Origin of the sequence: Pseudomonas sp. FSL R10-0399, assembly GCF_009600165.1 — a bacterium.
GTDB classification, from domain to species: Bacteria; Pseudomonadota; Gammaproteobacteria; order Pseudomonadales; family Pseudomonadaceae; genus Aquipseudomonas; species Aquipseudomonas helleri.
In genome coordinates this window covers 1-46,859 of sequence record NZ_WIWK01000038.1, presented here as the reverse complement: position 1 = coordinate 46,859, position 46,859 = coordinate 1, and the positions used below count along the sequence as shown (strand labels likewise).

Here is a 46,859-nt window from a genome sequence, read left to right as displayed (position 1 = left end):
TACTGAGTTCGTGATAGGACATAGTGGCAGCACCGTACCGGAAAGGTCAGGTGTTGCACTCAGTTTTTGCGGCCGCCAAGCTTAAAGCCACTTCCAGCCCTGATAATAGACGCAGCTTTCTTTATCACCTCAAGAAATTCACCCGACAAGCTGGAAGAAATAATAATTAGAGAAGCCGACGTAATCATGAGAACAGAGGATTCAAAAAGAATCCTAGAAACAAATACAGAAATCAACAAAGATAGCAAAAAATCCGAACAGCACTATTGGGAGTCCAACAAGCTTTTCGAATTAAATAGAACCGCTGAAAAATTCATTCCCGAGATAAATATCACCTCAGAAGATGAGCGAAAAGAGCTTATCGAAATGATAAAAAAACATCTAAAGGAAAAGTGCAACTACAAGGGGAAAGACTTACTCGAACAAGCCGCTTTCGCAATACTACCAAACGAGCATTACCGTAAAATAAAATCAACAAAGATGCCAGCTGACAAAGCTTTAAGCCAATACCCAGAACACGCATCAACCGCACTAATTCTCATCAACGAAGCAGCAAAACACTTCTGGAACGCGAGTCAAGAAACAACTCAAAAAGTTCAAACTAAAAGAACAGTCATGAAAACAGAACTAGAAAGTTCAGACTGGGGATTCACGGCAAGGTTAGCTGGCGCTGCAGCTACCATCATCAACCTAAAAACCTAAGACCAATAAGCCATAGGCGTGTCTAGCCGGCGATGCGAGGAACTGCCTGAGCAGGCCCGTGGGCCCTGGGGCGCCCTCTCTTCACAGATTTCAGCTTTGGCATATTTCCTCTGAAAAATGATCTACCACTTTCAGGGGATAGCCGTATCCAATAGTCCACCTTGGTCAGGTAGGACGCCACCCTATTCTTCAAAGCACTTACCCTGTCCAATTGATTAAAACTGATCATGCCTATTCCAAGATATCTATATTTATCCTTGACTGCATTACAATTGAAATAGCGTCCTGCTCCTGCCGTAATTGAGTCTCGCCAATACTCCCCAACCATTCTAGCCAGAACCCCATCCTGACGATGATTCGATCCATTATAGAAAAGTAACAAATGAAAGTGAAACCCCTTTAGCTGACCATACTCCAGCTTACAAGCAAAGCCTAACAACCCATCAACTGGAATGCCCTTGTGTAGATCTTTCTGCATTTTTGCCCAATGTACCTTTACCTTTTTAACATCGCCATAAAAATCCTCACGACCACTTACAAAGCCTGACTGATAAGACAAATCAACACGCACAACAAGCATCCTAGAGTGCTTGGCAAAAAGAGCGTCTATATAACCTTCCAAGCTGCTAACTCGCTTAAAGGACGCTTTACGGAATCGTTTCAAAACGGCTTTAAAAGCATCACTAGCCAGCTCCAGCCGCACAAACTCTACGAGATCATTCATTCTAACTAAAAAATCCTCAGCGGCTCCATTGCGTAAATCCCGCCAGGCTCTGAGCAAATGAAGTTCTTCGACTCGATCAACACATTTGAAAAAAACCTCCACATATGGGTTAACTTCATGAGAAGGAAAGTACGATTCAAACACCCCCTTCCTCCTCTTCAGTTTGTCAACAAAATAGCGACCAAGCCTCTCAGCCTTAACCTTCACCCCGTGACGTTGATGAGTATAAGAAGAGAACAAAAAGCCCTTACTATCAGCAAGCTCACACATTAATTTCTCAATAGAACGCAACTCCAACACCAAGCTTTCCTCTACCCTTAAAATAGGAAGCCCTCCGACTTCCTCAACCATTAGATCTAACGCCCCTCCATTATCAATCCAATCAACTTCATCTATCACTCACTGATTCCTCAAGAAGCCAGCAGCATGGCTTTGGGGAGCCATGCTGCTGACAAATGATCAGTTGACATCACCACCGCCAACTATTGCATCATCAACTTAATTGATTAATCAATCAAATATCAAACAACTGATTTAATTAAACTTAACAACAACACTACAAACCTAACAACCTAACAACCTAATTAAATAGTAATACATAATCAAGCAATAACCACCTTGAACATGCGTCCTATCAAACCTAGACAAACAAACCAACACAACTCGTAAACACCTAATGCTAAATATCAAAAACAACTCAAAAAGTTAGTACCCCGAAAATAGACTGGCATCATCTACACACCACCCTGCCAAGGACAGAGATCAACATAAATAGTTTTTTCCCCAGGATAATTCAAAATCCGGATAGCACTGTTATTTACCAGTCGCAAAAGAACATGCTCAAGAGCAGCTTTCTTTCTAAACTTCCCAGGCCCGCATTGCAAAATATAATTTTTTTTAACAAAACGCTTACCCACCTTACGAAAACTATCCAGCCAGCAATTTAATTCCTGCTCTTCATCGTTCTCTTTAGAGCTCTCCCCAAACAACTTTATAAAATCATTGGAGTACCATTTAGCAAGATCCGTTGCCGCCTGCAAGGTTGACATCGAAATATCACCCTCAAACCCTTCAAAACAATGAAGCAATGCAGCCAACCTAGAAATAACCTCAACTAACTTTGAACCATGATCACCTAGCCCATACAGTATTCCACCTGCACACATCCTTGACTCAATATCATTCGCAATCTCCACCCAAAGCCGAGCCGCTTCGGAGTCGAATCCGATCACTTCTTTTTCTTTTTTATTTCCTCTGAAACAAATAAGACCCATCTCAAGAAAGTGCTCCAACCGCGAAGCAAATTGTGTTTGATGATACCAGGACGGTACCTGAGTGCTTACATATCTAGTCCCCTGTGTTGAAGCCGGGCGACAGATTAGAAAGCGCGCCCACAAACCAGATCCCCTAGACACCCCGCCTTTATGAGCCATGTACTTCGAAAATACGCTCTCCTGGACCATAAGAGAGACTGTCAGCCGTGCGCCAACAAGTTTAAAGCTTTCCGCCGTCTTACGATCAATTGTGATTGAGTCACCACTCCAAATCGCATTTTGCTTTGAAAGGTCATTAAAGGCGCGCCCTTCTAAAACACCTCCACCTTCACTTGAAATCAAACCAGCCGCAGGTAAATTTTCGTACATCCCATGAAACAAAGCCTCAGAGGTTGAGTCCTCATACAAGATCTTAAATTCTTTTGGCTTAGCTGGAGCTTCTTTCTCTAAAGCCAATAGAACCTTCTCCTCTTCGCCAGCAGAAAGCCCTTTTGATGCTTTTTTCGTAATCGCTTTTAATACTCCGTTACGTCGAACCATCCAGGTATCGTACTTAACTTTCCACACCGACTGACTCTCCTTCACCTCCTCGCCCTGTTTAGCCTGAAAGGCCCTAATCGGCTTCAAAAAAACATTTTCAACCGTTGACTTCCTTTCACCCGAGTCAGCAATAGCCAGAAGCATCAGCGAGGTCGGAGCGACCTGGCCATTGGGTTTACGAACATCTACAAGGCCCTGCAAGACAACAGAGATTGCAGTTAGGGCCGCATTTTGAATCAATCCCCGCGGAGCCTGAATATTAGCTTGAGCCTCATTTATTGCTGCATCCAACAAGGGAAATTGCGACAAGCACGGATATGAACCATCTCCGAAATTAGACTTTTTTGCGTTTTGCTGTCTAAAAAAATCAAAATACATATACCACCTCAAATTTACAAAAAATCAATATTAAACAGCCATTGCAGATATAATGGCTGCCATTGAGCCATGGCTCTGCCTAGACAGCTTCACACACTCTTCCACCCACGAATTTATTTCGCTCTCAATCCAACGCACAGATGTTTTCCCAACACGTATCTGCTTTGGGAATTTCGCATCATAATGACAAGAGGCCACGTTTAGTTTGTTATAAATAGTTGACCTAGAAAGACCCGTACGTTTTAAAACATCTCTCAAGCGAAGCATAACCAACGCTTCTGATTTTTCATTAAACATCATTGCACCCTTTAGGACTTGACGAGGCAATCCTATAAGCAGCAACTCAAATCTCAAAGAACGTGAGCGTAACGCGTGCTAACGTTACGCCTTAGAACATGCCACTTTGACAGCAATTCTGTCCCGCCCCTCAAAATAGAATGTCTCCCCCCTTAGCCAGTACTATTCCAGCTATTAATAGCAAAAATAGCTGCCCCTAACGCCAAACCTCACATTCAGATTCCGCCCACAACGCCCCTCCCGGGGACGTTGTTTTGGCAAGCCTCATTCAAAAAAATCTCAGACCTATATCACCCAGATGAACGCTCAACGATGAGCGCGTCATTCAGCATTTCTGCGTGATACATGGACTCAGCAAACAGAGAGGAATCCCTTATGTACACCCCATGCCCTAGCTGCAATTCAGGACGAGTGGTTACTAAAAATGTGGGTAAGCAAGCAGGTGGTTTAATTGGTGCAGCGGGCGGTGCGGCCAGTGGGGCCGCTGGAGCACTAACGGGAGCAGAGGCCGGTGCCGTACTGGGCGTGATCGGTGGGCCGGTCGGGATCGCCATTGGCAGCATTGCCGGGGCGCTACTGGGCGGTCTGTTTGGCGGAGTGGCTGGCGGGATCGCGGGGGCCACGCTGGGCGAGCAGATCGATGAGAAAGTCCTTCACAACTATCAATGCCTGGCGTGCGGTTACAGCTTCAGCGTCAACCGTTAAGTCGTTGTGAACAGGCGTCGCTTGTCACTGACAACGACGCTCTTCTGCATTCATTCGCAAGGAATCATTCCCATGGCTCATCTCGTTGAACAAATGGCTTACGTTGGCGCCACTCCCTGGCATGGTCTGGGCAGTCGCCTTTCCCCGAAACAACCGCTCGAAGTCTGGCAGCGTGAAGCGGGTATGGACTGGAAGATCCAAGACAGCCCCGTTCATTTCAAATCCGAGAGCATCGGTGCACTGGGTTCAATTCACACCTTCCCAGAACAGAAGGTGCTGTACCGCTCCGACACCAAGGCCCCGTTGTCGGTGGTCTCCAACCGCTACCAGGTTGTGCAACCCCGTGAAGTACTGGAGTTCTACAGGGATCTCACTGAAGTTTCCGGCTACGAGCTGGAAACCGCTGGAGTGCTCAAAGGCGGTCGCAAGTTCTGGGCTCTGGCCCGTACAGGACTAGGCATGGCGCTGAAGGGCAGCGACCAGGTGAATGGCTACCTGCTGCTTGCCACCTCCTGCGATGGCACCTTGGCCACCACCGCCACTCCGACCACCGTGCGGGTAGTCTGCAACAACACGTTGACCATTGCCCTGGACGGTACGACCAAGGCGATCAAGGTGCCACATAACACCCGCTTCGATCCGCAGGCAGTGAAAAAACAGTTGGGCATCGCCGTCTCGCAATGGGACGAGTTCATGTACCGCATGCGAGCACTGGCTGAACGCAAGGTGCAGTGGCATGAAGCGATGGGCTTCTTCATGAACGTTTTGTGTGACGTAACCCCCAATAGCAAACTGCCGGAAGTCCTGCCGAACGAGCGCGCACTGCGCAAGGTTCAAAGCCTGTACGAAGGCGGAGGTCGCGGCGCCACGCTGGAATCGGCCCAAGGAACTGCGTGGGGCTTGCTCAATGCTGTGACCGAGTATGTCGATCACGAACGCAGGGCTCGTAGTAACGAATACCGCATGGACTCTGCCTGGTTCGGTCAAGGTGCACAGATCAAGCAACGGGCGCTGGAGGCTGCGCTACAACTTGCAGCTTAGCCCCTGTTTTCGCTGTCTTCATCAACCTCACCCCCTTCTCATTCTTCTCACTCCTTAAAACGCCTGGTCAGCCTCGTGCTAGCCGGGCGTTTTTTATGCCTCAGGAAATGATCATGAGCACTCAATCGCTGCAAAAATTCAGTACTAAACCCCGTCCGGCGTTGCGCCTGGTGGGTACCAAACAACTGCCGCGTGAGGACTGGCTGGCCGTGCGCAAGCTAGGTATCGGCAGCTCGGATGCGGCCGCTGCCGTCGGGCTTAACCCGTACAAGTCCCAGTTGGAGCTGTGGATGGAGAAAACCGGGCGTGATGAATCACTGCCCAAGCTCGATCCACAAGACGAGGAAAGCCCGGCTTACTGGGGCAACATTTTGGAGCCTATCGTGGCTGCGCATTACACCAAGCGTAGCGGTCACCGGGTGCGACGGATCAATGCCGTGCTGCAACACCCGGCTCCGCAGTTGAACTGGATGCTGGCCAATATCGACCGTGAGGTGATCGGCGCATCAGAAGTGCAGATTCTCGAATGCAAAACCGCCGGCATAAACGGCGCACGCCTCTGGAAGGAGGGTGTGCCCGAGTATGTGCAGTTGCAAGTCATGCACCAGCTCGCCGTCACCGGCAAGCAGGCCGCTGATGTGGCGGTACTGCTCGGTGGTCAGCACCTGGAAATCCATCGCATTGAACGCGATGAACCACTGATTGCTCGGCTGATCGACCTGGAGCGGTTGTTCTGGGATTACGTCGTCAGTGATACCCCGCCGCCGGCAGACGGATCTGCCTCGGCGGAGCAGGCGTTGCGCTGCCTTTACCCGCAGGACAGTGGGCAAAGCCTGGACTTCAGCCAGGACGCGCTGCTCTGTACGACCTTTACCGAACTGCAGAGAGTGCGCGAATCGATTGCTCTGCAGGAGAAGCAGGAAGCTCAGCTCAAGCAAATGTTGCAACAGGCCATGGGCGATGCCAGTCGGGCGACCTTCGTGACCGGCTGTATTACGTGGAAGAAAGCCAAAGACAGCGTGGCCCTGGATATCCCTCGTCTGCTCAAAGAAAAGCCCCATCTGCAAGTACGCTACTCGACCACCAAAACCGGCAGTCGGCGTTTTCTGCTGGCCTGAACGTTCGTTCGCTCCTCCCTTATTCCCATGCCCTTTCTCTCCAACGCCACCCTGGCCGTTTGCGCGGTCTCGGTGGCGTTTTTATTTCAGATACAGGAGAACCCTCATGCTCAAAGGTTTAGCCATCACCCCTCCGGTACTCGGGCGTATTTCCATCGGCAAGGTCGTCGAAAAGAACGGCAAGCGTCTGCCGGAGAAAGACGACCAGTTCACCCTAACCTCTCAGGTACAGAACCGCGACGGCTGGTTATTGCATCCCCTTAACGAAGAACTGCGCAATGGCCAGGACGGCAAGCTGCGCAGCATTCCCATTCGGTTGCTGTTCAACGAGCCAGACCTCAACTTTCGGGCTGACTACAGCCTGTTCGACCGTACTACAGGACGACCACTGTGCGTCGGCAATGGAGAGATCTGCAAGCGTTTGACCAAGGACGGCATCCAGTCGTTGCCCTGCCCGTCACCGGATGGCTGTTCACTGGCTCAAGGCAATGCCTGCAAGCCTTACGGCCGGCTGAACGTGGTGATTGGCGATGACGATCCTCTGGGCAGTTTTGTCTTTCGCACCACGGGCTACAACAGCATCCGCACCCTGGCAGCGCGCCTGCATTATCTGCAAGCCATCTCCGGCAATCGCCTGGCCTGCCTGCCACTGGAGTTGCGTCTACGCGGTAAATCCACCCGTCAGAGCCATGGCACACCGATCTTCTATGTGGACATCACGGTGCGCAGCGGGCTGAGCCTAGAAGACGCCTTGCTGGAAGCCAAGCAACTGGAGGAAACCCGGCAAGCCGCAGGTTTTGATCAGACCGCCTTGGATCACGCGGCACAACAGGGCTTTAGCAACGGAGCCTTTGAAGACAGTGATGAGGACACCGGAGCCATCGTCGAGGAGTTCTTCCCCGCAGCTGAAGATCAGACCAGCAAGGCAGAAGCCGCCCCCAAACCAGCGGCCTCTGCCAAAACCTCACTGGTACAAAAGCTGGAATCCAAATCCCTCCAAAGCGGCAGTGATCACTCTGCTCGCGCCCACTGATCACACGTCCAACCTGACCCAATGTCTTCCAATTCAAGAGAATCCCCATGAAATATCACAAACTCAAAGCTGGTGAAACGACCGGTACCTATGTCATGGACTCCCCGGTTACCGAAGCCGATATCTTGCAGATGGCGCAACAACTGGCAATGAGCCGTCTGTCTAAAGGCAGAGCATTGACTGAGCCGAAGCAGGTCTTCAGCCACCTGCAAACACTGTTGCAATACCATGAGCACGAAGTCTTTGCTTTGCTGCTACTCGATACCAAGCACCGGGTTATAGGCTTTAGAGAACTGTTCAGAGGCACGCTGGATGGGGCCAGCGTATATCCACGGGAAGTAGTCAAGATCGCTCTGGAGCACAACGCGGCAGCCGTGATCTTGGTTCACAACCACCCCTCTGGCGATCCAGAACCCAGCCAAGCCGATCGCACACTGACTAAAACCCTCAAGAATGCCCTCAACATGGTAGGCACTCAGATATTGGATCATGTCGTCGTGGGATGTGAAGGCTGCGTGTCGTTGGCTGAACGAGGCTACCTGTAATCTCTATAGGCACGCCGTCCGATAGACTGCCCTTGGCTGATGCCTGGGCGGTCATCGGCACGGCCCCCAATTACTTATTTTTTGTCGTGATCCAGCGTTTGTACTCAGCTTCGGCTGCAGCCAAAGCCATGGCTGCCATCCACAAAGACCTTGGTAGCCGACTTGCAGAGATAACTGGTTCGGTGGAAGAACACAGCCTGCCCAACCAAGTCGTCACGACGTAAGTGGTAGTAGGGATTCGGCGGGATCTCGACCAAGCCGCTGACAGCCCCTACTGATAGGCCCAAGGCGCTGGCCCATGCCTCCACCAGACGGTTGAACATATTGTCCCTGCCGGGCTCAAACTTACCCAGCGCGTTGAAGGCATCGTAGTTCAACAGGATAGCCAGATGGTGGTGCGGCTTGCAGTGCTGGCCATGCTCTCGCGCCCAGACGTATCGGACCTTGCTGTCGTGAGTATAGGGATTGGATTGGCGAGCTATGTTGCGGTTATGTCGGATTTAGGCTTTAAAAAACTCGATGAAACGCTCAATGACCTGGTTCGTGTACGTGTAGTCAGGTAGCTGAACTCCCACAGGCATCCGGTATACCGCGCACAGGATTGCATCGGCGCAGCGGTCAATGGTGAGTGTCATGGCAGCACCGGCGCAGCGCAACCCCAAGCGGCCTGCTATGGCCGGATGCTCAACGGCCAATGCACTGGGCCACAGTTCTGATTTGACTCCCCCATGCTCGCTTAGAGCGCGATTCTGCCGGCAGCTCTCTTTTCAACAGAATCGGCCAAAAACGGTCATTTACAGTCTATGAGCTCAGGGCAGTTGGACGCGACGAGGCTCCCCATGAACACTGTGAATGCAAGCGGACAGCCCAAATCTTTTGATTTGCACTTGGCATCTGAAAAAGCGATCCTACCGATGCGAAAATGCCGGGATTGGTAGTCATCTCTTTGTTTGGCGAGAGAGAAATAAGGAAATTCAGTGCGAATAACAGACATTCTTGTAATTCGAAGCTTGAAAGGTGTCGGCAACCGCACCTTGGTGAAACTCATTGAGTTTTACCACGCTAACAACCTGAAGACGATTCGCGAGCTAGATTTCGCTAAGGTACCAAAACTCAGCAGCTCGATAACGCAGACAGTCGAAGATTTATTCGCCAGCGGTAAATATGACGCGTTGAGCTTGGACTATGAGAAGTCCATCTCCAAATGGAATGAAGCGGGAATCCATGTCTTGGTTTACGGCTCTGCCGAATATCCCAGCCAGCTCAATTCACTTTCCGACCCGCCACCGCTACTGTTCTGTAAAGGCAATTGCGACCTTATAAAATATCCCAAGTCCATTGCGGTCGTCGGCACCCGCAACAACACCAGACTAGGCGAAATAATCGCTTACAAAACGGTGGAGCACTTTTCCAAACAAGGGTTCTGCATAGTCAGCGGCCTAGCTCTCGGCATTGATGCCATCGCACACCGCGCAGCCCTTGATAACCATGGCCATACCGTAGCGGTACTGGTCGACTTGATCAGTATAGCCCCGACCAATCACCGTGGCTTGGCAGAACAGATACTTAGCCAGGGCGGTCTGCTGGTTTCGGAAAACCCACCCGGCACCAAAGTAATTCCTGCCTTTTTCGCCAAGCGCGATCGCATTCAGGCAGGACTCACGCGGGCGGTTTTTGCCATTGAAACGGCCATCGACGGCGGAACCATGCACGCGGTCAAGGCGGCCAACTCCATGCATCGCAAGGTCTACGTCCCCAATGCTAGCGCCGCCGGGTATCCGGACCTCGGCATCGAACAGATCAGCGGCACACAGCAGTTGGTGAATTCCGGAATAGCAACGCCATACACACGTGACACCTACGCGGAAATCTCCCTGGAGCTCACTCAGCTGGCAGCATCCTTTGAAGAAAGGTCGAGGGAAACAGGAAGTTCTCTATGATCAAATGCATTATTGTCGATCTAGATGGAACGCTTGTTGATACCTCTGCCGTAGCGGAGCTGCGTGCCCAAAAAAGATGGAGGGAAGTGGAGTCCAATATCCAGCGCTGCACACCCTATCATGAAGCCGTTGACTTACTTAACACAGCCCGCGCCGCCAGCATCAAGGTGGCCCTTTTTACAAACTCTCCTTTGAACTATGTTCGGAATATTCTAAAGCACTTTCAACTTGCCGTTGACTACATCGTTGCGTATCACGACGTTCGGAATCGCAAGCCGGCAAGCGACGGCGTCGAAAAGATACGACAGCATTTCGGAGTTTCCTGCGAAGAAACGATTTATATCGGCGATAGCGAGCAGGATAGAGAGTGTGCACTCAATGCCCAGGTGAAGTTTTTCGCAACCGGCTGGGGAGAGGCTCCTGATATCGGAACTCACCGATCAAGCGCGGCCGAAATACTTGAGTGCATCGAGACCAGCATCGGTCATAACCAGCCGAAGCAATTTCGCACCAACCTCATTCAGAACGGCCACAGACTCCACCTAGGCTACTATCTAGGCGACATCAAGCAGGAAGTCTGGGCCTTCAAAAATCACGAGAAAAAAGCGGTTGAACGCTGGATCAACAAAGCGCTGGAGGTTTGCGACTCCCTACCACCAATAGACTTCGTCGTAAGGGCCTTCGGCCATGCGGAGCTGGATACCTCTGCTAACACCACCCCATTAGATCTACTCGGCGCCAGGCTGGCCGCCTCGATCGGCGCCGACTACCGCCCTGATTGCCTGCACAAGAGCCGCCCATTTGTTAAGTCAACGATGTGCTCGGCAAAGGAACGTGCCCAACAGGCGCACGGCGCGTATATCGCAACCCCAAGCATTGCGGTGTCGCAAGAGGATAGCGGACCGACCTTCCTGGTTGTCGACGATGTACTAACTTCAGGCGCCACAACCGGCGACATTGTCCGGGCGCTTTCGGAGGCGTATCCCAGGGCGCGGGTATTCATCTTTACACTGGTCAAGACCCTTTACCGGGCCGAATGCGAGCACAACAGTACCGAAGCACAACACAACGCCCAGCTCTTTCAAAACCTTTACAGTTCAACGCAGAAGCTGCCTGAGGCAGCTAGCGTAAGGACTGATGCACCTCGCCACTCAGGCAGAGCACGTCTGGTCAGCAAAAAGTTCAGTGCAAACTACGCAAACACCAACCACAACTTCGTTTTCCACAACCTCAGATCCTACTCCATTGCATCGGAACCTGAGTCGAAGCCAATCCTCGATGTTGTGTATGTCCTCAGGAATATGCTCCAGCGTGGCAAGCCCACTATCGCCTCACGTAGACTGAGGAGTGCGTTTGGGCTCAAGTACTGCCAGAGCGGACTGGAGTTTGCCAGCCAAGCACTCATTTCGCCCAAGCCTCTTGATTGGCGACGGTTGATCAGAGGAGATAGCAGAACCGGAAACTATCCGGCCAAGCGCTTTTTTGACGAGCTGATGAGGAAGTATTTTGGTGAATATCAATTCGTCAAACAGCTTACCCTGCCCGAAGTTAATATTTTCGAAATGACGCAAGTCTACGTCGATCAGTTCCAAAATCGGCAGGTAGATTTTTTCATTCCGCAGGCGGGACTGATCTTCGAAATTGATGGTAAGCAGCATGAAGCGTCAGTGGATGACAAAGGCCGCGATGAGTTCACCCAGACACTTGGCTTGAAAACCATTCGATTCACAACCGAAGAGATTGCCACCGAAAGTCAGAGCTTCATTGGCAAAATGTCCAGCGCTGTCGATCATATGAGAATGATTGACCGGCTTGAACAAGAGGGGATACTGAGCCCTCCCAACGGGCTGACTCTCCGGGACTACCGGCTCGCCTACAACGAGGGTGTCGATATAGGCAGCCCCAGCATTCGATTGACGGCTGCGATCCGCTTTCAACTGCTTGTTCTGGAGCTGATCGAATGTGGCGAAATCCGGCTGGGTGAAGCAAAAAAGCTTGCTTTCCTAAACCGCGACGGTATCGATTTCGCGCATCAAGGCATCGGAGATCTGGCAGAACTGCTGTCGCAGCTACTGACGCTCAGGGGGCTGCCGAAGCTGGAGCTTAAAGTGGATCTGGAGGAGATCGAAAACTCAGTAAGCTTTCCCTCGGACGATGCCCTACTAATAGATTTCAGCATTTTGGAGCGCTTTGATGACTCGTTCCAGGTCAACCCAAATGTCATCTATGCACGCACTCACTACCTCGACTTCTATCGCTGCTTTGCCAACTCCAATGCGCTCTCCATGGAGAATTGCGCGCTTGTTGACTACGACTTCTTCGAGATGTCGTGCTCCGAGCCCATTTGCTATCAACTCGATTTAAGCCCGGGAAGCAGTCAGAGGGAGGCGTTGAAATTCTTCCTCGGAAACCTTTTCCTCCCTCTGCTGGACGATGTGAATTTTCGAGAGGGTCAGCTCGGAATCATCGGCTCCGCATTGTCGAGGAAAGGCACTATCGGTCTGTTACCAACCGGAGCAGGCAAGTCGATCTGTTATCAGCTTTCTGCGGTCCTGCAGCCCGCTATCAGTTTCGTGGTCTGCCCAATCAAGAGCCTGATGTATGACCAGAAGGCTGATCTGGACACCATCGGCTTTATGCGTAGCAATTTCATCACCAGCGATCTGAAGCCTGATCAGAAAATTAGGATCCAGAATGACTTCGGGCGGGGCAAATACTTCCTCGTGTTTATCTCCCCGGAGCGGTTCCAGACGCAGAGCTTCCGAAGTGAGATGACCGCCATCGGTCTTGATCGTGCCTTTGCCTATGCCGTGATCGATGAGGCCCACTGTTTATCCGAGTGGGGACACGACTTCAGAACCTCGTACCTAAATCTGGCCAACACCATCGAGAGGCTCGCTCCCGATGCCAGCTACATCGGCTTGACCGCAACCGCTTCCGTCAATGTTCTCAAGGACATTCAGTCGGAATTCAACATCCCTGATGAAAATGTGCGCACACCTCTTGATTACACCAGGGAAGAGCTGTCATTTCATGTGATTGATGACCGGGGCCACAAGACTGACGCACTGATCCAACTGGTGGACGAGATGGAGGCCAAGTGGAACGGATCTGCCTCGGCAGAGCAAGGATCGAAGGCTGGTATCATCTTTACTTCGACCGTCAACGGGCAAAAGGGCTGTTACAAGCTGGCAGGAAAGCTCTCCTCCACATTGGGCATGGATGTCCGCTTTTTTTCAGGCTCAGCGCCGTCAAGCGGAAGCATGGGGGGCGACGCATTCGATGCCTACAAGCGAGAGGTGCAAAACGACTTCAAGGCCAGCAAATACCGCCTGCTGACCGCCACCAAAGCCTTTGGCATGGGGGTCAACAAAGGGAACATTGCTTATACCGTTCACTATGGCATTCCCGGATCCATGGAAGCCCTCTACCAGGAGGCCGGTCGGGCGGGTCGGGACAAACGATTGTTTACAGACGCCCCTGCCGACTGCTACGTACTTCTGACAAAGGAACGAAATATCGGCCTGTTGGACAAGGTCTGGGATGCTGCAACCTCGGTGGCCGAGCTCAAGGAGTCCGTCAAAGGTTTGAGCCGCGAAAGCGATGTAAACACCAACCTTTATCTGATGACGCAAAACCTCGACACTATAAATGATGAGTTCAAGCTGCTGACCGCAATCTATCAGTATTTCTTGCAGAACAGCGATGTCCAGACCATCTCAGCAAGCGCCTCCCAGTTTGGTACTGACAAATTCAAATTTGAAAAGGCGGTTTATCGACTCTTCCAGCTCGGCATCGTTTTAGACTGGCTCGTTGAAGATTTCTTCAAGGGCCGGCTGACGATCGAGTTCAGTTGCCCCGATGAAGAGCAACTGCAGAAGAATCTTGAGATTAAGCTCAGAAAATACGATACCAGCTTCAAGCTGAGCGACATCTTCCAAAGCAGCAATCAGTACCACAGGATCCTGTGCGAGCGCTTGGACAAGGGGACGATCGACAAAAACCAGTTCATCTTTCTTGTTCTACTCCTCTGGTCATACGATCATTTTGCGTATAACCGCCGCCAGTCACTAAAAACAGTGTATGAGCAATGCAGCGATCTGGCGGCCGGCAAGATCAGTGAGGAGGACTTCAAGAACCGCCTGGAAGGCTATTTCAAGTTCAACGAGTCCAGCCATCTGATGGCTCACCTTGCGGAAAATCCTGATGACATCTCTGTCTGGCTATCTATCTTTTTTGAGGAAGATAGCGCATCCGACTCGAAGGAAATCATCAGCACAGCGAAGCTCTCCACTCTGAAAGAGCAACTCTCGCGCTTTCTGGAGTCCTACAAGGACAATATCTGCCTGAATTACTTAAGCGGCATACTCCGTCTGACGACCGATGAATTCGATGACGCTGATGGAGAGCGGCGCATGGCCTCGTCCCTGGAGCGTCTCAAACAGCAGTGCAGTGAACAGGTCGAAGCGTTGATCCGGGATACCTTGAAGCTCAAACCGCTGTTCTCGGTTGATGCCCAGTGCCGTTTCGCAAGGTTGATTAATGAAAAATTCCCCGAATCGCCTTTCCTTGAAATAATAAATGCCGAATTCGAGGATCCCTATTCCTACCATCAGCTTTTGACTCCCCTGCTTACGAGGCTCGCCAAGCTCACGACTATTTATAAAGGAATCGAGTGGTGAACGACTTACAAAAACTGAACAAAGTCATAGGTTCGCTTGAGGAGCAAGCCTCCCAAGTAACGGAGTTCAATGGAATTCTGCGAGCGATAAACGATGCGCGCTCGGAGATTAATGCGAGCAATGGCGCCCTAGCATCACTGTCCAATGAACAGAAGCAACTCATCAAGGACTGTCACGGCAAGTTTGATGACTTTGACAAACGCTTTTCCGATCTCGAAAAGAAGCTGACTCACTTGGAAGAAGGCCAGGATAGAGTGCTGCGAATCATCGGCGAGCTGAAGATCCTCTCCCCTGACCAGTTCGAGCATGGGCGAGACAAAATCCTGTTGAAGCTTACCGAGCTCAATTTCCTGACCCCGGTCCAGTACGACGAAGGACGTCAAGCTGCTAATGAAGAGTTGAACTATACGATTAGTGAACTGGCGCAGAAGATCGAACAGGCCAATCGCGCTCATCAGGCGTCACTCAAGTCGCTAAAGGCAATGACTGTCTTGGGTATACTTGCGTTGGCGGGAGGTATCACATTTCTCGCGTATGTCTTACTGCACTAGCGAGAGGACGTTGGTTATTATGTCATGGAGTCGCCTGTCACTGAGGCCGACATTCTGCAGATGGCTCAACAGCTGGCGATGAGTCGTCTGTCTAAAGGCCGGGCACTGACTGAGTCCAAGAATGTTGGCGCCGACGCGGAATTGACGCAGTGCCGAGATGTCAGTGACCCAGTCTGATACTTCGCGAGCTATTACCTTTGCCGGATTTGTGCGGTTTTGGAGATGGGTCAGTCTTGCATCAGCACGTGGGTCAATTCGGCACGAGCGCCAACAGTCATGCGAAAGAAGTGGTGGAAGCATGGCGAACAAAAATCCTTAGTACGGGCGGTCCGGCGAGGCGAAGATTGCCAATGATTTACGCATTGTGCCTCTCTCCCTATTTCTCGATGTAGTTATCTCGCCAGCCGTCTGAAACGGTAACTTGTATCACTGACTTAGGTATCGACTTCAAAACCTTCCCAAGATTGAGGAAGCTCAAGCCGTAAGCCACTGACAAACGGTCGAAATCATTTCTCACAAGCCCTGGGGCATCAAGTCGCTTGGGTAGCTCCAACGGCCTGACTTTCACTCTCATCCACTCGTACAGGCTGGGATGGTTGTTCAACGTTTCTTTCAATCGACCGTAAAACGGCATACGGCTCCCTCCCCCGCACAGATATACAGGAATATCTGTTAGCTGCTCCCGCGTCAGGTAGCCTCGTGAGGTCTTCCAATATGTTTCGTGCCCCACTTGCTTAAACACCTTCCCGTAAAACTGTCGGTCTGAATGTTGGCGAGGATCTAAAAATTGGACCTTGGCCGCTGAGAAATAGGCTTCAAGCTGTTGTGGCATTCCTTCCTCGCCATCTGTCACCTTTCTTGCAGCTGAAATCGCCTCCAGAAGATCTTCCCGATTGGATGTTCGCTCTTCAATAGCACGAGCCCACCAGTCCAGACGATTTCGATGCAGGTTGACAGCGCCAAGGGGCTCAACAGTCGCGGTATAAAACTCAAAGTCCCATTTACCGCGGCCTCGCTTGACGTGAAAAAGAGAAGCATCAATGGTCCCCGCGCCTATATCCACCATCATGAAGTTGTTAGCGGCATTATTATCAAACCGTTCCGAAGCGACATAGCCGTAGATCTGCGCTGCGATTTCTGGGACGACGGAAAGCTCCACATCCTCCTGATCGGACGGGAGCTCTCCCGCATCAAGCGCCTCAGCACGGTGTAATGCAGCGATAACCCCAATGTCATCAATTTTTTCTTCTGAGCTTCCAGCCAAAATCCAGGCCGCCGCACCCAGTAACCTAAACCCCTTCGTTTGTTCAGGATCCAAGTGGTTGGCCGTAGGGAATCCCAATGCCATTCGCCAGACAATATTACTCGAGCGGTAAACTACTTCCTTTTCGCTAAACAGCCAGGCACGCGCTCTTCGGATAATTAGAGCGAGAAACGCTACGACTCGCTGCTGGTACTTAACAACTGTAGGGTGGGCAAGGAAAGCCAACTTGATATCAGCCATTGCTCTACCCCCATCTTCAAGCGAAAACACTCCTCCCTCTTTGTAAAGCCGGCACGGCAGCAAAAAACTCGGTAATCCAGTAGCATTGCGAAATGGCACAGCAAATGCTTTTTCCAAAGCACTGTCACCGATAACGACCTTCACACTGGAGCTACCAAAATCCAGTCCGAGGACCAACGCCCGATCCTCCTGAGCAGTAATTCCCTCCTTCGGTATCGGCTGAACCTGTTGCCCCGTTAGTTCGAGTTTCAGTAACTCCAGTGTTTTCATTCCATCAGAGTGCCCCCAGCACGGTGCAGAGTCAGCACCAAGTGACATTTCATATCGAGTATCAGGGCTGGTACTGGCATCTCTAGTCTCACGAGGATTGACGCCTTGGCGGTAAACGCTCAAGTCAATACTCAGTTGCTGAGCTGCTGCATTGGGTTGCTTTGACGACAGAGGCGGCCGCGCCTTCTCTACCTTTTTCTTTTTACTTGCGGCTCCTTGTCGGGACGCCGGTGTCTGTTCTGTTATTACTTCGGCCGGTGCCTGGCCCCGCTCGGGTTTGCATTCTGCGTGCTGATGGCGCCCAGCATGCCCGGGCTTATGCCCCGTCGATTGGATAGTTAAAGGTCGAACAGGCAGCTCCTGCCCTATCTTGGCGAAGGCTTCTTTGAGCTTTTCTTCTAACGTCACGCGCATATGTCAGTCCCTTGAGATCAAAGCAGCCGAATTACACCACCTGTTACGAAGTTTTTGTCTGAGCTTCCACCGCTCTTCAGTTCAAGCTCAGCAATGCGCTCTTGAAATCTGTTACGCAATTTTTTCAGCTTCCCCTCGGCTGCTGGAATCATGCGCATGCGTCGCTCCTCACCAGAAGAGCGGTGCGACTGGATTGTCGTTATGAGTCGCTCTACTTGCTTGTCCAAATGTGATTGGAGAGCCTTTTTCATCATCTTTAGCCGATCACGATCCTCCCGGCCTTGGGCGCTTTGAAATTCATCAAAACGTTCATCCAACTGATCACGACAAGCATCGAAATAAGCGGCTGCAGCTTCGGTGTCTAACTCGTTGGCAACACTCAACCACTGGCTCCCACAAAGTGCTGCGGTATTAACAAGATGCTCTGCTAGCTCCCCATCGACGAAACAATCGTTCTGAAAAGGCCGAACAACATACTCCAATCGCTCGATGTCGCGGGTACCGGAAACGGTCCAGCGATAGATGCCAAAGACATATATGCCAGGCTCAAAACCTTGCACCTCAAATGCGGCAAGGTCGATCGCTGAAACCGGGAACTTTGCCGGGCTTTTGCCCGCTTGGCGAAGACGATCGGTGACAAATCGAATCAGTGGATGATCCTGCGTTACACGCTCAAAAGCACTGGACGGATTTCCCTGACGGTTCTCGAAGAGCAATGGTTTAGGACGTTGACTCAACAGCTGGCTTCGCCCCTGTAAGCGATACAGATCTACAAACTCAGCGAACTCGACTCGAGCCTGCACGGAAAGCTCAAGGTCATATTCCATTGGGTCTCGATCAGACGGCACAAAACGTGAGCCGGGATAGTGCACGATCAAAAAATCACGTGCATAGCTCAACAAGTCTTCCCCCCGGATGTACCGGCCCAACTCCTTGGCAGCCCGCACCTTGTTCTGGATGAAGTCACTATGCGCGATTAACTGAGTAGCCTGAGCCTCGAGCTCCTCTTGCTGCCGATTGGTGTTTTCAATCGCGAGGCTGGCTTGATTGATACGTTGAGTCTCTTCTTCCGGAGTCAGCTTATGGGTAAGTAGGTCTTGAGTTAGCTCCCGAATTTGCTCTCCAAGAATCCCCTCCATACTACCCAACGCGCACGTGAATATATTCAGCCTATCCAGCAAGCGGTCATAGACTCGTTCGTCGATGGTGTCGGCATACATAAAATTCCAGATCATGATCCGCTCAGCTTCCTGGCCGATGCGGTCAATTCGACCTATCCGCTGCTCAATGCGCATTGGGTTCCAAGGAAGATCGTAGTTGATGACCAAGCTGGAGAACTGTAAATCGACCCCCTCTGAAGCCACTTCAGAAGACAACAGAATACTGGGGCCCTGAGGTTCTTGAAAGCGCGCCAGCGCCTGCTGTTTATCCATGCCCCCCTGGACCAACACAGAGGCATAGCCATCTTCACGTAAACGTTCAGCAAGGTAGGCCAGGGTCTGCCGGTAGAACGCAAATAAGACTACCTTTTTACCTGGGTTGTCAGCCCAATAGATACGCAGATTCTTCAGCAACTCAGCGTACTTGCTATCGTTGTGCCTCAGCGTTTCGTAATCGCCCACCTCTCGGGCAATATCCACCAACGCCGAGAGCAGCGACCCCATCTCATCAGGCTGTGGTGCCTTCTCTTCCAGCAGATCACCTTGTAAGTCATACAAGGTCTCCTCAAGTTCATCCTGCTCCAGAGCAGCATGTTTTTTCTGCCAGGCTCGGCAGGCTGCCGCCATACAGCTGGACATCTGTCGCTGCGGGATAGTCAGCATGAAGCCAGTGGATACAGCACGCGCCACACAGTACCCACGAATCGCTTCAGTGACCTGCTCGTAAAAATCGGACTCACTACCGCTCATGGTTGCGCGGATCGCGTATGGCGCACGCACTACCCGCCCTTCGTGCACGTCCCGTTTTAGGGTACGGGTCACTACCTTACTGAGCGGGTTTATTCGGTCTAGTTGATCAGCCAGCTCTGCCCGCCCTTTGGGATCGGCCAATCTCTTGTTACTGGGGGCATGCCCCCGCAGATAGGTGATCTGCTCGTTATCCTCGAAAAAGCGTGCTTCAAGCGCCTCATCCAGGCCTTCGACAAAATCCGTGCGCGTAATTGGCCCAGCCAAAATTCGATCTCGCAACCTTACGATAGGAGCATTAGCCTCAAGGCTGTATCGAAAGCTCTCCTCGTAGGGGAAGGCATCTTCGTCGATCAGATTGAGCAGGTTGAATAAGTCTGAACTGCGCAGTTGGATGGGTGTGGCCGAAAGCATGACCAGACTTGAGGCTACGGGGCGAAGCAACCGTCCCAACAGATTGGTCTGAGTACCCTTGTTACGCAGATAGTGCGCCTCATCGACCACAACCATATCCAGCAACGGCTCGTCCACCTCTGCATCTTCGAGAAATCTGGCCAATTTAGCAGCAGAGCGCTGACTGACTTGATCCGGCGAATTGAAGCCACGAGGTGGGCGCAACCCTTGCATGCTCGCGATGACCGCGAAGCCATCCTGTGGTCGCTCCCGCACTGCCTGAAGCTTCTTCAGCAAATCTCCTGCATCGACCATCTCCGCCAGCACACCAAAGCGGTTGGCCAGCTCATCACGCCACTTCTCCCTCAACATAGCCGGGCAAACAACCAATAATCGCTTTGCATCCAATCGCGCGCGCAATTCAGTCCAAATCAAGCCAGCCTCAATGGTTTTGCCTAGACCCACTTCATCAGCAATCAGAATGCCGTTGCAGGGCGAATCGAGAAACTGCAACACCGGCTTGAACTGATACGCCAGAAACTGGGTATTGGTAGTGTTGAGGCTGTAGATCAAGTTGGCCAGCTTGCCACTGAGCCGGTGAAAAGTAATCGCCGCCCGCAGGTCATCCTCGCCACTGAACCGTCCCCGTTCAATACACTCGTAGGGGCGTAGAGGCTTGTTTTCAACTTTTTCGAGGGTCGAGGGCAAAACGAAATCCTCGCTGCCATCGAGAAACGAAACCAACACCCGCTGTCGATGTGCAGGGCCATCGGTTTCGTTACCCAAGATGCCGACCCGCGCCGGATTGGCTTTCAGCCTGACCTTGTCGCCTGGATTCAGAATGCTCACTCCGGAGCTCCCTGCATTTTCCGAATTAACCTATCTGATTCCATGCTCAGCTCAGCCCCTTCAAATGTTTCAATGAGCTGACCTGGGAAATGCTTTTCGTACCACTCAAGCTTGGTTTCCCGATGGTTGCGGTAACCCTCGTCGGAAATCATGCCCCAGTGCTCCCAGATGTACGTTTGCCCTTGGCAATGAACCAGGAAGTCAGGCAGGTAAAATGTTCCATCTTTCGCGTATAGAGGCTGCTCATACTCGAAGGGAAGTTCACGCTCGAACAGCATGTTCGCGATGATGACCTCTGACTTCGATCGCACCATGAACTGGGCAAGCGTATGATGAATTTTGCCCTCCTCATACCAATCACACTTTCTGCTGAGCAGTTGCGAAACAGGCCTCATATCAAACAGTGAGGAGTTGATAACTACCAGATGTGACGCTTCAGGGCGACGCAGAGTTAACAGTGGGGAAAGGTCTTCTTCGATCAGAAGCGTGCAGTGCTTTTTGGCACGCGTCAGACCGGTATAGAGCAGCTCAGGTGAAAGCAGTGCCTGTTTGCTCTTGGGCAGCACGAAGTAAACACGCTCAAACTCGCTACCTTGAGACTTGTGCACTGAAATGGCATAGGCAAGCTCCAGGTTATCCTCCACTTTCTCGTCCCCAATCCATTTTCCATCGGGTGTTTTACCCAGAGAACGCCCATAGCCGATCCAGAAGCTCTCCTTGCGGGAAAAAAGAACTTGAAAATGCTTAATTCGGAACCAGGGTCCAAACGCATTTTTCCCATCCAATGCATGGGCTTTGACAAACCCGAGCTCGCCGTTGAAAACCTCTACAGGTTTGTTTGAGCGTCCATGAGTATCCCAGGCCCACAGAGGCTTGGAGCGCGAACGATTTCGGATTTGCATGACCTTATCAAACAGCGCTACCCCATCAATCAACCGATGTGGATCCGGCCTCCGTCCCTTACTGGCGACCTGAAGCAGCCCGTTGAGATGATCAGTACCGAAAAACTCACCGCGATATGGCGAGATAACCTGGGATTGCTCAGGGCGATCTACCCCCTCCTTATTCTTGAAGGCTGCTCGCCATAGCTCATATGGCTTCTCGTTATTGAGCGTCAGGCCCGTATCAGCTTGCATATCCGACTGCAGACTAGACACCAGCTTGTCCTCGAGATCCTGCTGGCCACTCCAATAGATAACCTGCAAATCCTCGTCGACCTTCCCTCCCTCTTGAACTCGGGCAAGCATCTGTTCGGCATGGGCCTTCTGAAGCTCTACCTCGCCACCGCTGTTACGCCGAATGAACAGCGAGGCTAGGTCAATAATCCCGGTGCCCGTCTTCTGGAGACGGTTTTCCATTTGCCGCACATTAGTGCACAGGGTCCCCAGACACTCGGGATAGTCCTTACCTAGCCAATCGATCAAATCCCCAAACACCTTGCCGCGACCTATTGGTGGCAGCTGGCTGGGATCACCAACCAGAATGAGTCGCCTCACCGAATTCCAATTGATGGCTCGGAACAACGCGGCAACCAACGTAAGGTCGAGCATGGAGGACTCATCGACGATGTAGGTCTCTATACCCTCCTCTCGAAAACCTCCCTGCCGCTTGAAGGTCAGGTTGTCATTCAACCAGCCGCGCTGAGCCAGAAACGAGTGGATGGTGGAGGCAGCTTTGCCCGTTTTTTCACGGATGCGATCTGCGGCCTTACCTGTCGGGGCCAAAAGCTGAAAAGATGCTCCGCTGCCGTGGACTCTTTCGACAGCATGAATCAATGAGCGAATAACGGTCGTCTTTCCGGTCCCAGCAGAGCCAGCCAGCACACACAATGGCCTGACAAAAATCTGCTGACAGACTGCAATCTGGCCCTCTATCGCCTCCCGGTACTGATCAGCGTCCATCCGGCTCAGGATGCTGCAGTCATCGCGAAGGTAATCGCCCCAATGAGACTCCGTCAGAGGCACCTTAAAGCTGATGTCGGCTCGCTTATTGAGCTCACGCAAGCACTTTGAAACCAGTTGCTCGTCTTCCCAGGCAGAGCGCAGGTACACGTAGCGTTGCCCTTCGTGCTCCCGAAACTCGAGAGCGCCCAGCATGTGCTCCTTATCGACCTCGTAGTAGCGCTCGGTAAACTGGTGTCGTTTCCACTCAGCGACAAAGCTCAAGTCATGGTTAACGTCATGCAAAACCTGAGATAACTCGAGGAATGTTTGCGTCGACTTGATGAGCAGCTGACCGACCGTGAACGCACGCAGACGCCTCCAGTCGTCCACCTCATACAAGAAAGCCGGCGCGATGTTGGGCGATGGGAAGATTCCGTGTTCGATCTTGCTGAGCCCAATGGTGTCATCCGGTCCGTCGCCGATATATGACTCGCAAAGGATGTAGGGGTTGTCGATGATCTCACTCAATTTGGCCGGCAGGCCATAAGTCGTTCGATCCTCCCCTAGCAAGCGCCTCACTTGAGTGCCATCCAAGCCGAACCTAGGTAACAAATCTCGACTGAGTGCTCGCTCCTCATCCGTCCTTAGCTGCCACTGCCGCTTGACCTTACTGACCTCATCGCTGTTAAGGGCAAGTCCATCAAACGCTTTTGCAGTACCATCGAGAAAGGCAAAAACAGCATCCTTGATCGCGACAGCCTCCTCAGCTTTCGCCTTGACGAAGCCAGGGATGGCGGCCTGAAAGCCGATGACATCAAGCACAGCCGGCAACCCGGGATAAAGCCCTCGACCTTGCCAAAGCTCGGCAATCACTGATTGGAGCCAGCTAATCCGGCTGCCCCAGTTTTCGCTATCGTCGCCCAGCTCTTGCAGACGGCAAGCAACCCCAAGTAGCTGCTCTACCAGAATGAGGGCATCGTCGTCAGATACATGCCTCGCTGCGTACTTGCATACTCGTGGGTTCGCCGGTACAGCAAGAATCTGCTCCAACACCTCCGGCTTATCCGTATAGCGGTGATAAGGGATCCGCATGCCCTGATCGGGGTAGTGGCTGGATACCACTCGCTGCCAAACGAATCCACCATATCGGTCTATGGTCTCCTGGCTGCATTCGTCATAGAACAGCTCCTCACCCAGAGCCTTGACCCGCGAGACACCAAGTAGCACATAGCGCTTGTTGTCTTCCTCACTGAACGGGTTGCTGAAGTTAGCGTAGTAAAAAACCAGGCTTCGACCGACCTCAACCTTGGCAAAAAAATTCCGAACCGCGGCCAAACGTTTGTCTGGATCGTATCCCCCCCTGGCTAGCTTGACCTCATCCTTATACATCTCCTCATAAGGCCAAATGCTGCAACTGGACGGTGGCATATCCCACTCGCGGCGCACGCCATCAGGACTTCTATCTTCCTTACGAAAGAACTCCGGCGTATCAGCAAAGGCGTGAATCCTGTCCTGGCCGAAAGCATTGATGCTATACATGCAAGGCGGTACATCCTTGCCCAACTTGCTACACCCTTGACCACATACCTTCTGTTCTTGGGCCAAATCGCGCTGCTCGCCGATCATGGTGCCTGGATAAGACTGTTGTCCGACACAAAAGGTATTGGCAGCAGGGTCCTTACAAACATGACCATTCCAGCCATCTGCATGCCAAGCCAATCGAGCGGTGATATGCGTAGTCATTACTGCTGCTCCTTACTCATCACCGGAATCCCTATTGCCGCGCTTCGGAATAGACTTCTTCGGCACTGGTGGTAGATGGCACCAGCCTAGCTTTTCCTCAAGCTGTCGCCAGGCTTGATCGATCAAGGAACGCTCAGCGCGTTTGAAAACTCCATCGCGCAGGACCGATAGTGGTAGCCATTGACCGTCTGTTTCCGGATAGAAGAAATGCGTGTAGGCGTTACCTGTGTGCGACAGACGATGGGTCTCGTACTGTTCGGAGAGCATCGTGAAAGCATGGTTAGGACTCTGCGCCACCTTTTTTGGAAAGCCCTCAGGCATCTGGATGGGGCTGCATTCCAGCTCGCAGCGGTCCAGGCCTATCTGACGGAGCCAAAGGCCGCCCTCATCCTCAGCGAACAGATCATTCTGGCGTTTATTCTTTGGGCCGATGTGCACGGTGACGAAACGGGTGCAACCGGGTGGCCGATACTGCAAAGGGATATTCGGCATACCAGTAGGTTCGGCCTGCTGCAAGGCATACCCTCGGTCACTAAGCGCGACCAGCAAGGGCGCCCCCATTGGCAGCACCTCAACAGACAGTTCCTGGCTTATCAGCTTCAGAAAGTCACGATCCTGGATGGAATCCATGTTGACCACCAGGTCGGCAATAGCACCATCGCGCAACGGAACATCACCACCATAGAGGAACTCCCACTGCCCGTTAACGCGCTGCATCGGCAGGCTAATTCTTCTACTTCCCTGTCCATAACGCATAGTTCAATTCCCCTCGGCCTATTCGGCGAAAAACGCCCAGGCGATGCGATAGTCGGCTTCGCGGTTGGCCGGAATAAACCAGGCGCTGTCCATCACATCGGTGCTACCGCTCTGCTCGCCTGCAGCTTGCTGGCCGTCATCAGCATCATTGTCTTCGTCGTCATCGACGTCATCGACGTCGTGGCCTTTTTCTTCGGCGCAGGTTGGACCTCGTAGGAACTAAAGCAAGCATGCTTGTTGGTGAAGGAGTAATCGTGATGGACCATCCTTGGGATACTGCAGCCTTTTTAATACGATAGCAGTCACATTATCCGCGTTGCCCTTCAAGCGTAAAGCCACCGGTACAATTTTCCCTTCATATCAATCATGTAAATCGTCATCTACATGACTGCACTTAGCTGGACGTGCCCCCCTGAAGCCGACGCGGCAGGGAACTTGAGTCTATGGAAGTCTTCAGTCGACACCTGGCTCAGCCTCCGGCCCGACTAAGGTATTTTTTCAGCCGATCAGCCTGGTTAACCTCCTCGAGGTTATCGAACCCGATTCGCGCCTTACTCCAGCACAGAAAGCAATCATCGAAACCGATTACGGCATGCTGAACGGCCAACTGCTGATTCCTACTCGCAAGGCGCTGGTGCAGTATGTATTGCAGTGTTATCAGATCGACCCTACAAAAATGGAGCCCCGACCTGAATCCCAGCAGATCGTCGTGAGAAATCTGACTGAACTGGAGCCATGGCTGTATAGCTGATAGTTGGGCTAGGCCGGACCCGTACTTCCGTACTGAGTACAGCCTGTCTGACCATGCAACGGGACGACCGCGCTACGTGGGTAATAGCGAAACCTGCAAACACTAGTGCGAGGATTGCATCAAGTCACTCCCCTGCCCTTCGCTGGCCGAAGGCAATGCCTGAAAGCCCAGGGGACCCAATGTGTTGATCGATGACAATGACCGTCTGGGCAGCTCCGTTTTCCGCACTACAGGCTTCGCCAGCATCCGCACCACGGCGGCATCCATGAGTGTCGTGCACTTTATTATTTTCTGCTCAAGCTCCTGACAATGCGGCCCGGCCAAGTGAACTTGTAAATAGGGCTTAGGAATTGCGCTCGCTAAAAATCGATCGACGTTATTTTTCACGCACCGGGCGCCGACGCTATCAGCAATCCACGCGAAATCATTCAAAACGCAAAAAACTTTACAGTAAATAAATTTACACCGGCGCCTCGTATCAGGCATCATCTGGACCAGCTCACATTCAGGAATGCCAATGCCGCTCCCCAAACACGAAGCCCTCCTCAGGCTACGCGCGATAGAGCTAATCAGTTATTGGGAGGGTCGTCTGATCACCACTCAGTTGATGGCATGGTTTGGCATCAGCCGCCAGCAAGCTTCTTCCGACATCAATCGCTATAACAGCGAGTTCAATCCAGGCTCGCTAATTCACAGCCCTGCAGTTAAAGGCTATGTCCCGACGGCTGGCTTTCAGCCCGTACTGAGCGCTGGACACATCAATGAGTACATGGCACTCATCGGCGAGCAATCTGATCAGCCCGTGTCTGAGATTTTGGAAGCTCACCCCAGCGTCACTACTGTCCAACTTCCAGATCGTGCAGCCCGCCCTGAAGTGGTTCGCGAGTTAATCAGAGCCTGCCGCAATGCCGGCAGCCTGAAAGTGCTCTACGCCTCCATGTCCAACCCGCAAATTCATGAACGTGTGATTTCACCTCACACGCTCGTTTATACGGGCTTCCGCTGGCACGTTCGCGCTTGGTGCCATAAGCGCCTGGCCTTCCGCGACTTTTTACTCTCACGTATCTACCGAACGCCAAAATCGTGCGTCGCTCATGCCCCCTTACCGTGTACAGACAGTGGCTGGCACGACCAAGTCAACCTGACACTGATCCCTAATGAACTACTTAGCGATGCCCAAAAGTCTTTGGTTGAACGCGATTTTGGTATGCCAGAAGGCCGTCTGCAACTGACCGTTCGCACAGCACTTGCCCACTACACCCTTCAACGTTATCAGGCTGCCATCACCTCGGAAGAAGCTGAGCGAGTACACGAGCATCCATTGCAATTGCTTCCAGCTGATCGCGCCAAGCTAACTCCCTTCCTCTTTAGCAGTGATGGGGAATAGACATGCATAGCTTCCATTACGACTCTGACTTAATCGGCGGCTCGTTGCAGGTGCGTGAATCACGCATCGTTGCAGACCTGCTGCTGAAGGACGCCAGCCCTGAGCAATGGCATGAGGCCATACAGCAACAGAACCGGCTGCAGAAACGCGCACCTGCCTCGGCCAAGCGTGTGGCTCACGCCATCCGCAAGCGACTGGAGCGACTGGATGCCCCTTTCTGGCGGGCAATTCGAGATGGAGATGATGAACTCGCCACCCAAGTGGTTTTCTGCTCGGCCTTGGAGCGCAACCTGCTCCTCGTCGAATTCATCGAGACCGTCCTCAAAGACGCTTTCGTCACCCGCGCCGGCGTGCTAGAGCCCTACCACTGGAATGAGTTTCTGGATGAACGCAGCCATCGAGATTCGACCATCACCACCTGGACGGAGTCCAGCCGTAAGAAGATGGCGCAGGTCGTCTATCGCATGCTGGCCGAGGTCGGCCTGTTGAAAAGCACCCGCAACATGAAACTACAAAAACTGATGATTCGGTCAGAGGTCCGCGTATTGCTGGATGACAGCTACCGCTATCGCATAAAAGCCTGTTTGGAAGTATCCAATGCCACCGGACAGTAGGCGTGGAATAAGGAGTGTTCGCATGAATCAGCAACTGCAGGATCGGCTAAACCAGATCCCAGACAAGATCCTCACCGAAGAGTTCTTGAAGAGCCAAGGATTGGGCAATGAGCTCGGTTTCTGGATCTTCGACTATGCCCCCGAGGATGAGCTGCAGGTGCGCGAATACCTCAGTTTTCTGCAGGGCTTCCTTGCCAAGAAGCACAGTCAGCTCAAAGTGGCTCATATCAATCTGCTGCAGGCTATGCGCGAGTATCTGGATCAACGCAGCTTCACTGAAAAAGCCATTCAGATGCAGCAAACCAAAGGTGACCTCGCGTTGCTCAAGGCGCTATCCGGACCGTTGCATATGGATAAATTCGCACCCTTCCTAATGGAACACAGCGACGCCGATCAACACGACGTGGTGCTAATCAGTGGCGTTGGCTCAGTTTGGCCGGTTCTTCGCGCCCACAACCTTCTCAACAAGCTACACGCGCTGCTTGGCCACAAGCCTCTGGTTCTTTTTTACCCCGGTCATTACTCAGGGCAGTCACTCGCCTTGTTCGACCGCATTCCCAGCAACAACTACTACCGCGCCTTCAAGCTGGTTCCCTGATAAATAAGGACGATTGCCGTGAGCATTAAAGATATTTTCTTCAAGGAACTCGATCGCCCGATCAACGGCGTGGTTAAGGCGGATCAGTCCGACGACGCAACCGTGCACCAAGAGCTGGATGAGTACGTTGTCACCAACGAGCTGGAAAAACACTTCCGCAGCTTCTTCGAGTCCTACAGTACTGACTTGAACGATCCCTCCATCGCCAACCGCGTGGGCGTATGGATCAGCGGTTTCTTCGGCTCGGGTAAGTCGCACTTCCTCAAGACCTTGTCATACCTGCTGGCCAACATCGAAGCGCGCGACGACCAGGGCAATGCCCGCAAGGCTGTTTCGTTCTTTGATGCGAGTAAACTGCGTGATGCCACCATCCGTGCCGACATCGACAAGGCCGTTGCCAACAGTGCCGATGTCATCTTGTTTAACATCGACAGCAAAGCCAGCTCCAACGATGCCGGCAACCCGATCCTCAATGTCTTCCTACGGGTGTTCAACGAGCATCAAGGCTTCAGTGGCGACCATCCCCACATCGCCCACATGGAGCGTCACCTAGCCCAGCGCGGCGCCTATGAGCGATTCAAGCAAGCCTTTAATGAGTCCACTGGGATGGACTGGACTGAGGAGCGTGATGGCTATCAGTTCTACCAGGATGACATTGAGCAAGCGGTAGCCGCAGCCCTCGACTTATCTGCTGAGGCCGCGCACAAGTGGTTCGAAGACTCCGAACAAACGTTCAGCGTCTCGGTCGAAAACTTCTGCAACTGGGTACGCGAATACCTCGACACCCAGCCAGCCAAACACCGCGTCCTATTCCTGGTGGACGAAGTCGGCCAGTTCATCGGCAGCGACACCAAACTGATGCTAACCCTGCAGACCATCACCGAAAACCTCGGCACCATCTGCAAAGGCCGCGCCTGGATCATTGTCACTTCTCAGGCCGATATGGATGCCGTACTGGGTGAGCTGTCCGCCTCCAAGGCCAACGACTTCTCGAAAATTGCCGGGCGCTTCAAAACCCGACTTTCACTGTCCAGCTCCAACACTGACGAAGTCATCCAGAAGCGTTTACTGCGTAAAACACCGGAAGCTGAAGCCGAGCTGCGCGCCCTCTGGGAACATAAAGGCGACATCCTGCGCAACCAGATCACCTTCGACCGCTCCGGCCCGACCCTGAAGAACTTCGATGGTCCGGAAAGCTTCATCAGCAACTACCCCTTTGCGCCGTACCACTTCCAGCTGGTGCAAAAGGTCTTCGAGGAAATCCGCAAGGTCGGTGCCACCGGGGCGCACCTGGCCTACGGCGAGCGTTCCATGCTCGATGCCTTCCAGATGGCAGCCATGGCCATTGCGGAGAAACCGCTCGGCGCGCTGATTCCCATGTACAGCTTCTACCGCGCCGTCGAAGGCTTCCTCGATACAGCCGTCAAGCGCACCATCGACCAAGCGGGCGAAAGCAGCGTCCTCGACGCCTTCGACGTACAGATCCTGCGCACCCTGTTCATGATCCGCTATGTCGACTTGATCAAGGGCACCCTCGACAACCTCGTCACCCTCTCCATTGAACAGGTCGACGAAGACAAACTAGCACTACGTCGCCGCATCGAAGAAACCCTCCAGCGCCTTGAAAAGGAAAGCCTGATCACCCGAAACGGTGACGAATTTGTCTTCCTCACAAACGAGGAACGCGACATCACCCGCAAGATCAAGGCCACAGAGATCGCCGGTTCAGAAGAGAACAAGGCACTGTCGGACCTGATCTACAAAGACCTGCTCAAGGACAAGAACAAGTTCCGCTACAGCGTCAACAAGACCGACTACAGTATCGGTCGCTACCTCGACGGCCACAGTCTGGAAGGCCGTTACGAGCACGACCTCCGTACCGAAGTGATCTCGCCACTGGATCTCGACTACACCCTCTATGGCGAAGCCGGCTGCATCAATAAAAGCAACGAAGCTCCTGCCGGCATGGCACTGTTCAAATTACCCGATAGCAAGGATTTCTTCACCGAGCTGCGCACCTGGCTGAAGACCAACAAGTTCATCCGCCTCAACGACGACGGCAGCCAGCCTGAGCTGAGCAAGATCCTCGCCGAACGAGGTCGCGAAAACCAAGAGCGTAAAAAGCGCCTGCGTTTGCTACTTGAAGAGCTGGCCGAGCGCGCAGAGGTCTATGCACAAGGGCAGCACCTGAAGCTCAAAAGCAACAATATTGTTAGCAAGTTCGACGAGGTGTGCCAGTACCTCCTTGAAAACACCTTCACCAAATTAGGCTACTTGCGAGTATTACAGCAGGAGCCAGAGCGTGAACTCCACGCCATTCTGCACACTAATGACATCGGCCAACTCGGCCTGACCCTCGATGGTGATGAAGGCAATCCGCAGGCCATCAAGGAAGTTGAACAATTCATCTCGCTGCGCGCCTCCGGCAACGAACGTTTGCTGGTCGCAGACATCATCGAGCGTTTCAGTAAGCGCCCCTATGGCTGGCCGGACGGAGAGATCCTGCTGGTCCTCGGTCGCCTGGCCGCTTCCAGCCGTATTTCGTTCCACGCCGCGGGCCCCAGCATGCCGCTGCCGGACGCCTTCGAGTACCTCACCAACAGCCGTAAGCGCCGTGAAGTCTCGGTGCAAAAGAAGCGCCAGACCGACGAAGGACTGCTCAAGCAAGCACGTAATCTGACCCAGGAGCTGTTCAACGCCCTTGGCCCAGCAGGCGAGAAGGAGTTGTTTGAGTATTACTGCGTGCACTTCGGCAGCTGGCGCACCAACCTGGAAAAATACAAAGCAACGGTTAGCGCCGGGCGCTTCCCTGGCAAAGAGTCCATAGAACAGGCCTTGCTCAGCCTGCAGCGCCTGCTGAGCAACACTGATAGCGTCGACTTTTTCAAGGCCGTGGTCGACAACAAGGATGACTTGCTGGATCTGGAAGAGGACTACCGGGATCTACACGAGTTCTTCACCAACCAGTTGCATACCTGGCAGCAGCTGCAGCTGGCCTTGCGTCGTTTCGACAAGAACAAACCAGCGCTGGATAAAGACGAGAAAGCCCGCAAAGCGCTGGCCGAGCTGAAAGCCATTGAGCAGAACACCACGCCCTACGGTCAGCTGCACCAGGTCGCCACACTGGTTGAAACGGTAGAAACCATTAACGCCGCCATCTTGTCTGAAAAGCGTCAACATGCCCTGGCCCGTGTCGACGAAAAAATCGCCCAATTACAGTCCGAGATTGCCAAAAGCGGTATCGAAACCGCTGAGCTGAGTAACCGCTTACTGCGTCCCTTGCAACTGGTTAAGGCGGACCTAGAGACCGAAACCAGCATCGCCAACATCTACATGCTGCAAACCCAGACCGCTGACGAGCGCCTGAACGACGGCGTGTTCGATCTGGAACGCGCCATTCAGGCCGAGGTTGAACGCCTGCAGAAGCTTCAGGAAGAGCAGGCCAAGGCCGCACAGGCAGCCAACACAGCTAACGGCGTCAAGGAAGACCGAGCGCCTGCCCTGGTGCCAACATCCAAACCTGTAGCGCCACCCAAACCGGTGGTCGAAGTGGCAGCGACCAGTGTGTTCAACAAACTAGGGAACGGCTTGTATCTAGAAAGCCAGAGCGATATCGACCGCTTTATCGACGCCCTCAAGGTAGAGCTGGAAAACGCGGTTAAGCAAGACAAACGCATTCGTATTCGCTGACCCAGCACAACCAGCAAGAAATGAGACCACCTCCAGGCCGCAGTAAAGCGTCAATGTCAGCTCAAGAAGATTAGGGAAAGCCCATATGAACACCAACAACATCAAACGCTACGCCCCCAAGGCACGCACCGCCTTCATTGCCGCAATGACCAAGCGCGCAGCGCTGTTTGGCATCCGCGAACCCAGCATGGGCATCGAACCGCTGGAGCAGAAAGGCGATCTGGCGCTTATCGGTGATCGTCCGTTCCCGGCAAGCATAATTCGCCCCCGTGCCGCGCTGGTGAAAAAGATCGAGCAGATAGGCTTTACCCAGGCCATGGAGCAGGCCGCCTACAGTTGGTTCAACCGCCTCTGCGCCATCCGCTACATGGAGCTCAAGGGCTACCTCGATCACGGTCGCCGTGTGCTCAGCCATCCGGATCAACCGGGTAGTTTTCAGATTCTCGACGACTGCCTGGATATCGATCTGGAAGGCCTCGACAAGCAGCGTATCGCCGAGCTAAAGCTGGACGGCACCAAGGACGAAGAGCTGTACCGCGAGCTGCTGCTAGCCCAGTGTCATGCCTTGCACCAGGCCATGCCCTTTCTGTTCGAGGCGGTCGATGACGCCACAGAGCTGCTGCTGCCGGACAACCTGACCAAAACCGACTCGCTTATCCGCGAGCTGATCAGCGCCATTCCCGACGAGGACTGGCATGACGTGGAGATCATCGGCTGGCTATACCAGTTCTACATCTCCGAGAAGAAGGAACAGGTCATCGGCAAGGTGGTGAAGAGCGAGGACATCCCCGCCGCCACCCAACTGTTCACCCCCAATTGGATCGTCCAGTACCTGGTGCAGAACTCCGTGGGCCGCCAGTGGCTGCAGACCTACCCGGACTCGCCGCTGAAAGGGAAGATGCCCTACTACATCGAGCCAGCCGAACAGACCTCGGAAGTGCAGGCCCAACTGGCCGAGATCACGCCGGAGAGTATTGATCCGCTGACTATCAAGGTGCTCGACCCGGCCTGTGGCTCCGGCCATATCCTTGTCGAGGCCTACAAGGTGCTCAAGGAGATCTACACCGAGCGTGGTCATCGCAGCCGGGACATTCCGCAGCTGATTCTGGAAAACAACCTGTTCGGTCTGGACATCGACGACCGCGCCGGCCAGCTCGCCGGCTTCGCGTTGATGATGCTGGCTCGCGAGGATGACCGCCGTATCTTCGGCCGCGAGATCAAACTCAACGTATTGTCCCTGCAGGAAACCAGTTTTATCGACCTGAACAAGCTCTGGAAAGCCCTGAACCTAAATGGTGACTGGAGTGCTGGCCAGACGGGCAATCTATTGGAAACTCCGCAAAAAGACTTCGCGACATACGGCGATGCACGCTACTTAATGTTCACACGCATCCTCGCCAGCTTTGAAAAGGCCAAGACCTTCGGCTCACTGATTGAAATCACAGCCGAATACGAAGAACCGCTGGCAGAGCTACTCTCTACCCTTCATGAACTGAAGGTCAGCAAAGATCCGGCTCAAAAAGAGGCCGCCCTAAATCTTATCCCGTATGTGCAGCAGGCGTGGCTCTTGGCGCAGCGCTTCGATGCTGTGGTTGCGAATCCGCCATATTTGGCCAGCAAGGGGATGGGCTTTGAACTGAAGGAATTTATAGCCAAGAACTATCCGACTAGCAAGTCGGACCTCTTTGCCGCTTTTATAGAGCGCGGATTTTTATTAATAAAAGACAGCGGCATAAATGCCCAGGTAACATTGCAAACATGGATGTTTCTGTCCGGACTTAAAGAGTTTCGTGAATGGATGATCAGCGAAAAATGCATCAAAAACATTCTGCAAATTGGCTACAACAGCTTTCCAGAACTAAATTCGAAGATAGTACAGTGCGCTGTCTTGGTTTCTGAAAATCAAAAAAGAAAAGGCTACCACGGCGTATATATAAATCTTAACAAAGCACCACAATCTGCAAACAAGGAAGAAGTATTCCTTCAAGGATCTGAAAAAGCCACTTTTTTAATTGATCAAGATAAATTTTCTTGCATTCCTGGTTCCCCTATTGCTTACTGGATATCAGAAAAATTAAGGGAGACCTTTGCCGGCTCTCTTTCCATAGAGTCTGTAGCTCCTGTTAGGCAAGGATTCCAGACGGGTGACAATGACAGATTTCTAAGGCTCTGGCACGAAGTCGATTTCTCAAAATTTGAGTTCAATGCCGAGAGCAAAGATCAAGTATGGAGCAAAAACAAAAAATGGGTTCCTTATAATAAGGGTGGCGATTTCAAGAAGTGGTTTGGCAACAATGATTATGTTGTTGCTTTCGACCATGATAATTACAACCAGCTATCAACGCTTGGAAATTGTCTTCCTTCTAGAAATTTGTACTTCAAAAAATCAATAACATGGTCTGCATTGACATCATCTCACTTTGGAGCAAGGTTGAGCCCGAAGGGATTTACTTTCAGTGCAAAAGGTGCCTGTGCCTTCCCAAGCTCTGAACTTGACTTTTCACTTGTATGCTCGCTCCTGAATTCTGAGGTTGCAAGGAAAAGCTTAGAATTCTTGGCTCCAACATTGGACTTTAATGTTGGCGACATCAGGAGAATCCCTTTTTGCGTTTCAGAACACTCAAAGTCAATAATTCATAAGAATTTTTTTGAAATACAAGATATTGCTCAGAGCGATTGGAATTCATTTGAGTTTTCATGGCTTTTCCTAAAGAGCCCGCTTTTAAAGGTTGCTCAAAACTCAATTCGGAATTCGCTGCAATCTCACGTTGAGTCCGGACGTAACCTCACCAAAAAGCTAAAGGCGATTGAGGAGGAAAATAATAAAATTTTCGCTGAGAATTATGGGCTTGAAGGCGAGGTGGATACTGATGTCCCTGATGAAATTGTAACTATATATAGCAACCCAATTTATCGCTACGGAAAAACACAGGATTTCGAATCTCTGAGTTTTAGGTTCCAGTCTGAGACACTATCAGAATTAGTCTGCTACACCATCGGCTGTATCATGGGACGATACTCTCTCGATCAGGAGGGACTCGTCTACGCCCGTTCCAGTAACCAAGGCTTTGCCGAACTGGTCGCTGAGGGTACCTATAAAACCTTCCCCGCCGACAGTGACGGCATCCTGCCCCTGACCGATCAGGAGTGGTTCGCCGATGACGCCTCCAACCGCTTCCGCGAGTTCGTTCGCACCGTTTGGGGCGAGGCGTACCTGCAGGAAAACCTCGACTTCGTCGCTGAAAGCCTTTGCCTCTACGCCATCAAGCCCAAGCGTGGCGAGTCGGCGCTGGACACCATCCGCCGCTATCTGAGCACCCAGTTCTTCAAGGACCACCTCAAGACCTACAAGAAGCGCCCCATCTACTGGCTGTTCAGTTCCGGTAAGCACAAAGCCTTCGAGTGCTTGGTCTACCTGCACCGCTACAACGAAGGCACCCTGGCGCGCATGCGTACAGAGTACGTCATCCCCCTCACCGCCAAGCTCAACACCTACGCTAACAAGCTAGCCACGGACATCGAAAACGAAACAGTCACGTCTGAGAAAAAGCGTCTGGAAAAGGAACTAGCCACTCTGCATAACCAGCAAGCCGAACTCGCCACCTTCGACGAAAAACTCCGTCACCACGCGGACCAACGCATCAACCTGAATCTGGATGACGGCGTGAAAGTTAACTACGGTAAGTTTGGGGACTTATTGGCAGACGCGAAGATGGTTACTGGTGAAAAGTAAAAAACAACCTTTACACCATGTGGATATTAAATTTTATGCCGGTAGGCTGCAGAGTGATGTATGACTGACGAAGGAAAAATAAAAAGGACGTCTTATCGTGTAACCAGGATTGAAATAAGCAAGCTAAAGGGGATTTCAAACCTAGACTATAGCTTCGGAGAATCACTGATTACGGCAATCCTCGGGGTGAACGGATGCGGAAAATCAACAATTCTGCATGCGCTTGCCTGTGTATTTAGACCTTCCGAGTCCGCATCTAAAGACTACAACAAGTTATCAGATTTCTTAAAAAGCAATCCTGATGCAGACTGGAATGGCAGTCACTTTAAGATCCACTATGATTTTAAAGAGCAAGACTTGCGTAAAAAACCGCTTACAGCGCCAGAGCCTAAAACAGGCTCACAGATTTATTCCAAAAGTTCCCAGAGCTGGGCACCCAAATACTATCGAAGGCCTACACATGAGTCTACATATATCGGCCTACAAAATTTGCAAACCGGAGCAGACAATCCCGGATCATACAGGTATCGAAATTATGAAACCAGCGAGCTTGCACTTGAGGCTGCCGAGCTAATCAAAAGTGATATGATTTACGTTCTAGGTCGCCACTATGACAGGCTAAATCATCACATTGTAAGTGGTGGTGGCAAAGGGGATATTAAGACTATCATTTGGGGGCTTGAATCTGGAGGTGTAAGGTATAGTGAGCTATCAATGGGCTCAGGTGAGAAAAGGGTTCTAAGTATTTTATCAGCACTTCATCATATATCTTTTAAAAATGGTGGACTCCTGCTCATTGACGAGCTTGACGCCTTGCTACACCGAGCTTCCTTTAATAGGCTGATCGAAGTATTTATCAAAAGAAGCAGCGAGTCCAGATATCCTCTTCAGGTTGCGTTTACAACGCACAGAGAGACCATTTCTAAGTTTTTAGATCAAATAAATATTTGCTCAATCCTTGCTACTGAAGAGCGAACCGTTGCCCTACCTTACATTGACCCTGATGTGATGATGCAGCTTACAGGAGGTGCATGCAAGCCTATTGAAATTTATGTAGAAGACGAACTTTCAGAAGAAATAATTAGCAACTTTGTTTTCGGTATTAATGCATCTAAATACGTACACATTGAGAAATTCGGCGTTGCATCAAATGCGTTCGGTCTTGTAGCGGGAAAAATCTTGTTAAAGCACGATATATCTTCAACTATTTGCGTTCTTGATGGTGATGTATTTTTAACTGAAGGTGAGCGAGATAGCGAAATCAAGAGGCATTTAGGAGGCGATGATCGTGAGTACCAGCGCATATTGGCATTGAAATGTATAAAGTCATACAGATTAAAAAACACCCCTCCACCTGGAGGGAGAGGAGCGCCTGAGTACAATCAAAAAATACTATTCGAAAGCAGCAAGGCATCATCCCAGCAAATTGAAAGATTGCAGCATTTTTCGAGACAGATACTGAGCCTGGAAGACTGGCATGGTTACTATGACGAATTGGCAAGGTTGTCAAACGTAAGAAGGTGTAGGGATTATATCCTGGAGCACTTATCAGTCACTGACGATTGGGACTATTGCCTTGGCGAGATCAAAGAGTGGCTGACCAATAGACTTGTTGATCACGGATTCACTTCACACCATGAAAATAGCCAAGCTTCTCCCGAAAAAGTAGGCATTCACGTCGCTGCTTTCCAAGGATCTATCTGATGGACAGCCAACAATTGACTCAGGGCTTACAGCAGGCCTTCTTTAAAGAAGAATACCGCATCGTTTTCTGGTACGACCCTGAGCAGGGCTTCACGGATGAACTCGGCCAGCTCGATCTGCCCGGTGTGCAGGTGCTGAACATGCAAGGGCATTCCACCTTCGGTACTAAGCTCAAGCTGGAGCTTGAGGACACTGAAGGTAAGTACTTACTCTATTTCCCGTGCGCCGAACCTGACGCGAATGATGACTGGCTGCTGGACATCAAGCTGTACTCGCGCAGCTTCTATGCTGACAAGGTGTCACTGATCTTCAATGACCTGGGCCTGCACAAGCAGGTGCTCCGTGAGCATCTAGCCAGCCGTGAGCGCTTCCTTAGCAGCAAAGCTCGCCTAGCCAGCCTGAAGCGCTTGATCCAGCCAACTGACACCGAGCATGAGTTGGATCTGGCGATGATTGCCGTTGTGTTGGGTACAAGTGGCAGTGACGTCATGACGCTGCTTTGCACCCTGGCTCATGGTGCCGTACGTGACGATCTGGGTCTTGAGCAGAATCCTGCGGTCATCGATGAGCTGTACAAGTTCGGCCTAATGCCGGCGTTGCTGCAGGCCCTGCGTGAAGAGGTGGGCTATCAGGCCTCCATCGAGGAAATCAGTGGCGATAAACCGTTCAGCTTGGGGTATTTCCTTATTCGACTGCTAGCGACTGGGTTCTGCGAAAGCATCGGCGATATACCCAGCTGGGCATCAGCGATTGCTATTCCCTCAGCCAGCGCACGCGCTACTTCACGTGCACTGCTTTCCCGCTGGCGTGACAGCTCACGGTTTTACCAAGCCTACGATGAGATTTCCAGCTGGGTCGGTGAGGCCCTGCATATCACACAGAAGATTGGTGAAATCTCGTTGGAGATCTTGGCCAATGTAGCGACCTTCGAAGCCGTCGAGCGGCAGATCATTGTCGACCTGACCAAGGCTATTCCGGAAGCAGATCCGCGTGACCTCGGTTTGTTTTCGAAGATCATCTCCGAGCGACTGGATAACTACTGGGCGACTCGCCATAAGGACGATGAGACACGCCGCAAGTACCGGCTGCTATACACGGCGCTGTCAGCTGCAATCGACCTGTTTACACAGCGTCACCAGCACGCTGCAGGCTTCCACTTCGCCAGTACCGAGGCGTTGTACAAAGCCTATGAGAGCGAGCTGTACCGTTTTGACACGGCTTACCGCCATTATTTTGCCGCATCTCAGCGCGCGCACGTCGAGCTACTGAAGAAGCTCGATGAAGCCGTCGAGCAGTGCTATGCGTATTGGTATCTCGATCAGCTTGGACGCTCCTGGGGTGACCGTATGGAGGCCGAACAGCGCTTGGAACACTGGAAAATACCAGGCATTCCTAACCAGCAGAATTTCTATGAGCGTTGGGTGGCCCCCTTGTTGGAGGGACATCGTAGCAAGCGCGTTGTCGTTATTATCAGCGATGCCTTCCGCTATGAAGCCGCCGTCGAGCTGTGCCAGCGCATCAATGAAAAGCGTTACAGCAAGGCCAGCCTGAATAGCCAGTTGGGCGTATTGCCTAGTTACACCACATTGGGCATGGCTTCTCTGTTGCCACACCAGACGCTAGAGTATCGCGAAGGCAGTGATGGTGTTTTCGTAGATGGATTCAATACTGGCAACACCATCGCTCGCGACAAGGTTCTTGCCCAGCATGGCGGCATGGCCGTGACCGCGCTTCAGGTCAAAGAATGGTCCCGTGACGCGGGACGTGAAGCGCTCAAGGATCAACAGCTGGTTTACGTCTACCACAACGTGATTGATGACCGCAGCGATAAGGGCGGTGGTTCCGAGGTGGATACCTTCCATCACGTCGACTTCGCCATCGAGGAGCTCACCGAGTTAACCCGCAAGATCCTCATGCACTTCAATACCAGCACGGTGTTGATCACGGCGGATCACGGGTTTCTGTTCCAGCAGAGCAAGCTCGAGGCTGCCGATCGCACCTCGCTTGCCGAGAAGCCGGATAGCGCGATCAAGAGCAAGAAGCGCTACGTCATTGGCCATACGCTGCCTGCTGCCAAGGATGTTTGGCAGGGCTCGACCAAACAGACCGCAGGCACGACATCGGACACCCAATTTTGGATACCCAAAGGTGCGAACCGTTTCCACTTTGTGGGCGGTGCACGTTTCGTCCATGGTGGAGCCATGCCCCAGGAAATCGTTGTTCCTGTGCTGACGGTGAACCAGTTACGGGGCGAGAAAGCCGAAAAACGCACCAAGCGCAAAGTCGGGGTGATCTCACCGAAGTCAACCCTGAAGATGGTCACCAATATCCAGCGCTTTGACCTGATCCAGACCGAGTCGGTCAGCGAACAGGTGCTGTCGGTTACGGTTGCTGTGGCGATCTACGAAGGGGAGCAGCCGGTCTCCAGTGAGGAGGTTGTGACGTTCGACTGTGCGACGGATTCCATGAGCGAGCGCCTTAAGCAGGTACGCCTGTCACTATCAGGCAGCGACTTCGACCGGCAGAAAGATTACTTCCTGGTGATCCGCGATAAAGATCTGAACACTGAGCTTGAGCGCTACCGTGTGACGATTGATCTGGCCTTCACCGACGACTTTTTTTGAGAGCATGAGACTAGATGGAAACCCAAGTGGATAAAGATCTCGATCAGTTGCTCAACGAGCACTTTGCCGGTCGCGTGGTGCGCAAGGATCTGACCAAGCTGATAAAGGAAGGTGCGAACGTACCGGTTTACGTGCTTGAGTACCTGCTGGGTATGTACTGCGCGTCGGATGACTCAGAGGTGATCGAACAGGGCCTGAAGAACGTCAAGACGGTTTTAGCGGAAAACTATGTTCGCCCGGATGAGGCTGAGAAGGTCAAGTCTCTAGTTCGCGAGCGCGGTACGTACAAGGTGATCGACCGGGTCACCGTGCGATTGAATGAGAAAAAAGATCGCTACGAAGCCTCTTTCAGCAACCTCGGCATCAAGGACGCTGAGATCTCTGCCGGCATCGTCAAGGAATACGAAAAACTCCTTGTGGGCGGCATCTGGGTGATCGCAACCCTGAGCTATTACCACGAGGAAGGCCAATCGGGGTCGCCTTTTGGCGTCACGCTGCTCAAGCCGATCCAGATGCCGAACATGAACATGCAGGAGCTGTTCGCCGGGCGCGCAGCGCTGAATACACTGCAATGGCGCGAGGCTTTGATCCGCTCCATCGGCATGGAGCCCTCGACCCTGGATGAGTCCGTGCAGTGGCATTTGCTGGCCCGCATGGTTCCCTTCGTGGAGAACAACTACAACGTCTGCGAACTCGGCCCACGCGGTACAGGCAAGAGCCATATCTACAAGGAGTGCTCACCGAATAGCATGCTGGTGTCCGGCGGTCAAACCACCGTCGCTAACCTGTTCTACAACATGAGCAGTCGCCGTATCGGTCTGGTCGGTCTTTGGGATGTGGTGGCCTTCGATGAGGTGGCCGGCATCAACTTCAAGGACAAGGACGGCGTGCAGATCATGAAGGATTTCATGGCCTCCGGTTCGTTTGGTCGCGGTCGCGAGCAAATGGAAGCCTCAGCCTCCATGGTTTTCGTAGGTAACATTAACCAGAGCGTTGAATCACTGGTTAAAACCAGCCATCTGTTGGCCCCGTTCCCTGAGCAGATGATCGACGCAGCCTTTTTCGACAGATTCCACGCCTACATTCCTGGCTGGGAAATCCCGAAAATGCGCCCGGAATTTTTCACTAACAGATACGGACTAATCGTCGATTACCTGGCTGAATTTTTCCGCGAAATGCGCAAACGCAGCTTCGCCGACGCCATCGACAAACACTTCAAACTGGGTAACAACCTTAACCAGCGAGACGTGATCGCAGTACGCAAAACAGTATCCGGCCTGCTCAAGCTGCTCTACCCGCACGACGTATTCACCAAAGAAGACGTGCGCCAATGCCTCGAATACGCACTCCAGGTCCGCCGACGGGTGAAGGAACAGCTAAAGAAGATCGGTGGAATGGAGTTCTACGATGTTCACTTCAGCTACATCGACAACGAAACCCTTGAAGAACACTTCGTCACTGTGAAAGAGCAAGGTGGGGGTGGTCTTATCCCGGAAGGGCCAGGAAAGCCCGGTTTTATCCACACTATAGGCTTGAGCGGCAAAGGCATGCCTGGGTTATATCGGATCGAACTGCAGGTGACCAAGGGTACTGGCAAGCTAGCCACCTCAGGCCTATGGAACTCCAGCTCTGCAAAAGAACAGGTGAAAATTGCCTTTGACTACTTCAAAGCCAACGCCTCGCGCATAAGTGCCTCGGCTAAGGTTCTGGAGCACGACTTCCATTTACATGTGGTTGAACTGCAAAACACCGGCCCTCTTACTCATATGGCACTACCCAGCCTAGTAGCTTTTGCTTCCGGCCTAATGGGCAGACCTGCGCAAGGTCAAATGGTCGTGCTCGGTGATATGAGTTTGGGCGGCAGCATCACGCCAGTTGAAAGTATCGCCGAGTGCCTGCAAGTGGCTTTCGACGCGGGAGGAAAGCGCGTTGCGCTTCCTATGAGCAGTGCCAAGGACATCCCCAGCATCCCAGCCGAACTGTTCACCAAGTTTCAGACCAGCTTTTATGGCGAACCAGTAGAGGCTGTATTTAAGGCAATGGGCGTGGACTGAAACAAGTCCATCTATTAGCCCGCTTGCGACTTTGAGGCGGGCTGTTTGACCCTCCTCGAGGGCCATCTGCAATGCGGAATCTGGCTTTTAGGTGATGAGGACGCGGCTCCTCTTCTTCAGGAGTAACCGCCGGTAGAGAGCATGGCAAGCAACCGGATTGCGCACCAGTTTTCGAAATACTGGCTTAGCCCATTGATTCACCCTTACAATTCCATTCTAACCAAGGAGTGCAATCGGATGGGGTTTTACATCGAAGGTATGGGTGAGGCTGTGATCAGCTTTCAAAATGAGGAGTTTCGGGTCGACTCCAACACCTTGACGCAAGGTAATTTTGTCCAGACAAGTCAACAAGCCTATGATGAGGACGACGTTGACTTCGAAACTTCGTTCTTCGCTACGTCGCGGGGTGAAACCACCGAAGCAAAGCAGCTCTTCACATGGAAGGTGGAATTCACCCAAGATTTCAGCACCGGCAAGCTTTTTATTAACGCCGCTCAGTGTGTAACACCGGGCGTGATAATGATAAAAGACCTCGCTTTCAGCGCTGTAGCCGAAGATAAAAATGAGTAGTTAAAAGGAATTTGCGCCGGGCGCTTTCCTTTAAGCGCCCATTGCCTCAGCCATTGCATGCCCTGACGATGGATGGGCGCGCAGCTACATCGAACCTACTCAATTTAACGAGCTTCGAGAAAGCCGTACTTTGGCAGTCGCTTCGAGGTTTGTCTGACTACACCATCTCGGGCCTTCTTCCGAACACCAGAAAAACACCCCCCCCCTACAACGCTCACCATGCGACGATCTCCACTCAGTTAATGCCAGTATAAAGGGGTCACGTCCACACCACCCCCAGGCCCTCTGACTGACGCCAAAAGCACCTCACTGATGCGGATGTTACGGAACTCTGCCACCCGTAGGACGAAAACACCTGCCTTACACAGTTGGTGATCGACCTCACCCTGATTTGCCATATCCTTCATGTGGTGATCAGAAAAAAGATCTGAGTACAGCCCGTCGTGCCGATATCAGCCAGTGCCCGTCAAGAGAAAGATCGCGACAAGGAACAGACCGCAGCCAATACAGTCATGACTGGAGCTTTGACAGTTTTCAACGCGACGAAGCCCTGTATGGCGCACTCTACGAGCTTTTTGCTAACGGTGACCCAACGGTGACCAAAATGATCAAATGCCAGAAACAACAAAGCCCGGTCGTTTCCGAACCGGGCTAAGTCATTGAAAAATATGGTCGGGACGGAGTGATTCGAACACTCGACCCCTAGCACCCCATACTTGCATATCTCCGAAAAGCCCAATGAAATCAGGGCTTTGCATCTAGCGCTCGCTGCAACGACGCCCCACGATGCTCTACCATGACGAGCCATTCCCCGAATTTCCCCCGACGCAGTATTCTCCCCTCCCTGGCGTCCTGCCGAAGCTCACCTATCCCTGTTACGAAAAAAAGAAACATCGTCCGGATTAACAGTCTCCCCCTTGAGCAGTCCGATAGCTTCAGCCTCCTCCCACTCAATCAATGCCCAAAGCTTGGCTGCGTCAGCAAGCTCGAGCATTTCTGACAGCTCAGCACTGCCTACCTCATGCCGCGCATGGGCGAGCAACGCCAGACCCACAAGCTTGCGCCAATGCCCCTCAGGGTTGGTGACCAGGTCAAAGTGTTGCTTGATCGCTGCTTGCCATTCAGGAAGCGGGTCGCCCACGTAAGGTTTCATTTTAAAATACTGTATGCATGATCAGCATTTGTATCAGTTCGACATGATCGGATAAAGCCCCGTTCAGCGGAGGGCGACTCTTACGTCATGCCGGCCGAACACAATCCGCCTATAGCAGTAATGAACAATCAACTCAGCGCTGGTAATCTCGGCGCCACGTTCGTCCAACATTAAGGGATGGAGGCGAAAATAGAAGCCCTGGAGCCGCGAACCTCCGGGGCTTTGCTTTTTGACTACTCGGCCAGTGCGTACACGGTCAATGAAAAAGCCGTGATCCAGAGAGAAGTCATCAACACTGACATCCAAATAAATTGCTGATCCATTGCTCTTCCTTGTGCAAGGCTCTATTTCAATGGCCTGACGTTAGCTCATAATGACGCGGGCGCAATAAATACTCATCTCGCCATATCACCACTCCGCCTCACACACTCCTACAACCCCTTCAAGGCGGCATCGTTACGGCATCATAGGATCGCTCGCAGGCGAACCCGGCCCGACGACTTTCTGTAAGCGCTGCCGCCAACTCTCCCGCATATCCATCAGCCTCTGATCGCAGCTCGGCGAGCAGATCAACAAGGTCGTTGATTGTCTTGCCTCGCTCGGCAAGGCGGGTATTGAGATCGGCCTTGTTGGCAAGTAGCCTTCGGGTTTGATCGCGCAGGCTGTCATGGTCAGCGCGCTGCTGAGCAGCAAGAGCATCATCTTTCTGTTTTTGATCCGCCGCATTGGCGCGCACCTGGTCGATGTCTCGTTGCAGTTTCTGCTCGGCTAACCGGGCATCCTCGCTCGCGTTTGCAGCAGCCGTTGCCGTGTCTGACCTATAACTGGCGTAATCCGCGCGAACTTCCGTTACCTGAAAGGTCTGGTAGGCCAGGCCAGAGAGCAGGGCAATCACTGTCCATACCCAAACTGGAACAAGCCTGAACGCAGCTATCACGCCAACACCTTCAGCGCCTTGGCATACAGCGCCTGTCGATCCGCAGCGCCGTTCTGTCCACCGTTGATGCGCCGAGTGATGGCGTCGAACTTGCCCGCATCGGCCAGAGTGTTCATCCCCCTGCTCGCCCAGAACCACGCTGCGGACATACAGGCATGCTGCGGTTTCTCCAGCAGCTCAGGGTGATTGACCAGGTCAAGGCCCAGGGCTTCACCGCACTCGGCGTAGTTTGCCCGGCCGGTTATCTGGATCAGGCCACGACCACGGTACTTCTGACCGTCACCGTCAGCCTCGGGCGTGTTGCCCAGGCGCTTGGCGAGTGAGCCGGTGTCGTACTTACTCAGGTACTGATCACTGCCCATTTCGCGCACGTAACGGAGCTGGCCGGACTCATGGCCGATCTGGGCGATAAACGCTGCCATGCGCAGTGATCCTACGATCTGATAGCGCACCATCGCAGTGTTTAAGACAGGAACAAAAACGCCGGCTGATTGGCCGGCGTTGGGAAGGATTTGCTGCAGCTGCAGCGTAGTGATGGGCATTACATTTCTCCAGAAATGGAAAGTCCTAACCTTGCAGGCATAGAGGTCATGAAAGCTTGCTTGCTATGCTTACTCTGCCAATGGTGGCTATACGAGGTCGAAGACATGAATAAAAGACCTAAGAGGGGCTGGATTTGGGCGTACCGACTAATACGCAGCGTGAAGTGCTCCCCACTGTCTGCCGCCTATAGGGCAACGCTGTACGTGACTCGAGGCGATACAGGGACGTTTTACAGCGGAACAACCTATAAAGAGTTCCGCCTGCGTCGCTAAATATCCTCGCGAGTTAACCCGGCATCTTGGTTGGTTGCGGGTTTAATTAGGACTTAGCTAAACGATTTTGAATCCTGTCGGGTCTTTTGCCTTTGGACTTGCCTTTGCCCTTCTGGTCGTATTTAAGGCTGGAACAAAAACGCAAGCGTCTGGTCAGCGTTCGGGAGGATCTGCAGCAGTTGCTGTGTGGTGATGGGCATGACTTTCTCCGGACGAAAAAAACCCGCACATGGCGGGGGCTGCTCGTGCAACATAAATCGACCAGCTGCATTAATTCCGATTGTTCGAGGCAAAAAACCAAAATTGGGCGGGCCTTCTTATGTACTACTTATGCCTGCGCTATAGCTGCGCAGCTTTTAGCGCAGCAACATCAGCCTTGAGTTGATCGAATTCAGCTGCCATTGCTCGTAGCATAAGCCCGTGCAATGGCCCTTCGCGGAAACCGAACGTACTCCCTGCCGCTCGCACAAGGATTCGTTTTTCTGGACTGACTTCACGCAAAGTGTAGGAGTCTGAGTCATCCTCAGCCGGCACACTTTCAGTAACCGCCGCGACCGTATTGAACTCATCTTGCCATTCGTCAAAGCAAATAAAGCCATAGCGCGTAGCCTCCAGACCGCAGTCAGCCAGGATCTCCATGGCCCGCTGCACCGTCATCCCGACATGGTAACGGGCCAGGTCGACCCCCTTCTCATAAATACTTTCCAGCCATTGATAGGTGCCTATTTCACGCAACAGACGAGAGCCCGCCAGTAGTTCCTGAGCTTGCAGTGGTTGTACCGGGGTCTTCTTGTTGGCATCAGATGTGACCGTCACCGCATTCTGTGAGTACATATCAGACCATGCCAAGCCAGCAGCACCGCAGGTGTGCGTATTGCCGGCATTAGGTCGAACACTTACATATGGAACCAGTTCTGTGTCAGATAGGCGCAGCCGAGTGTCATTACCGCTGCGTACACGAAAAATGGTCGCCCCAACAG

29 protein-coding genes, 1 tRNA gene and 4 pseudogenes are annotated in these 46,859 nt (G+C 52.4%); 21 read left to right on the top strand and 13 right to left on the bottom strand.

The features are described 5' to 3' along the window. Nucleotides 1-186: 186 nt before the first annotated feature. On the top strand, nt 187-702 hold the full coding sequence (locus tag GHO41_RS13315; protein WP_153433799.1) for a hypothetical protein: 516 nt from the start codon (nt 187-189) through the stop codon (nt 700-702). Between the two features lie 22 nt (nt 703-724). Here GHO41_RS13315 and GHO41_RS30725 read toward each other — a convergent pair whose 3' ends face one another. The 3 genes from GHO41_RS30725 to GHO41_RS13300 all read right to left on the bottom strand — a co-directional run bounded on the left by GHO41_RS30725 (nt 725) and on the right by GHO41_RS13300 (nt 3,915). After that, complete coding sequence (locus GHO41_RS30725) at nt 725-1,825, bottom strand: inovirus-type Gp2 protein (RefSeq protein WP_153433798.1); 1,101 nt, start codon at nt 1,823-1,825, stop codon at nt 725-727. 335 nt (nt 1,826-2,160) lie between these two features. Continuing rightward, nucleotides 2,161-3,618: a YfjI family protein gene (locus GHO41_RS13305; RefSeq protein ID WP_153433797.1), complete on the bottom strand. Its 1,458-nt coding sequence runs from the start codon at nt 3,616-3,618 to the stop codon at nt 2,161-2,163. A gap of 30 nt (nt 3,619-3,648) precedes the next feature. Beyond that, on the bottom strand, nt 3,649-3,915 hold the full coding sequence (locus GHO41_RS13300; RefSeq protein WP_234452814.1) for an AlpA family transcriptional regulator: 267 nt from the start codon (nt 3,913-3,915) through the stop codon (nt 3,649-3,651). 375 nt (nt 3,916-4,290) lie between these two features. Here GHO41_RS13300 and GHO41_RS13295 point away from each other — a divergent pair, with 375 nt between their 5' ends. The 5 genes from GHO41_RS13295 (at nt 4,291) to radC (ending at nt 8,357) form a co-directional block, all read left to right on the top strand. Then, entirely contained in the window at nt 4,291-4,620 is a 330-nt protein-coding gene (locus GHO41_RS13295) for a hypothetical protein (RefSeq protein ID WP_153330411.1), read from the top strand. 72 nt (nt 4,621-4,692) lie between these two features. Then, entirely contained in the window at nt 4,693-5,661 is a 969-nt protein-coding gene (locus GHO41_RS13290; protein WP_153330410.1) for a DUF932 domain-containing protein, read from the top strand. A gap of 113 nt (nt 5,662-5,774) precedes the next feature. Continuing rightward, nucleotides 5,775-6,779, top strand: coding sequence for a YqaJ viral recombinase family protein (locus GHO41_RS13285; protein ID WP_153433796.1), 1,005 nt, complete (start codon nt 5,775-5,777; stop codon nt 6,777-6,779). A gap of 106 nt (nt 6,780-6,885) precedes the next feature. Then, the gene (locus GHO41_RS13280) at nt 6,886-7,812 is read left to right on the top strand and encodes a hydrolase or metal-binding protein (RefSeq protein ID WP_153330408.1); all 927 of its coding nucleotides are present in this window, start codon (nt 6,886-6,888) and stop codon (nt 7,810-7,812) included. 47 nt (nt 7,813-7,859) lie between these two features. After that, nucleotides 7,860-8,357: a DNA repair protein RadC gene (gene radC / locus GHO41_RS13275; RefSeq protein WP_138763810.1), complete on the top strand. Its 498-nt coding sequence runs from the start codon at nt 7,860-7,862 to the stop codon at nt 8,355-8,357. Nucleotides 8,358-8,461: 104 nt separating this feature from the next. On the opposite strand, the pseudogene GHO41_RS13270 reads toward radC, so the two are convergent. Further along, nucleotides 8,462-8,941, bottom strand: a pseudogene (locus GHO41_RS13270) (inovirus-type Gp2 protein); the annotation flags it as partial. A 393-nt stretch (nt 8,942-9,334) separates the two neighbouring features. Between GHO41_RS13270 and GHO41_RS13265 the strand changes: the two are divergent. From GHO41_RS13265 to GHO41_RS13250, 4 genes and pseudogenes are all read left to right on the top strand, one after another. Then, complete coding sequence (locus tag GHO41_RS13265; protein WP_198809626.1) at nt 9,335-10,297, top strand: DNA-processing protein DprA; 963 nt, start codon at nt 9,335-9,337, stop codon at nt 10,295-10,297. Further along, a complete protein-coding gene (locus GHO41_RS13260) occupies nt 10,294-14,979 on the top strand; it encodes a RecQ family ATP-dependent DNA helicase (protein ID WP_153330407.1) in 4,686 nt (1,561 codons plus the stop codon). The genes GHO41_RS13265 and GHO41_RS13260 overlap by 4 nt, the downstream gene beginning before the upstream one ends. Next, nucleotides 14,976-15,530: a hypothetical protein gene (locus GHO41_RS13255; protein WP_153330406.1), complete on the top strand. Its 555-nt coding sequence runs from the start codon at nt 14,976-14,978 to the stop codon at nt 15,528-15,530. The genes GHO41_RS13260 and GHO41_RS13255 overlap by 4 nt, the downstream gene beginning before the upstream one ends. Before the next feature lie 24 nt (nt 15,531-15,554). Further along, nucleotides 15,555-15,656 (top strand): annotated as a pseudogene (locus GHO41_RS13250) (DNA repair protein RadC); the annotation flags it as partial. A gap of 250 nt (nt 15,657-15,906) precedes the next feature. Here GHO41_RS13250 and GHO41_RS13245 read toward each other — a convergent pair. The 4 genes from GHO41_RS13245 to GHO41_RS13230 are packed head-to-tail and all read right to left on the bottom strand — an operon-like array spanning nt 15,907 to nt 25,249. Further along, entirely contained in the window at nt 15,907-17,718 is a 1,812-nt protein-coding gene (locus tag GHO41_RS13245; protein WP_138763806.1) for a hypothetical protein, read from the bottom strand. 17 nt (nt 17,719-17,735) lie between these two features. Further along, complete coding sequence (locus GHO41_RS13240) at nt 17,736-20,867, bottom strand: SNF2-related protein (protein ID WP_200656065.1); 3,132 nt, start codon at nt 20,865-20,867, stop codon at nt 17,736-17,738. Beyond that, entirely contained in the window at nt 20,864-24,493 is a 3,630-nt protein-coding gene (locus GHO41_RS13235; RefSeq protein WP_153330405.1) for an AAA family ATPase, read from the bottom strand. The genes GHO41_RS13240 and GHO41_RS13235 overlap by 4 nt, the downstream gene beginning before the upstream one ends. 12 nt (nt 24,494-24,505) lie before the next feature. Then, nucleotides 24,506-25,249, bottom strand: coding sequence for a hypothetical protein (locus GHO41_RS13230; RefSeq protein WP_153330404.1), 744 nt, complete (start codon nt 25,247-25,249; stop codon nt 24,506-24,508). Nucleotides 25,250-25,778: 529 nt separating this feature from the next. On the opposite strand from GHO41_RS13230, the pseudogene GHO41_RS30345 reads away from it, so the two are divergent. From GHO41_RS30345 to GHO41_RS13180, 11 genes and pseudogenes are all read left to right on the top strand, one after another. Further along, a pseudogene (locus tag GHO41_RS30345) lies at nt 25,779-26,000 on the top strand (WYL domain-containing protein); the annotation flags it as partial. Nucleotides 26,001-26,013: 13 nt separating this feature from the next. After that, a pseudogene (locus GHO41_RS30340) lies at nt 26,014-26,286 on the top strand (hydrolase or metal-binding protein); the annotation flags it as partial. A 231-nt stretch (nt 26,287-26,517) separates the two neighbouring features. Further along, nucleotides 26,518-27,387, top strand: coding sequence for a WYL domain-containing protein (locus GHO41_RS13220; RefSeq protein ID WP_153330403.1), 870 nt, complete (start codon nt 26,518-26,520; stop codon nt 27,385-27,387). A 2-nt stretch (nt 27,388-27,389) separates the two neighbouring features. After that, nucleotides 27,390-28,001 carry a DUF1819 family protein gene (locus GHO41_RS13215; RefSeq protein ID WP_153330402.1) on the top strand — a complete coding sequence of 204 codons (612 nt, stop codon included), beginning with the start codon at nt 27,390-27,392 and terminating at the stop codon, nt 27,999-28,001. A 22-nt stretch (nt 28,002-28,023) separates the two neighbouring features. Next, nucleotides 28,024-28,599: a DUF1788 domain-containing protein gene (locus GHO41_RS13210; protein ID WP_153330401.1), complete on the top strand. Its 576-nt coding sequence runs from the start codon at nt 28,024-28,026 to the stop codon at nt 28,597-28,599. An 18-nt stretch (nt 28,600-28,617) separates the two neighbouring features. Then, entirely contained in the window at nt 28,618-32,289 is a 3,672-nt protein-coding gene (gene brxC / locus GHO41_RS13205) for a BREX system P-loop protein BrxC (protein ID WP_323372690.1), read from the top strand. A gap of 85 nt (nt 32,290-32,374) precedes the next feature. Beyond that, nucleotides 32,375-36,022, top strand: a complete 3,648-nt coding sequence (pglX, locus tag GHO41_RS13200; RefSeq protein ID WP_153433795.1) for a BREX-1 system adenine-specific DNA-methyltransferase PglX — start codon at nt 32,375-32,377, stop codon at nt 36,020-36,022. A 60-nt stretch (nt 36,023-36,082) separates the two neighbouring features. Beyond that, a complete protein-coding gene (locus GHO41_RS13195; RefSeq protein WP_153433794.1) occupies nt 36,083-37,726 on the top strand; it encodes an AAA family ATPase in 1,644 nt (547 codons plus the stop codon). Further along, the gene (gene pglZ, locus GHO41_RS13190; protein ID WP_153329452.1) at nt 37,726-40,350 is read left to right on the top strand and encodes a BREX-1 system phosphatase PglZ type A; all 2,625 of its coding nucleotides are present in this window, start codon (nt 37,726-37,728) and stop codon (nt 40,348-40,350) included. Before GHO41_RS13195 ends, pglZ begins: the two co-directional genes overlap by 1 nt. 14 nt (nt 40,351-40,364) lie before the next feature. Continuing rightward, complete coding sequence (gene brxL, locus GHO41_RS13185; RefSeq protein WP_153329454.1) at nt 40,365-42,404, top strand: protease Lon-related BREX system protein BrxL; 2,040 nt, start codon at nt 40,365-40,367, stop codon at nt 42,402-42,404. A 237-nt stretch (nt 42,405-42,641) separates the two neighbouring features. Then, a complete protein-coding gene (locus tag GHO41_RS13180) occupies nt 42,642-42,974 on the top strand; it encodes a hypothetical protein (RefSeq protein ID WP_153329456.1) in 333 nt (110 codons plus the stop codon). Nucleotides 42,975-43,643: 669 nt separating this feature from the next. Here GHO41_RS13180 and GHO41_RS13175 read toward each other — a convergent pair. The 5 genes from GHO41_RS13175 to GHO41_RS13155 form a co-directional block, all read right to left on the bottom strand. Then, nucleotides 43,644-43,788: transfer RNA gene (locus GHO41_RS13175), tRNA-OTHER, on the bottom strand. 48 nt (nt 43,789-43,836) lie between these two features. Further along, complete coding sequence (locus tag GHO41_RS13170) at nt 43,837-44,127, bottom strand: hypothetical protein (protein WP_153433793.1); 291 nt, start codon at nt 44,125-44,127, stop codon at nt 43,837-43,839. 442 nt (nt 44,128-44,569) lie between these two features. After that, complete coding sequence (locus tag GHO41_RS13165; protein WP_153433792.1) at nt 44,570-45,022, bottom strand: DUF2514 family protein; 453 nt, start codon at nt 45,020-45,022, stop codon at nt 44,570-44,572. Between the two features lie 38 nt (nt 45,023-45,060). Further along, the gene (locus tag GHO41_RS13160; RefSeq protein WP_153433791.1) at nt 45,061-45,606 is read right to left on the bottom strand and encodes a glycoside hydrolase family 19 protein; all 546 of its coding nucleotides are present in this window, start codon (nt 45,604-45,606) and stop codon (nt 45,061-45,063) included. Between the two features lie 612 nt (nt 45,607-46,218). Then, nucleotides 46,219-46,859 (bottom strand): tail fiber domain-containing protein (locus GHO41_RS13155; protein ID WP_218580258.1); only part of this gene is annotated, 641 nt, incomplete at its 5' end.

Coding starts and splice junctions, on each gene's coding strand:
- GHO41_RS13315 (WP_153433799.1), top strand. CDS start 187: ATGAGAACAGAGGATTCAAAAAGAATCCTAGAAACAAATACAGAAATC.
- GHO41_RS13305 (WP_153433797.1), bottom strand. CDS start 3,618: ATGTATTTTGATTTTTTTAGACAGCAAAACGCAAAAAAGTCTAATTTC.
- GHO41_RS13300 (WP_234452814.1), bottom strand. CDS start 3,915: ATGTTTAATGAAAAATCAGAAGCGTTGGTTATGCTTCGCTTGAGAGAT.
- GHO41_RS13295 (WP_153330411.1), top strand. CDS start 4,291: ATGTACACCCCATGCCCTAGCTGCAATTCAGGACGAGTGGTTACTAAA.
- GHO41_RS13290 (WP_153330410.1), top strand. CDS start 4,693: ATGGCTCATCTCGTTGAACAAATGGCTTACGTTGGCGCCACTCCCTGG.
- GHO41_RS13285 (WP_153433796.1), top strand. CDS start 5,775: ATGAGCACTCAATCGCTGCAAAAATTCAGTACTAAACCCCGTCCGGCG.
- GHO41_RS13280 (WP_153330408.1), top strand. CDS start 6,886: ATGCTCAAAGGTTTAGCCATCACCCCTCCGGTACTCGGGCGTATTTCC.
- radC (WP_138763810.1), top strand. CDS start 7,860: ATGAAATATCACAAACTCAAAGCTGGTGAAACGACCGGTACCTATGTC.
- GHO41_RS13260 (WP_153330407.1), top strand. CDS start 10,294: ATGATCAAATGCATTATTGTCGATCTAGATGGAACGCTTGTTGATACC.
- GHO41_RS13245 (WP_138763806.1), bottom strand. CDS start 17,718: ATGCGCGTGACGTTAGAAGAAAAGCTCAAAGAAGCCTTCGCCAAGATA.
- GHO41_RS13235 (WP_153330405.1), bottom strand. CDS start 24,493: ATGACTACGCATATCACCGCTCGATTGGCTTGGCATGCAGATGGCTGG.
- GHO41_RS13230 (WP_153330404.1), bottom strand. CDS start 25,249: ATGCGTTATGGACAGGGAAGTAGAAGAATTAGCCTGCCGATGCAGCGC.
- GHO41_RS13220 (WP_153330403.1), top strand. CDS start 26,518: ATGCCGCTCCCCAAACACGAAGCCCTCCTCAGGCTACGCGCGATAGAG.
- GHO41_RS13215 (WP_153330402.1), top strand. CDS start 27,390: ATGCATAGCTTCCATTACGACTCTGACTTAATCGGCGGCTCGTTGCAG.
- GHO41_RS13210 (WP_153330401.1), top strand. CDS start 28,024: ATGAATCAGCAACTGCAGGATCGGCTAAACCAGATCCCAGACAAGATC.
- pglX (WP_153433795.1), top strand. CDS start 32,375: ATGAACACCAACAACATCAAACGCTACGCCCCCAAGGCACGCACCGCC.
- GHO41_RS13195 (WP_153433794.1), top strand. CDS start 36,083: ATGACTGACGAAGGAAAAATAAAAAGGACGTCTTATCGTGTAACCAGG.
- pglZ (WP_153329452.1), top strand. CDS start 37,726: ATGGACAGCCAACAATTGACTCAGGGCTTACAGCAGGCCTTCTTTAAA.
- brxL (WP_153329454.1), top strand. CDS start 40,365: ATGGAAACCCAAGTGGATAAAGATCTCGATCAGTTGCTCAACGAGCAC.
- GHO41_RS13180 (WP_153329456.1), top strand. CDS start 42,642: ATGGGGTTTTACATCGAAGGTATGGGTGAGGCTGTGATCAGCTTTCAA.
- GHO41_RS13170 (WP_153433793.1), bottom strand. CDS start 44,127: ATGAAACCTTACGTGGGCGACCCGCTTCCTGAATGGCAAGCAGCGATC.
- GHO41_RS13160 (WP_153433791.1), bottom strand. CDS start 45,606: ATGCCCATCACTACGCTGCAGCTGCAGCAAATCCTTCCCAACGCCGGC.